The organism is Frigoribacterium sp. Leaf172, assembly GCF_001424285.1.
GTDB lineage: Bacteria > Actinomycetota > Actinomycetes > Actinomycetales > Microbacteriaceae > Frigoribacterium.
Map to the genome: position 1 here is coordinate 228,672 of NZ_LMPB01000002.1, position 55,454 is coordinate 284,125.

Here is a 55,454-nt window from a genome sequence, read left to right on the forward strand (position 1 = left end):
CCGAGCCGTGCGGATCATCCCGCAGGCCTCGGCCGGGGTCGTCGAGCGTCTCGGCAAGTACCACAAGACGCTCAACCCGGGCCTGAACCTCCTGGTCCCGTTCATCGACCGGGTCCGGCCCCTCATCGACATGCGCGAGCAGGTCGTGTCGTTCCCGCCGCAGCCGGTCATCACCGAGGACAACCTGGTGGTGTCGATCGACACGGTGGTGTACTTCCAGGTCACGGACGCCCGGGCCGCCACCTACGAGATCGCCAACTACCTCGGGGCGGTCGAGCAGCTCACGACCACCACGCTGCGCAACGTCGTGGGCGGACTGAACCTCGAGGAGGCCCTCACCAGCCGTGACAACATCAACGGGCAGCTGCGTGTCGTCCTGGACGAGGCCACGGGCAAGTGGGGCATCCGGGTGGGTCGTGTCGAGCTCAAGGCCATCGATCCCCCGCTGTCGATCCAGGACTCGATGGAGCAGCAGATGCGGGCCGAGCGGAACCGCCGCGCAGCCATCCTGACGGCCGAGGGCACCAAGCAGTCGCAGATCCTCGAGGCGGAGGGCATGCGCCAGTCGGCCATCCTGCGGGCCGAGGGCGACGCCAAGGCGCAGGTCCTCAGGGCGCAGGGCGAGGCCGAGGCCATCCAGACGGTGTTCAACGCCATCCACGCCGGGGACCCGGACCCGAAGCTGCTGGCCTACCAGTATCTGCAGACCCTGCCGAAGCTTGCGGAGGGCACGGCGAACAAGCTCTGGATCATCCCCAGCGAGCTCACCGAAGCGCTGAAGGGCATCGGCTCGGGATTCTTCGCGCCGAAGAACCCCGATGCCCCGGGGTGGGATCCTCAACCGGGGCCGTCGGTGTCGGACATGGACACCACCCCCGACCTCGCCAGCACCGTCGATCTCGGCTCCGAGCCCGATCTCGGCTTCCCGACCGTCACGGGTCCCGGATCGGACCTGCCCTCGAGCGGCCCCGACGAGGGGAGCACCCCGCCGCCCGAGTCCCGAGCGTGACACGGTCCGGAGCGCCTCGGCCCACCCGCTGGTTCGAACCGGCGACGCCGCGTGTCCTCGCGCACCGGGGCCACCATCTCGAAGCACCCGAGAACACGATGCTCGCCTTCGCCTCGGCGGTGGCCCTCGGCGTCGACTGCATCGAGACCGACGTCCACGCCACGCGTGACGGGGTCGCCGTGATCAGCCACGATCCCGACCTCCGTCGGATCGCGGGAATCGACACGCGCCTCCTCGACCTCGACTGGTCCGAGGTGGCGGCCATCCGGCTGCCCCACGATCAGGGTCTTCCGTCGCTCGCCGAGGCGCTCGACGCGTTCCCCGACACCCGCTTCAACATCGACGTCAAGTCGGACGACGCCGTCGAACCCACGATCCTGGCCATCCTCCGGGCCGACGCCGCCGACCGGGTGCTCGTCACCTCGTTCGACGAATCCCGACGTGCCCGGACCGCGGCGGGTCTCCCGGGCGTCGCCACCTCGGCCTCATCCCGCGGCGTGGTCGCCACGATGATCATCGGGATCGTGCCCTGGAGAGCTCTCCGTCGTCGGCTGCTCTCCGTGGCGCTGCGAGGCTGCGGCGCGATCCAGGTGCCCGTGCGACGGGGACCGGTGGTCGTGGTCACCGCACGCCGGGTGGCCGATCTGCTCGCGGTCGGCGTCGAGACGCATGTCTGGACGATCGACGATCCGGCCGAGATGCGTCGGCTCGTCGCCCTCGGGGTCACCGGGATCGTCTCGGACCGCCCCGATCTCGCCCTGGCCGCACTGCGCTGACGACGGATCGTCCACTGTGAAGGCACTGTGAAAGGCCATCCGGCGAAACAATCGCACCGAACTCCGGGTTACACAGGGAGATTGCACCGCGAGAGGAGACCACACAATGGCAGATCGCAGTTTGCGCGGTATGAGACTGGGTAGTCAGAGCCTGCAGAGCGAAGAGGGCGTCGAGTTCTCGCCCCGGAAGAAGGCCGTCTACCAGACGACCGACGGCACCACGTTCGAGATGGTGTTCGCGGCCGATGCCGACATCCCCGACATCTGGCAGTCGCCGAAGAGCGGACTCGAGGGCCGCCTGCTGTCGGCCGACGGCAAGCCCGTCGAGATCGACGAGGCGGACGTCAAGGTCCCTCGTTCGCACTGGGACATGCTGCTCGAGCGTCGCACCCGCGACGAGCTCGAGGAACTGCTCCAGGAGCGGCTCGACTTCCTCCGGGCCCGCAAGGGTCAGACGAAGATCGGAGCCTGATCCGGAGACCGGTCAGCGCACCAGAACGACCCCGTCGACACCGCGGACCGCGGTGACGGGGTCGTTCCGCTGTTCCCGGGCGCTTCTGCGACGCCCCCGCCAGGCGCCCGCCATGACGAGCATGGCCAGGCCGAAGAACGAGACGAGCAGCTCGACGGCTCGACTGCCGACCACCGCCGGCGTCGTGCCCGTGCCGAGTGCCACCTCCGTGACCATCGTCCCGGCCTGGTAGTCGGGTGTCCCGTCGACGACGTCGCCCTGCGCGTCGATGACCCGGGTCGATGCCACCGTCGAGACGTTCACCACGGAACGCGCGGTCTCGATGGCCCGCATCTTGGCGATGGCGAGCTGCTGCTCGTTCTCGTCCGTCTGCCCGGGGCGCGAACCGAAGTCGGCGTTGTTGGTCTGGGCGACGATGACCTGCGCACCCTGATCCATCATGTTGGTGATCAGCTGGTCGTCGACGATGTCGAAGCAGATGGAGACGCCTGCCACGAAGTCGCCGACGTCGATGGTCTCGTCGCGCGTGCCCGGCGTGTAGTCGCGCCCGATCAGATCGATGAGCTCGGGCGCGAACGGTCGCCAGAAGGCACGGTCGGGAACGTACTCCCCGAAGGGGACGGGGTGCTTCTTGTCGTACTGGCCACGCACCTCGCCGTCGTCCCAGAGGATCGACGAGTTGTACGTCGTCTCGCCGTCGGGGCTCTCGGTGATGACCCCCGACAGCAGCGGGGCGCCGTAGCCCTCGCTGATCGCGTCGAACACGTAGCGGCCGAACTCGTCGCGGGTCGGGTCCCGATCGCTGCCGCCCTCGGGCCAGACGATGAGGTCGAGGTCGTCCGCGGTCGGATCGACCCCCTGCATGGCCAGCACCTGGGAGTCGGTGAGGTCGCCGTAGGCGCGATCGGCGGAGTCGAAGTACCCGGCCTTGCCGTTGCCCTGGACGCCGGCGATCGTCGCCGTCCCGTCGGTGAAGGTGGGCCAGGCCGGCACGGCGAGAGCCGCGACGACGACCGTCGCCCCGGCGAGGACCCGTGTCGACGAGCGCAGAGTGCTGAGCAGTGCCAGCTCGATCACGACGGCGACGATGGCCACCATGAGGAAGCTGAGTCCGGAGATGCCGAGATAGGCGACCAGGCTGCCGAAGGGGCTCTCGGACTGGCTCAGCGCCACCCGGCCCCAGGCGAACCCGCCGTAGGGCCAGTTGCCCGCGATGAACTCGCGGAGGGTCCACAGACCCGCGACGACGACGGGGAGGAGGAGGGCGCGCCCGAGGGTGCCCGGCCAGATCACGGGCAGCCACCGGTCGGCGAGCGCTATCAGCGTCGCTCCCCCGGCGAAGAACAGGGCCTCGAGTCCCGCGAGGGCCGCCCACGGGACGACACCGAGGAAGAGCGTCGCCCACTGGATGTGGATCAGATAGAACGAGAGACCGGCCACCAGCCCGACGAGGAACGCGCTGCCCGCACGCCGACCGCGGAGGGCGATCAGGACGAAGCCGATGCCGACGAAGGTGAGGGGCCAGACGTCACCGTCGGGGAACCCTCCGTCGAGCACGGGCCCGGCGCCGAGCGCCACGAGGAGGGCCAACCAGAGGGGCAGACGGAGCTCGGTCACACGGGAGGGCACCTGAGGATTCTAGGTCGGCGAGTCTGGGAGACCCGCCGTGCCCGCCCGTCAGACCGCCGAGTAGGCGACGATCCCCCGGCGCACGGCGTCGAGCGCCTGACGGGCGATCGGGCCGACCGGGAGGTCGGCGACGACCGACAGCTGATCGAGCAGGTCGATCGTCTGCTTCGTCCAGCGGACGAAGTCGCCCGCCGCGAGCTCGGCGTCCTCGAGCACGCTGTCGAGGCTGGCCCCCCGGGCCCAGCGATGCATCGCGAGAGCGAGCCCCGGCGCCGGCGGGATGCTGCCGGGCAGCTGGTGCTCCTGCTCGAGATCGTCGAGGTCCGCCCAGAGCTTCTGCGTCTCGTCGAGAGCCGTCCGGAACTCGCCTCGGGGTAGGAAGCGCTCGGAGAGCATGCCCTCGTCTCGACGGGGCTCGTAGACGAGGGTGGCGGCCATCGCCGCCATCGACGGGACGTCGAGCATGTTCCAGAGTCCGAGCCGCAGGCTCTCGGCGACGAGCAGATCGCGGTCGCCGTAGATGCGGCGGAGGGTGCGCCCGGCCGGGGCGACGTCCACCTCGGTCGTCGCGGACACCCGACCCGCGCCTCCTCGCGTGACCGCCGAAACGTCCGAGGAGGCGCGGGGCACGAGATACCCGCGATCGAGGAGCACGTCGGTGACCCGGTCGAAGACCTTGGCCACCGCACCCGTGCGGCTGCGGATCTGAGCCGAGAGCTGGTCGGTCTGCTTCTTCAGCTTGAACCACCGCTCGGACCACCGGGCGTGCTGTTCGCGATCGGGGCATGCGTGGCACGGGTGCTGGCGCATCTCGCGACGGAGGTCGCCGAGTCGGCGCTGACGCTTCTCGTGCTCGCTCCGCGACTGTGCATCCGCCCGTGCCGCCCCCTGCTTCTCGAGATCGCCGAGCGCCCGACGGATCAGCGTGTACTCGCGGAAGTCCCCCAGATGGCACTCCATGCTTGCGGCGTACCCGTCGAGACTGGCCTGCTGGGTGCGGACCTTGCGGGCGAGGTCGACGACGGCCCGGTCCGCCTGGAACTGCGCGAACGACGTCTCGAGGACCTCGCGGGTCCGCGACCGGCCGAACTGCTCGATGAGGTTGACGGCCATGTTGTAGGTCGGACGGAAGCTGGAGTTCATCGGGTACGTGCGACGCGATGCGAGCGAGGCGACCGCCTGCGGATCGAGCCCGGGCTGCCACTGGATCAGCGAATGCCCCTCGACGTCGATGCCCCGGCGGCCGGCGCGACCGGTGAGCTGGGTATACTCCCCCGGCGTGATCGGGACCCGTGCCTCGCCGTTGAACTTCTCGAGCTTCTCGAGCACGACCGTGCGAGCCGGCATGTTGATGCCGAGGGCGAGGGTCTCGGTCGCGAAGACCACCTTGACGAGCTTCCTCTGGAAGAGCTCCTCGACGACCTCCTTGAAGGCCGGCAGCAGACCGGCGTGGTGAGCGGCCACGCCGCGCTCGAGTCCGTCGAGCCACTGCCAGTACCCGAGCACGGCGAGATCCTCGTCGCGGAGGGTGCGGCACCGTGCCTCGACGATCTCGCGGATCTCCTGACGTTGATCGGCCGTCGTGAGACGGATGCCGGACCGCAGGACCTGCTTGACCGCCTGGTCGCAACCCACGCGGCTGAAGACGAAGAAGATCGCCGGCAGCAGATTCTGGTCGTCGAGCATCTCGACGATCTTCCAGCGGTCGAGGCGACCCTGGCCGTGCTGGATCGGCGCCATCACGTGACCGCGCGGCCCGCGCTTGGACCAGCCGTCGCCCCGGCGCCCGGAGCCGCCGCTCTTCCGCGACAACGACGTCGCACGGAGCAGCTCGGGGTTGACGCGGTTCGTGGCGGCCTGACCGCTCGAATCGAAGAGGTCGAGGAACTTGCCGCCGACGAGCACGTGCTGATCGAGCGGGACGGGACGATCCTCCGAGACGATGACGTCGGTGCCGCCCCGGACGGTCTGCAGCCAGTCGCCGAACTCCTCCGCGTTCGAGACGGTGGCGCTCAGGGACACGAGGCGGACGTCGAGAGGCAGGTGGATGATGACCTCCTCCCAGACCGCCCCCCGGAAGCGGTCGGCCAGGAAGTGGACCTCGTCGAGGACCACGTAGCGGAGGTCGTCGAGCATCTCGGAGCCCGCGTAGATCATGTTGCGGAGGACCTCGGTCGTCATGACGACGATCCGGGCCCGTGAGTTGACGTTCGTGTCGCCCGTGAGGAGACCGACCTCGGACGCCCCGTACTCGGCCACCAGCTCTTGGAACTTCTGGTTGCTCAGCGCCTTCATGGGCGCGGTGTAGAAGACCTTGTCGCGGGCCTGCTGCATGGCCAGGTGGATCGCGAATTCGGCGACCAGGGTCTTTCCCGCGCCGGTCGGCGCCGCGACGAGCACGCTGTTGCCCTGCTCGACGCTCTCGCAGGCGGCGATCTGGAACGGGTCGAGGGCGAATCCGAGCCGGGAGCGGAAGGACTGGAGCTGCGGCGTCCGCACCCGGTTCTTCGAGGCCGCGAATCGTTCGGCCGGGCTGGCGTCGGAGGTCATGGGGTCATCCTGCCGCGAGTTCGGCGTCGAGGGCCGCGGCCCGCTTGGCCACTCGTCTGTCGTGGAGCCAGGCCACGCCGGCTCCGAGGAAGTAGAGGATCACCATCGGCACGGCGAGGAGGAACATCGAGAAGACGTCCGCCGCCGGGGTGGCGATGGCGGTGAAGAGGGTGATGAGGAGGATCGCGACCCGCCACCCCTTGATGATCGTCACGGCCGAGATGACCCCGACGAAGTTCAGGAGCACGAGGAAGACCGGAAGGACGAAGGCGATCCCGACGGCCAGGACGAGCTTCAGGACGAAGTCGTAGTACTGCTTCGCATCGATGATCGCGGCGTCCTGCTGGGCGGCGAACCCGGTGAGGACCTCGACGATGTGCGGCAGGACGAAGAGCCCGCTCGTGCAGCCGAGCAGGAACAACGGGATGGCCGTCCCGATGAAGCCGATGGCGTACAGCTTCTCGCGCCGCACGAGCGCGGGCACGATGAACGCCCAGATCTGGTAGAGCCACACCGGGCTCGACAGGATCACGCCGACCGTGACGGAGATCTGGATGCGCAGGTCGAAGCTCGAGCTCACGCCCGGGTAGTTCAGGGTGGCCTCTCGGGACCTGGCCTCGGCGATGCGCGTCACCGGCTCGCGCAGGAAGTCGAGCACGAACTGCGAGAGGAACCACCCGGCGATGCTCGCGACGATCAGTGCGAGTGCGGCCAGGAACAGCCGCTTGCGGAGCTCGATGAGATGCTGGCCGAGGGACATCCGACCGTCGTTGGTCCGACTCCTCGGCTGCTTCTCGCCCCCGCCACGGCCACGAGTCGTCGTCGTGGCCACGGATCAGGACTTCGGAGGCAGGTCGCTCTGCGACGGGCGGACGACCGGACCGTCGGCGTTCGAGCGAGCCGTGCCGTCCTCGCGGCGGTTCGGCTCGTCGCGGCGACCGTAGTCGTCTGCGGGGGTCTTGTCGTCGTCGCGCACCTCGTTCTTGAAGATGCGCATCGACTGCGCGATGCTCTTCGCGAGAGCGGGGAGCTTCGGCGCGCCGAAGAGCAGCAGGATGATGGCCAGGACGATGATCAGGTGGAATCCGGTGAGATTTCCGAGCATGAGATGTTCTCCTTGCGGGGCAGGGGAGAATCCAGTCTAACCCCGGCCCGACCGCCGGGAGCCGACCCGCTCGGGGTCACGGGGAATCATCGGGCGGAGCCTGCTCGTAGAGCGCCAGCGCACGGGCGGCCCAGTCGCTCACGGCGGCGCGCGCTGCGTCGGGCGCGATGACGATGGGATCCCCCGGCAGTCCGGCGACGAGGCGGGCCACCGTGCCGAACTGCCCCACCCGGACGCGCATGCGGCAGCGACCGTCGTCGAGCGGTTCGATCTCGTCGGGCGCGTAGTCAGCCAGCAGTGCCGCGGCGGCCGCGTCGATGTCGATCGTGACCGTCTCGTCGTCCGGCGATCCCTCGAAGAGCATGTCCGGGAGCACGACGTCGGCGGCCCGGTAGGCGATGGGCGCGTCGGTGATCGCCGGTCGGGCGATGCGGTCGAGTCGGAAGGTCCGCAGCGCCTCGCGGAGGTGGTCGTAGCCTCGGAGATACCAGTCGGCGTCGGCGGACTCCACGCGCAGCGGATCGACCCGCCGCCGCTCGACCACACCCCGGACGCCCGAGTAGTCGAACTCGAGCTGCCTGCCCTGCGAGACGGCGAGGCTCACGAGCGAGAGCAGGTCGTCGGTGTCGCGCTGGTCGACGGCGACCTGGCTCGGCTCCGACGAGGCGCCGCGGGCGAGCTTCGACATCAACGACGCGATGGTGCCGCGGTCGGCGTTCTCGGGCAGCGACGAGAGGTACTGGAGTCCGGCGATGAGGGCGGCGGCCTCCCGTGCCGAGAAGCGGGGCGACTCGTCGATGGCGACCATGTTCGTCAGGACGATGACGTCGTTCTGCTCGAAGTCGTCCCAGGCGATGTCGAAGAGGTCGCCGTGCTGATACTGGCTGGTCTCGCCGGGGATGCCGGAGACGGCGATCAGCTCGACCGCGCGGCGGATGTCTGCCACGGTCACCCCGAAGTGCTCGGCGGCCTCCGCGACGCCGACCCGGCCCCGGTCGATGAGATAGGGGACGAGCGACAGGAGGAACGCCAGCTTGTCCGTGGCGTGGAGGGACGATCGCCGCTCAACCATGGTGTCCTCCGGAGGACTCGACCGGCGTCTGTCCGGTCGTCGGGGCGTGCGCCGCCACCAGCCGCCGCAGGCGGGCGACGACGAGCTGCCGGACGGACTCGGGTTCGAGCACCGTGACCTCCGGTCCGAACGAGACCAGCTCATCGGCGACGATCTGGAGGTCGGCGAAGTGGATCTCGAGGAGGCCGTCGTCGCGGACGGACGTCGAACGGCGCTTGGTGAGTCTGGTCTCGGCATCGGAGCCGGGGACCACGCGGATGAGAGCCGTGCGCGCCTCCCACACCTCGTCCAGGGCGGCGAGAGCGGATTCGGCCGTCGCATCGGCGGGGCGCTCCGCCGCGACGGTCGTGACCTGGACGGGGCCGATGATGCGCGACAGGAGGAACGTCTTGCGTCGACCGGTGTCGGGCTCGATGCACGCGACCATCCATCGCCCCTGGTGCTGGACGAGCGCGAACGGCGCGACCTCGCGCCTCCGGGGCTCGGACTCCCCCGGCTTGAGGTACGGGAACCGCACGAGCACGGCACGGTCGAGGGCGTCGCGGAGCGGTTCGAAGGCCGCGTCACGCGACCGGATGCGCGGTGCGTAGTCGAGCTCGGGGACGGCGGCGTGACCGCCGAGCGATCGGAGCTTGAGGAGGGCCCGCCGGCTCTCGCCCGAGAGGGTCCCTTCGCGCCAGACCATGGCGGCCAGCGTGAGCAGCGCGGTCTCCTCCGACGAGAACGAGATGTCGAGGGGCAGCTCGTACGCCCCGCGCGGGATGCGATAGCGCAGCATCTGGTTGTTGCCCGAGGCGGCGGGGTCGTCGAGGGTCTCGAGAGGGACGCCGAGCTCGCGGATGTCGTCTTTGTCGCGCTCGAACTGACGCTCGAGAGCAGTGTTGTCCCCGTTCGGGGAGTGCTTCTGCCGGTACCCCTGGACGGTGGAGAGGATCTCGGACTTGGTCAGACCGGGTTCGGTGGCGAGCAGGGCGAGCACGAGGCTGAAGAGGCGCTCTTCGACGGGGATCCGAGGGGCGCGGGCGGCTGACACGGATCGATCCTAGGCCCTGGCCCGGCCCCGAGGGCCGGGCCGCCCGACGGGTCTCGACGACGACAGGATGATCGTCAGATCGCACCCAGGACGTCGAACACGTAGACGTAGGTGCCGCCGTCGGCGTCGGTCGCGGGAACGACGGTCATGACCTGCGAGCCGACCTTCTGGCCGACGAGGGCGTCACGGAGAGGAGCCGGGAGGGTGGTGTCGTCGAGCGCGACGGTCGTCGCGGTGTCGCCGTTCGTCCAGGTGGAGCCCGCCACCGTCGAGGGCTCGGCCCAGGTGACGGCGGTGAACTGCACGACCGCGGTCGAGTCGGCCGTCAGGGTCGTGCCGTCGCCCTCGCGCACCAGATGGGTCTTCTGCTCGGTGGGCGGCGCCGAGACGGGGACCGTGATGCCGGGAGCGCCGTCCGGAGCCGTCACGACGGCGGGAAGGCCGTCGGCCCCGGGGACCAGTCGACCGTTCGCCTTCGCGAGGAACGACTGACGGATGTCGACGACGGCCACGTACGCGGCGTCGGGGTCGTCGGACTCGGGCGCGTCGGATCCGGAGACGGACGCCTGGAGGTCGGAGGCCTTCATGGTGACGACGACGCGGGAGCCGACCGTCGAGCACTCGAGGGCGTCGGCCAGCGGAGCGAGAGCGGAGCCGCCGACCGTCACGGGGTTCGCGATCGAGCCGTCGTACCCGCTGTTCTCGACCTCGGTGCCCGTCGCGCCGTCGATCAGGGTGTAGTCGATGAGGACGGGCGAGCCGTCCACGAGACGCGCGCCGTCGCCCTCGATGAGAGTGGCGACCTGCGTCTCGGTGGTGACGATGGGACTCGGGACCGTGGTCTCGGGCTTCTCGCCGAACGCGCCCGTGGCCGTCACGACCGAGGCGGCGTCGCCCGTGGGCGGGCAGCCGGGCGACCCGGGCGCGGCGCCGGTGGCGCAGGCCGAGAGGGAGGCCACGAGGCCGAGGGTCACGACGAGTGCGGGGATCTTGCGCACGAGTCCTCATTTCGTTGCGGCGGCCGAGGGGCCGGAAGGCGGCCGGGGCCGGGCGGATGCGGGAACAGCCTAGTGGGGTGGAGCGGGGCGGACGCCCGGGCCGGTCAGGCGGTGGAGGCCTCGTCGTCGGGCGATCGCGGACCGGCCTCCGCCTCGGTGGCGGCGATCGCGGCGTCGGCGGCGGAGCGGGCCTGGCGGGCCGTCTTGCGCAGCTTCTTGTCGCTGGCCGTGCGGTCGCCCAGGGCGCCCGGCGTCCAGAGCTCGACGTCCTCATCGGAGTAGTCCGACTTGGAGGGGCGGCGCTTCAGCTGAGGCAGCTCGGCGCCCGGGGCGAGACGCCGCGCGGTGATCAGGAAGCCCGTGTGGCCGATCATCCGGTGGTCGGGGCGCACGGCGAGACCCTCGACGTGCCAGCCGCGCACGAGCGTCTCGGAGGCGTCGGGCTCGGTGAAGACCCCCGACGCGCGGAGCGCCTCGGCGACCCGCGACAGCTGGGTGGCCGTGGCCACGTAGCAGACGACCAGTCCACCCGGGGTCAGCGCCGCCGCCGTCGCGTCCACGCACTCCCACGGCGCGAGCATGTCGAGCACGACGCGGTCGACCGAGCCGTCGGGCATCGTCTTCGGCAGCTCGTCGACCAGGTCTCCGACCGTGACGCTCCAGTTCGGCTGCTCGGAGCCGAAGAAGCTGACGACGTTGCCCTCCGCGACGTCCGCGAACTCCTGTCGGCGCTCGAACGAGGCCAGACGGCCCTGAGGGCCGATCGCGCGCAGCAGCCAGAGCGACAGCGCACCCGAGCCGACACCGGCCTCGACCACCGTCGCTCCCGGGAAGATGTCGGCGAAGGCGACGATCTGCGCGGCGTCCTTCGGGTAGACGATCGCGGCGCCCCGCGGCATCGACATGACGAAGTCGCTGAGCAGAGGGCGCAGGGCCAGGTACTCGTCACCGGTCGTGCTCGCGACGACGGAGCCGTCGGGGAGCCCGACGAGCGTGTCGTGCGCGATCATGCCGCGGTGCGTGTGGAACACGGCGCCCGGGCTGAGGACGACGGTGTTCATCTTGCCCTTGGGGCCGGTCAGCTGGACCTTGTCGCCCTCGAGGAACGGGCCGGACTGGCGACGGGTGGCGGTCATGCGGTGCTGCTTTCGATCGGGGTGTGGTCTGTCTCGGCGGTCGGCCGGAGCCGAGGAGGCGCGGGTCGGCGCCCGACCGTCAGCCGGCGGACGGGGAGGGGACGCCCGAGCCGCGCACGGCGGCGTGGAGTCGGCGCAGATCGTCGACGGTCGTCCCGACCAGGGTGGTCGCGCGGGTGTAGCCGGCGTCGTCGGACAACGGCGCCGCGTGCTCGACCCCGAGGACGACCGCGCCGGCGGCCACGGCCGACGCCGCCCCCGGCGGGGAGTCCTCGATGGCCACGCAGTCCGCGACGTCGACGCCGAGCAGGGCGGCGCCGCGGAGATACGCCTCGGGGTGGGGTTTGCTGTTCTCCACCTCGTCTCCGGCGACGACGGCGTCGAAGGCCGGGAAGTCGATGGCCGCGATCATGAAGTCGGCCATGCGGCGGATCGACATCGTGACGAGGGCCGTGGGCACGCCCTCGCGGCGCAGCTCGGAGAGGAGCTCGCGGGCCCCCGGGCGCCAGGGGACGTCGTCGGCGACGAGGGTGAGGACGCCGGTGGTCAGACGGTCGATGATCTCCTCCGCCGTCAGATCCACGCCGTGGGCCTGGATCACGCGGGCGGAGTCCCAGAGGCCCGTCCCGATCATGGCGTCGCCGTCGGCCCTGGTCCAGGTGCCGCCGAACGACTCGACGAGCGCGACCTGGCATTCGTACCAGTAGGGCTCGGTGTCGACGAGGGTGCCGTCCATGTCCCAGAGGACCGCGGCGGGGAGAGAGGAGGTCACGGGCGACGAGTCTACGGGAGCCTCCCGCCGGCGCCGTCGACGGGAGGGGGCCGGTGAGCGCACGGTCTACTGTGGAGGGTCAAGACGCCGGTGCAGCGGGCCCGGCTCGGTGAGGACACAGGTGACGAACACGTCGAACACGTCGGACTTCGCGAAGGGGCGCCTCCTCGTCGTCGCGTTCGAGGGGTGGAACGACGCCGGCGAGGCCGCGAGCGGCGTGGCGCGGAGCCTGGCCGAGACGCTCGGTCTCGTGCCCGTCGCCGAGCTCGACGGCGAGCGGTACATCGACTACCAGTTCAACCGTCCGCAGATCGGTCTCGACGACGACGGCGAGCGGAGCCTGGTCTGGCCGAGGATCGAGCTCCTCGCGGCTCCCGATGCGACCGAGGTGCTCGCGGCGTCGGGCGAGGTCGGCGCGCCCGAGGGATCGTCGACCGAGGTCTTCGTCCTGCTGGGCGCCGAGCCGTCGCGGAGCTGGCGCGGATTCGCCGCCGAGATCGTGGATCTCGTGGACGTCCACGCCATCACCTCCGTGGTGTTCCTCGGGGCGATGCTCGCCGACGTCCCCCACACGCGCCCCATCTCCGTCTTCGTCAGCAGCGAGAACGCCGACGTCCGCGGACAGCTCGGTCTCGAGCGGAGCTCCTACGAGGGCCCGGTCGGGATCCTGTCGGTGCTGGGCGACGCGGTCGAGACGGCGGGGGTCCCCGCGTTGTCGATCTGGGCCTCGGTCCCCCACTACGTGCACAACGCGCCGTCTCCGAAGGCCACCCTCGCTCTGATCGAGAAGCTCGACGAGCTCTCGGGGGTCAGCGTGCCCCGCGGGGATCTCGAGGGCGAGGCGGTCGCCTGGGAGTCGGGCATCGACGCCCTGGCGGCCGACGACGAGGACATGGCCGGCTACATCGAGCAGCTCGAGCAGGCCCGGGACACCGTCGACTCGCCCGAGGCGAGCGGGGAGGCCATCGCGCAGGAGTTCGAGAAGTACCTCCGCCGCCGCGACGGCAAGGGCGACGACCCTCGGTACCCGCCGGTCCCCTGACGACGCGCGCCGCACCTCCTCGGCTCGGCGGCGGACGTCAGATCGGTGGGCGGTCGGTCCGGTCGGGGTTCTCGCCGGGAACGACGACGCCGTTCTCGTAGGCGTACACGACGGCGGCGGTGCGATCGCGCAGCTGCAGCTTCGCGAGGACGTTCGACACGTGCGTCTTGACCGTCGCCTCGCCGACGAAGAGCCCGCGGGCGATCTCGCCGTTCGACGCGCCGCGGGCCATTCCGTCGAGGACCTCGCGCTCGCGTCCCGTCAGCAGGGCCAGCCGTGCGCTCGGGACCACCGCCGCACCCGGCGCGTCGACGAGAGCCCTCTCGACGATCGCCCGGGTGAGCTCGGGGCAGACCAGCGCATCACCGCGATCGACGACGCCGATGGCCTCGATGAGCTCCTCCGGGCCGGCCGTCTTCAGCAGGAAGCCGCTCGCACCCGCCTGCAGGGAGCGGAAGAGGTAGTCGCCGCGGGCGAAGGTGGTCAGGATGAGCACCGAGGGAGTCGGACCCGATCCGGCCCGGCGGATGCGCCGGGTCGCCTCGACCCCGTCGACGCCCGGCATCTCGATGTCCATGACGACGACGTCGGGGGCCAGCGTGACGGCCAGCTCGACCGCCTCGGAGCCGTCACGCGCCTCGCCGACGACCTCGATGCCGTCCTCCGTCTCGAGGATCACCCGGAGACCGGCGCGCACGAGATCCTGGTCGTCGGCCAGGAGGACCCTGGTCGCGCCCGTCACCGGGCCGTTCGTCGTCTGCATGCTCATTCCCCCTCGACGAGGGTAGCCCCCTTCGGCACGACCGGGAGGTCGACGCGGACGCGGTAGCCGCCCCCGGGGAGCGGCCCCACGGAGAGCCGGCCGCCGTGCAGATCGACTCGTTCGCGCATCCCCCGGTGCCCGAGACCGGAGCCGGCCGGCGAGTCGGCGGCGGCCGCGTCGCCGCGACCGTCGTCGTCGACCTCGAGCACGACGGCCCGGTCGAGGCGGACCAGTCGGACGATCACCCTCGACGCGGCGCCGTGCTTGAGGGTGTTGGTCAGCGCCTCCTGGGTGACCCGGTAGAGGGTCGCGCCCATCCCGTCGGGGATGTCGCGGGTGTCCCCGTCGATCTCGAGAGCGACGTCGAGCCCGGGACCGCGAGTGTCGGCGACCAGGTCGGGCAGCGACGAGAGTCCGACGACCGGGTCGGCCGGGCGCCCGTCGCGGGACCTCATGACGCTCAGGAGGCTGTCGAGCTCGTCGATGGTGCTTCGTGCCGTCTCCTCGACGGCGGCCAGGGCGGCGCTCGCTCTCTCGGGACGGTCGAGCGTGCGCCGGGCGGCGCCGGCCTGGATGCCGATGACGGCGACGTGATGGGCGACGACGTCGTGCAGCTCGCGGGCGATGCGCGTGCGCTCGTCGTCGATGGCCCGCTCGGCGATCCGGTCGTGGGCAGCACGGAGAGCCGCCCCGGTGTGCTCGAGGGCGCGCAGTCTCGCCCGGGAGACGCGCGACGCCCGGCCGAAGTGGATGGCCGCGACGAAGAACAGCGCGGTCAGCACGACGGAGTACAGGCTGGCCGCCAGGACGACGTCGGTCGGACCCGAGGACGCCCGCGCCTGCGCCGAGATGTCGATCCCCAGCCAGACGAACATGCCGGCCACGACGATGAGGCTCCCGATGAGCGAGCGGCGGCGGGATGGCGACCAGACGTTGGCCGAGAACACGGCGACGAACTCGGCGATCGACGGCACGAGGGTGTCGGGGTGCCCTCGGACGCCGAGGAAGACGAAGGCAGCGGAGACGGCGACCAGGACGGCCACGGGGAACCGACGCCGGAGGGCGAGGGGCAGGGTCACGGCCAGCAGCCCGACCAGCGACTCGATCGGCGGCGGCGTGTCGTGCCCGTCGGAGCGGAGGATCACCGAGGCGAGTGCGGTGGTCACGAGGGCGACCACCAGGAGGGCCGCGGCCGACCACCCGTCGACGACCCGCTCGTGCCGGCCGACGGACCGGAGCGGTCCGTCGCCGCCCGCGGGCTCGTCGACTGGGCGTTCGTCCGGGGCCATGGCCCCTCAGTCCGTCAGACGGCTCATCGAGTCGGGATCCGGTCGATCGTCGACCGCACGCCGCAGATCGACGCCGAGCAGCGCGTCGACCGCGTCGACGTCGACCCGTGTGGCGGGAGCGCCCGAGGCGACCGCCTGATCGACCGCGTCGAGGGCGGACGGGGTGTCGAGGTCGTCGGCGAGGGCGGCCCGCACCCTGGTCAGCAGCGCGCTGGGGAGGTCGCCCGCCGGCTCGGAGTCGCCTGCGACGCCGACGGGGGTGACCGCCGCGGCCCGAGCCCACGTCGTCCACCGCCGGAGCCGATCGTCGGCAGCGGCGAGGTCGTCGTCGAACCACTCCCAGTCGGAGCGGTAGTGGTGGGCGGCGACGGCCAGGCGGATCGCGCGCGGATCGGCGCCCCCGGAGACGAGCTCGCTGACCTTGACGAGGTTGCCGAGCGACTTGCTCATCTTCTCGCCCGAATAGGCGACCATGCCCGTGTGCGCGAAGACGTCGGCGTACCGGTGGCCCGTGAGGGCTATCCCGTGGGCTGCGCTCATCTCGTGGTGAGGGAACACCAGGTCGCTGCCTCCGCCGTTGACGGAGATCGGCGCCGGCAGGGTCTGCGCGGCGATCACGGTGCACTCGATGTGCCACCCCGGCCGCCCTTCGCCCACGGGCGAGTCCCACGAGGGCTCGCCCTCCCGCGCGCCCCGCCAGAGGAGCGGGTCGAGGGGATCCCGCTTGCCTGCGCGAGACGGGTCGCCGCCCCGCTCGGCCGAGAATCGCGTCATGGCGTCGAGGTCGAGCCGGCTCTCGAGCCCGAGGTGCCACGACGTGTCGCGTTCGGCCGCTCGCACGTCGAAGTAGACGTCGTCGACGGCGCCGTCCGGCGTGGGCACCCGATAGGCGGCACCCGACTCGAGGAGGTGCGTCACGGCCCGGGCGACATCGGTCACGACGTCGGTCACCGCGACGTAGTGCGTCGGGGGGATGACGGCGAGGTGCTCCATGTCGCTGCGGAAGAGATCGGTCTGCGACGCTGCGAGCTCGCGCCAATCCACACCCGTGGCGGCCGCCCGCTCGAGGAGGGGATCGTCGACGTCGGTGGTGTTCTGCGCGTACGCGACGTCGATGCCGGCGTCGGTCCAGGCGCGCACGAGGGTGTCGAAGGCGAGGTAGGTCGACGCGTGTCCGAGGTGCGTGGCGTCGTAGGGGGTGATGCCGCACACGTAGAGCGATGCCGTCCCCTCGGCCAGGCGCGGGCTCCGGAGAGACCCGGTCGCCGTGTCATGGAGGACGGGCGGCGTGCCGGCTCCGGGCAGCGATGGGACGCGGGGCGCGGTCCACGACCTCACGCCGTCACCACGCCCGTCGAGAGGAGGACGATCAGCACGACGCCCAGCACGAGACGGTAGGCGACGAAGGGCATGAAGCTGCGTCGGGAGATGTAGTTCATGAAGAACGCGATGACGAGGAACCCGACGACGAACGCCACCACCGTGGCCGCGAGGGTGAGGCCGAGGGAGTACGGGCCCGGGTCGCTGAAGCTCTGGACGAGCTCGTACAGACCGCTGCCGAAGACCGCCGGCACGGCGAGCAGGAACGAGAACCTCGCGGCGGCCGGGCGTGTGTAGCCGAGGGCCAGAGCGGTCGTCGTCGTGGCGCCGGAACGGGAGACGCCGGGGAACAGCGCCAGCACCTGGGCGACGCCGACGGCGATGCCGTGGGAGTACGACATGTCCTCGAAGCGCGCGGCCTTCTTGCCGAGGCGGTCGGCCAGACCCAGCAGGATGCCGAAGACGATCAGCACGATCGCGACGATCCAGAGGGAGCGGAACACCGAGCGGATGTACTCCTGCGCGACGTAGCCCACGACCACGATCGGGATCGTGCCGATGATGACCAGCCAGCCCATCCGGACGTCCGGGTCGGTCCGCGGGATCCTGCCGCTCACACCCTGGAACCACCGCACGACGATGCGCTTGATGTCGCGCCAGAAGTAGATGACGACGGCCAGCTCGGTGCCCAGCTGCGTGATGGCGGTGAACGTGGCCCCGGGGTCGAATTCGACGGCGCTGTTCGGGTCGGAGAACAGCAGGCCCACGATGCGCAGATGCGCGCTCGACGAGATGGGCAGGAACTCCGTGAGGCCTTGGACGAGGCCGAGGAGGAGTGCCTGGAGGAGTTGCTCCATGCGGGATCCTTCTGGTGCGGGGTGCTCAGTACGTCGCCAGCAGGTCCCGGAGGACGCGACTGCCAAAGGATAGTGCGTCGAGGGGCACTCGCTCGTCGACGCCGTGGAACATGGCCGGGAAGTCCATGCCCTCGTCGAGACGGAGTGGAGCGAAGCCGTAGCCCGCGATGCCGAGGAGGCTCAGGGCCTTGTTGTCGGTCCCTCCCGAGAGCAGATAGGGCAGGACGGGGGCTCCGGGATCGTGCCGGTGGAGCGTCGCCTCGATCGCCTCGACGAGGGGTCCGGCGAAGGGCGTCTCGAGACCGATGTCGGTGTGCATCGTCACGATCTCGATGTCGTCGCCGATGAGTGCGCGCACCTCGTCGAGGACGGTCTCCTCGTGACCGGGCATGCAGCGGATGTCGACCAGCGCCTCCGCGGTGTCGGGGACGACGTTGTGCTTGTAGCCGGCCGTCAGCATCGTCGGGTTCGTCGTCGTGCGGAGGGACCCGCGGATGAACCCGCGCGCCGTCCCGGTCCGCAGCACGAGCTCGTCGGGCGACGTCTGCTCGACGTCGACGTCGAGGATCGAGGCGACCTGCCGCAGGAGCGCCGCCGTGGTGTCGGTGAGCGTGATGGGCCACTGCCGGCGCCCGAGGGCGGCGACGGCCTCGGCGAGCCGGGTCACCGCGTTGGCCTCGATCATCTGCGAGCCGTGGCCCGCCGTGCCGCGCGCGATCAGCTTGATCCAGATCAGCGCCTTCTCGCCGGTCTGCAGGAGGTAGGACCGACGGCCGTCGATGAAGGTCGAGTAGCCGCCGACCTCGCTGATGGCCTCGGTCGCGCCGTCGAAGAGCTCGGGGTGCTCGCGCACGAGGTAGTGCGAGCCGAGCACTCCCCCGGCCTCCTCGTCGGCCAGGAAGCCGACGACGAGATCGCGGGCCGGTCGATCGCCCGCCCGCAGGATGTCGCCGATCGACGACAGCATCATGGCGTCCATGTTCTTCATGTCGACCGCGCCCCGGCCCCAGAGCATGCCGTCGCGGACGACGCCTGCGAAGGGGTCGACGGACCAGTTGGCGGGATCGGCCGGCACGACGTCGAGATGACCGTGGACGACGAGACCCGGCTTGGCGCGGTCCCGGCCCTCGATGCGGGCCACGACGCTCACCCGGCCCGGCTCGGATTCGAACAGCCGGGGCTCGACCCCGAGCGCGCGCAGCTTGTCGGCGACGTACTCGGCGGCCTCCGCCTCGCCGTTCGATCGACCGCCGCCGTAGTTCGACGTGTCGAACCGGATGAGGTCGCGAGCGATCGTCGCCGTCTCGTCGAGGTCGGGACCGGCGGCGTCGCCGTCGAGGGGCTGCGCGGGTGTCGTCGTCATGTCGACCACGCTACCCGGCGGGTCGACGACGACCGTGGTCGAGAGGGCCCGTCGACTCGTGCTAATGTTTCGTGGTCGGCTTCGGCAGGCACCATCCAGTCCGGGTGGCGGAAATGGCAGACGCGCTAGCTTGAGGTGCTAGTGCCCGTATAGGGCGTGGGGGTTCAAGTCCCCCCTCGGACACCGAACGGATCTCGCGAGAGACCGGTTCACACGATCTGTGTTGAGACAGACGAAAGACCCGATCACCCCTGGTGATCGGGTCTTTCTGGTTCTCGGGGTCGGAGGACCGACGCCCCCGCGGCGTATCGTGCCGATGACGTCACGACGAAGGGACTCCCCATGGAATACGCACGACTCGGCACCAGCGGCCTGACGGTCTCGGCCGTCACTCTCGGCTGCATGAGCTACGGGGTACCCGACCGCGGTGCGCACGAATGGACCCTCGACGAGGAGGCCAGCCGCCCCTTCATCGCCCGGGCGCTCGAGCTCGGCGTGACGACCTTCGACACGGCGGACGTCTACTCCGACGGCACGAGCGAGGAGATCGTGGGACGCGCTCTCCGCGACTTCGCCGTGCGAGAGGAGATCGTGCTCGCCACGAAGGTCCATGGGCGGATGCGGCCCGGTCCCAACGGCGCCGGTCTCAGTCGCGGGCACATCATGAGCGCCGTCGACGACAGCCTCCGGCGGCTCGGCACCGACTACATCGACCTCTACCAGATCCATCGCTTCGACCCGGAGGTGCCGGTCGAGGAGACCATGGAGGCGCTGCACGACCTCGTCCGCGCGGGCAAGGTCCGGTATCTCGGCGCGTCGAGCATGTGGGCCTGGCAGTTCGCGGTCATGCAGCACGCCGCCGACCTCGGCGGTTGGACCCGCTTCGTCTCCATGCAGGATCAGTACAGCCTCGTGCAGCGAGAGGAGGAACGCGAGATGCATCCCTTCTGCGTCGATCAGGGGGTCGGCGTCCTCCCGTGGTCGCCCCTCGCGCGGGGACGCCTGACACGCGATTGGGACGCCAGCACCGCGCGCAGCGAGACGGACCGCTTCGGCCAGACCCTCTACCGGCAGCAGGAGGACGGCGATCGCCGTGTGGCGGCCGCAGTCGCCGAGGTGGCGGAGGCGCGGGGCGTGTCGCGTGCGCAGGTCGCGCTCGCCTGGGTCCGCCAGCAGGACGCCGTCACCTCGCCCATCGTGGGCGCCACCAAGCAGCAGCATCTCGACGACGCCGTCGCCTCCGTCGACCTCTGGCTGTCGGATGACGAGCTCGATCTGCTCGAATCCCCCTACGTCACCCGCGAGAGCGAGGGCTTCTGACCCGGAGGGGCCCCGGCGGGCCTACTGTGAGCCGCACACGCGACGCTCTCGCCGCGCGACCGATCCGACGGAGGCCACCATGGGCAACGACCACCACGAGAACATCGAGCACGACGAGTCGACCGAGAAGACCGGCGGCCCGGGTCACGAGACCGTGACCCACTCGGAGACGACCACCTCGGAGACCGACGGCTCGTACGTCGACAGCGACATCCCCGAGGACGGTGCCGGGCGCAAGGGCTCGGACTCCGACGAGGCCGACGGCGAGTTCACCGACTCGGACATCCCCGGCGACCGCTGAGGCTCGCGCACCGCCGACCACCACACCGCCATCGTGCGCGTCGGACCCCCGGGCATCTCGCACGGTACGGTCGACGCGGGAGGAAACATCTATGACAACGCGCATCGTAATTCTCGGCGGCGGTTCCGCCGGGCTGACCACCGCTCTCGAGCTCCAGAAACGCCGACCCCCGCAGAATGCGAGCATCACGCTCGTGGATCAGGCTCCGTACTTCACGTACCAGCCGTTCCTGCCCGAGGTCGCCGGCGGTCACATCGCACCCCGCGACGTCACCGTGCCGCTCCGAAAGGCGCTCCGCAGGACCAAGGTCGTCGAGGCGTCCGTCTCGGGTCACGACCGTGAGGCCAAGACGGTCTCCGTGACGACCGGCGACGGCGTCACCAGCACCATCCCCTACGACCAGCTGGTCGTCGCGCTCGGCGCCGTCACACGCACGTTCCCGACCCCCGGGCTCGCCGAGAACGGCGTCGGTTTCAAGAGCGTCGAGGAGGCCCAGTACGTCCGCGACCGCATCCTCGGCAACATCGCCGAGGCGGCGTCCGTGAGCGACCCGGCCACGCGGCGCAAGCTCCTCACCGTCGTGTTCGTCGGCGGCGGCTACACGGGCGTCGAGGCCATGGCCGAGCTCGACGACGCGGCCAAGGCGGCCGTCGACTCGTTCCCGAACCTCTCTCGCGACGAGCTCCGGTTCGTGCTCGTCGAGGCGCTCGACCGCGTCGCCCCCGAGGTCGGGCCCGAGCTCTCGAAGTGGACCCTCGGCCACCTGCGCTCGCGCGGCATCGACATCCGACTGAAGACCACGATGCCCTCGTGCATCGACGGCGACGTCGTCCTCAGCGACGGCGAGACCATCCCGGCGGGCACGATCGTCTGGACCGCCGGCGTCAAGCCCAACCCGGTCCTGGCCGACCTCGGTCTGCCGCTCGGTCCGCGCGGGCACGTCAACGTGTCCGCCACTCTGCAGGTGCAGAGCGACGAGGGCGAGGTGCTCGAGGGCGTCTGGTCGCTCGGCGACGGCGCCCAGGTGCCGAACCTGCTCAGCGAGCAGCAGCCCGCCTACTACCCGCCGAACGCGCAGAACGCCGTCCGGCAGGCCGTCACCGTGGCCGACAACATCATCGCGCAGCTCTCGGGTCAGCCGATCGCGGAGTACCGCCACGAGTCCGTCGGGACGGTCGCCAGCTTCGGCATCGGCAAGGGCGCGGCGAACATCAAGAACGTGCAGATGAAGAACGTCCCGGCCTGGCTGGCCCACCGCGGCTACCACCTGTACGCGATGCCCACGCTGAACCGCAAGTGGCGCATCCTCACCGGGTGGATCACCAACTTCGTCGGCGGACGCGACCAGACGCCGCTCGTCGGCATGGCCGACCCCCGCGCCGGCTTCCTCAAGGTCACCCCGTCGATCTCGGCGGACGACGCGGCCGGCAAGAAGAAGTAACGGACCGATCCGTCGATCAGGAGGCGCGTCCCGGGGAACCGGGGCGCGCCTCCTTCGCATCGTGGTCGGCGGGCAGGGCCCGCGGCAGTCGCAGCGACACGACGGCGCTGAGCACCAGGAGGGCCCCCGCAGAGCCGAACGCGACCGCGTACGACGTGGTGTCCACCAGCAGACCCGCGATCAGCGGACCGGCGATCGCGCCCACGTCGGAGCACATCGAGAACACGGCCACGGGGCGACCGCCGCGACCGCCCGCCGCGTCGCCGACCAGCGCGGCGGGAGCCGTGCCCATGAAGGCCGTGGCCACGCCGTAGACGGCCAGCAGCGCACCGAGCATCACGACGTCGGTCGAGAACGCCACGGCGGCGAGCGTGACTCCGGCGACGAGGAACGCGACGATCATCGCCGGTCGGCGCCCCACCGTGTCGACCAGGCGGGCGGCGGGAGCGAGGGCGACGGTCTGGGCGACCGCGGCCACCGCGAAGACGACGCCCGTCCAGGCCGTCGTCCCCTTGAGCACCTCGACGACCAGGACGGGGACGAGCGCGCTGCGCACCCCGAGGGACGACCAGCCCTGCGCGAAGCTCGCCACGCACGCCGCCCGGAAGCGGATGTCGCGGATCACGACCGCGAAGGCGACGGGGGGTTCGCCCGGTGCCGTCGTGCTGCGGCCTCGCGGCGGTCGCAGCAGCACGACGCCCACCACGCCGGCGATCACGAGGGTGGCCGCGTAGAAGAAGAAGGGCGCCGTGAGGGAGATCGTGGCCAGGACCCCGCCGAGGGCCGGACCGGCCATGCCGCCGACCAGGAAGCCGCCCTGATAGAAGCCGATGGCCCGTGCGCGATGCGACGGCGCCGTCGTGGCGAGGAGGAGGGTCATTGCCGCGATGCTGAACATGGCCGACCCGATGCCGCCGAGACCACGGAGCAGCAGCAGCTGCGGGTACGTCTCGGCGAGCCCCGCCAGGCCGCTCGAGATGGCGACGATGCCGATGCCGACCGCGAGGACGAGTCGCTCGCCGACCCGGTCGAGCAGCTTGCCGACGAAGGGGCTCGCCACGAGGCGCATGAGGGCGAAGGCCGACAGCACGGCGCCGACCAGGGTGTTGTCGACCCCGAAGCTCCGGGCGTAGACCGGGAGGACGGGCACGACGACGCCGAATCCGACCATGACGAAGAACGCGATGACGCCGAGGACGACCACGTCGCGTCCGAGTCGGACGCGGGGCGCCTCGTGGGGGACGTCGGGCGCCGGTGTGGACATCCCCTCAGGGTACGTCGTCGCCTCGGGTCAGGCGGACGGCCCCGCGAGCGAGAAGCCGCTGAGCAGACCCGAGAAGTCCTTCTCGGGAGGTGCGGCGTACTCGCCCCGTGCGCCGCTGCTCAGACCGAGGCGAGCGAGGGACTCGGCGAAGGCGGCACCCGCCCGGACGCCGTCGACGACGGGGACCCCGAGCTCGACGGTGAGCTCGTGGCAGAGGTCGGCCATCCCCGCGCAGCCGAGGACGATCGCCTCGGCCCCCGAGTCGAGGACCAGGCGGCATTCGTCGGCGACCGCCCGCCGGGCCGAGGACGCCGGGTCGTCGAGTGCCAGCACCGGGATCTCGCAGGCCCGGATCACCGTGCAGGCGGACCCGAACCCGTACCGGTCGACGAGTTCGCGCGCGCGACCCGTGGTGCGTCGCAGCGTCGTCACGACGCCGAACCGACGGGCCACGAAGGCGGCCGCATGGAACGCCGCCTCCGCGATGCCCACCACCGGAACCGTCGCCAGCTCCCGCGCGGCGTCGAGTCCGGGATCGCCGAAGCAGGCGATCACGAACGCGTCGACCCCCTCGCGCTCCCCGACGGAGATCTGCTCGAGGAGACCGGGGACGGCCAGCGCCTCCTCGTAGTGGCTCTCGATGGAGGCGGGGCCCATCGTCGGATGGGCGGCGCTCACCCGAGACGACGGCGACACGGCGTCCCTCGCCGCGGTGCCGATCGATCGGGTCATGGCGACGCTGGTGTTGGGGTTGATGACACGGATGTGCACGGCGGTGTCTCCTAGGCGGGGGTGGGGGCGGTGCCGTCGTCGACGGACTCGTCGGCGGGGTCGAGCGACGGCATGCGGGGCCAGCGTCGTTCGAGGGCGCGGAAGATGAGGAGGCCGAGACCGCAGCCGACGAACCAGCTGTAGTTGCTGACCCAGACGACCGAGGGGCCGCCGAGGTCGACGACGACCGCCGGCACGACGGCGACGGCCACGGATGCGGTTCCCGAGGCGACCAGGGCTCGGACGGCGTTCGGGTTGACGCCGCGCCGGTACCAGTAGCGCCCGGCGGGGCCCATCGTGAAGAGGTCGTCGACTGCGATCCGCTGGTGACCGACGAGGTAGTACCCCGCGATGAGGATGCCGAACAGCGGACCGATGAGGGCGCCGAGCACACCCAGCGAGTACTGGATGGCCTGGGCGTCCCCGTACCAGTTCCAGGGGGTGAGGGCGACGCTGCCCACGGCGGCGATCATCCCTCCGGCGCGCCAGCTGATGCGGCGCGGGCTCACGTTCGTGAAGTCGAAGGCCGGCGAGATGAAGTTCGCGACGATGTTGATGCCGACCGTGGCCGTGACGAACGTCAGCCCGCCGAGGAGGATCGCGAAGGGTGTGCCGATGGCGTCGACGGTCTCGATGGGGTCGGTGATGAGCCTCCCGAAGACCGGCACCGTCGCGGAGGCGCAGATCACCGTGAGCAGCGAGAAGAAGAGGAAGTTGACGGGCAGTCCCAGGAGGTTGCCCTTCTTCACGGCCTGGAAGCTGCGACCGTATCGGGCGAAGTCGCCGAAGTTCAGCATCGGTCCCGAGAAGTAGCTCACCACGATGGCCACGGCCGAGAGCATGACGGGGATCGACGCCCCGAGGTCGAGCGGGGGCCCGGCCGACAGGGTGAGGCTCACGCCGCCCCAGCCCGCCTGCGAGACGAGATAGACGGCCAGGGCGATCATCACGATGTAGACGGCAGGGCCGGCGAAGTCGATGAATCGGCGGATGGACTCCATCCCCCGCCAGAACAGCGCCGCCTGTGCCACCCACAGGATCCCGTAGCTGATCCAGCCGAGGGCGTCGAGGCCGAGGAAGGACGGCTCGAGCAGGGCCGCGCTGCCCGGGAGGAACTTCAGGAACATGATCGTGAGGGCCTGCGAGGCGAGGTAGGTCTGGACGCCGTACCAGGCCGTGGCGATCAGGCCCCGGATGATCGCCGGGATGTTGGCTCCTCGGACGCCGAAGACCGCCCGGTTGACCACGGGGTACGGAACACCCGTGCGCTGACTCGGCTTCGCGACCATGTTCGTGAAGACGTTGACGATCACGATGCCGCCGACGAGCGCCACCAGGACCTGCCAGCTGGCGATGCCGAGGGCGAAGAGGCTGCCCGCCGTCACGTACCCGCCGACCGAGTGCACGTCGGACATCCAGAACGCGAAGATGTTGTAGCTGCGCCAGGTCTGGCGGGTCAGAGGCGCGAGGTCGTCGTTGGTCAGGTCCGGGTGGTACCCGGCTCCCCCGGCAGCGTGGCCGGACGGCGTCCGGTCGAGCGGGGAGGTGTCGGGCGCCTCCGCCGGGGCGGTCGGAGCGGTGTTCGATTCCACGAGTTCCTCCTGATCGACGAGGTAGCGTGAGGGGGTGGTGATCCTCGTCCTGGTGTGAATCTATGGCTTCACAACCTGTCGTCGGTTTCCGCGAGGTAACAAGCGTGTGACAGCCATCGCTTCACACCCGACAGATCGGCTGCCCGTGCCCGGAACACCCTCGTCGCGACCGGACGACTCCGCGATCGACCTCGACGCGATCGCCCTCGGGGCACGTCTCCGCGAGCTCCGCCTCGCCCGAGGGCTCTCGCTGAGATCCCTCGCCACCCGACTCGACATCTCGCCCAGCGCCGTGTCGCAGCTCGAGCGAGGGGCCCGGCGACCGTCCGTGAGCCGACTCCTCACCATCGTGCAGGTCCTGGAGGTCCCGCTGGCCGACGTCTTCGCGACCGGGGCGTCGGCGGCACCGGGTGGCACCGTCGCCGCGCCTCCTCGGAGCGTCGTCGTGCAGCGGGCCGACGAGAGCCGACCCGTCGTCCTGGGCGGCGGTGTCGTCTTCCGTCGTCTCTCGCCCGGTCATCTGCGCGGCGTCGACTTCTTCGAGTCGACCTATCCGCCGGGCGCCTCGGCGACCGGCGTGAACGACCTCGTCACCCACGAGGGCTACGAGGTGGGGACGGTGGTCTCCGGCGAGCTGACGATCGAGTTCCCCGACGAGCGGATCGTCGTCCGGGCCGGCGACTCCGTGACGTTCCCGTGCGATCTCCCCCACCGCCTGGGCAACCGGGGCGACATCGACGCCGTGGCCACGTGGCTCATCGTCCACCCCGGCGCGTAGATCGGGTGGGCGCGCGAGTGTGACGCCGTGTTTCGGCATCCGGCGACGCGCTCGGGACGGCGACCCAGAATGAGGTCATGACTCGACGAATCCGGTTCAACGCCTTCGACATGAACTGCGTGGGGCACCAGTCCCCCGGACTGTGGCGCCACCCCGACGACCGGTCGGCCGACTACACGAAGCTGAGCTACTGGACCTCCCTCGCGCGCCTCCTCGAGAAGGGCGTCTTCGACGGGCTCTTCATCGCCGACGTGCTCGGCACCTACGACGTCTACGGCGGGAACCACGACGCCGCCCTGCGGAACGGCACCCAGACCCCCGTCGGCGACCCGATCCTGCTGGTCTCGGCGATGGCGGCCGCCACCGAGCACCTCGGGTTCGGCATCACGGCGGGCACCGCCTACGAGCACCCGTACCCCTTCGCGCGACGCATGTCGACCCTCGACCACCTGACGGAGGGACGGGTGGGCTGGAACGTCGTGACCGGGTACCTCCCGAGCGCCGCCCGCAACATGGGCGCCGACGACCAGCTCGACCATGACACGCGCTACGACCAGGCGGACGAGTACCTCGAGGTGCTCTACAAGCTGTGGGAGGGGTCGTGGGAGGACGACGCGGTGGTCCGGGATCGGGAGACCGGCGTGTTCACCGACCCGGCGAAGGTGCACTCGATCGGGCACGACGGCACCTACTACAAGGTGCCGGGGATCCACATCGCCGAGCCCAGCCCCCAGCGCACCCCGGTCATCTACCAGGCCGGGGCCTCGCCCCGAGGCATCCGCTTCGCCGCCGGGAACGCCGAGTCGATCTTCGTGGCGGCCCCAACCAAGGAGCGCCTCGCGTCCACCGTGACGAAGCTGCGCGACGCCCTGGAGGAGGCGGGGCGCGATCGCTACTCGGCGCGCATCTACACGCTCCTGACCGTCATCACGGACGCGACCCCCGAGGCCGCGGCGGCCAAGCACGAGGAGTACCAGCGGTACGCGTCGCACGAAGGCGCGCTGACGCTCATGTCGGGCTGGATGGGCGTCGATCTCTCGACCTACTCGCTCGACGATCCGGTCGGAGACGTCGAGAGCAACGCGATCCAGTCGGCGCTCGCCAACTTCCAGGCCCAGGAGGGCGACACCGGCAGGGAGTGGACGATCAGGGACATCGCCGAGGCGGCCGGCATCGGGGGTCTCGGTCCGCGCATCGTTGGTTCGGGCGAGCAGATCGCCGATCAGCTGCAGGAGTGGGTGGACGAGACCGACGTCGACGGGTTCAACCTGGCCTACGCCATCACCCCCGGGACCTTCGAGGACATCGTCGAGCACGTGATCCCGGTGCTGCAGGCCCGCGGCGTCTACCCCACGGAGTACGAGCCCGGCACCCTGCGGCAGAAGCTCTTCGGTCGCGGCGATCGTCTCCCCGACGAGCACCACGGCGCGCGGTACAAGGTCGCTGCGGAGCCGACCGACGGCTGACCCCGCGGCCTCTCCGTGACGCCCGGCGCGCATCCCGGTTAGGGTTAACGTGCTGTGCAGCCCGTCTGGGCCGTGGGGTGAGGGTCGGATCGGCCCGGCTGACGAGGGGCGGGCGGCGATGGTGTTCGAGTACGTGGCGGCGAGGTGGGACCAGATCTGGTTCGCCTCCTGGCAGCACTTCAGCCTCGTGGTCCAATGCGTGGTGCTGGCAGTCGTCCTCGCCGTCGTCATCGCCGTGCTGGTCCACCGGACCCCCTGGCTGAGCGCCGTCGCGAACGGCGTGTCCGCCGTCGGTCTGACGCTCCCGTCGTTCGCCCTGGTGGGCCTCCTCATCCCGTTCCTCGGCTTCGGCGTGCCTCCGGCGGTCGCCATCGTCACGTTCTTCGCGACCCTGCCCATCCTCCGGAACGCGGTCGTCGGGTTGAACGAGGTCGACGCCTCGCTGCTCGAATCCGCGCGCGGCGCGGGCATGGGCTCGATGCGGACCCTGCTCACGGTCCAGCTGCCGCTCGCCTGGCCGATCATCCTGACCGGTGTCCGCGTCAGCGCTCAGATGGTCATGGGCATCGCGGCCGTCGCGGCGTACAGCCTGGGGCCCGGGCTCGGCGGCTTCATCTTCTCGGGTCTGTCCCGAACCGGCGGCGCCAACGCGCTCGCCTCCGTCGTCACCGGTGTCGTCGGCGTCATCGTCCTCGCCGCCGTGCTCGATCTCCTGCTCGTCGGCCTCGGCCGCCTGACCATCTCGCGAGGTATCCGTGTCCAGAACTGACTCCCCCGCCGTCTCGTCGACCGGAGAGGTCTCGGGCAAGGCGATCCGCCTCGAGCAGGTCACCAAGCGGTACCCCGGCCAGGCGAGGCCGGCCGTCGACGGGATCACGCTGGAGATCCCCGCCGGCAAGATCGTCATGCTCGTCGGCCCGTCCGGTTGCGGCAAGACGACCACGTTGAAGATGATCAACCGCCTCATCGAGCCCACCGAGGGGCGGATCGTGCTCGGGGACGACGACGTGACGGACATCGACGGTGATGATCTGCGCCGTCGGATCGGCTACGTCATCCAGGCCGGCGGGCTGTTCCCGCACATGACCGTCGCGACGAACATCGGAATCGTTCCGAAGATGCTCGGCTGGTCGAAGGAGCGCATCGCCGCCCGCGTCGACGAACTGCTCGAGCTGGTGTCGCTCGACCCGGAGACCTATCGCGATCGATTCCCCCGCGAGCTCTCGGGTGGGCAGCAGCAGCGCGTCGGCGTCGCCCGGGCCCTGGCCGCGGATCCGCCGGTGCTGCTCATGGACGAGCCGTTCGGGGCCGTCGACCCGATCACGCGGCAGCGTCTTCAGGACGAGCTCATCAACATCCAGCACGAGCTGCAGAAGACCATCGTCATCGTGACGCACGACTTCGACGAGGCGGTCAAGCTGGGCGACTGGATCGTCGTGTTCTCGGAGGGGGCGCACATCGTGCAGTACGACACCCCCGAGCGGATCCTCGCCGAGCCGGCGAACGAGTTCGTCGAGAACTTCATCGGCTCCGGCGCCGGGCTCAAGCAGCTGACGCTGTCCCGGGTCGGCGACGTCGATCTCGAGGAGGCGGTCGTCGCGTCCCCGGGCGAGTCCGGTGCTGAGGTGCTCGCCCGGGCGAAGGCCGCCGGGCACAACCACGTCGTCGTCGTCGACGAGCGCAACCGGCCCATCGCCTGGCCGTCGACGCGCCGGCTCTCGCGCGTCGACACCGTCTCCGCGACCGTCGACGCCGACCTCCCGGTGATCGGCAGCGGGGCGACCCTGAACGACGCGCTCGACACCATGCTCGTCTCGAGCGCGGGGGCCGCGCTCGTGACCGGGCGCCGCGACTCGTTCATCGGCGTCATCACGGTCGAGGTCGTCATGGAGGCGATCACCCGTGCCCGGAAGGCGGCCGCCGTGGCCGCCGAGTACACGCCCGTCGGCACCAACACGGGCCAGCTCGACGTGGTCGACGTCACGGCGCGCGACGCCCGGCCCTCGAGCGGGCCGGGACCGGTCGACGAGCCCGGGTCGACCGGCGCTGAGACCCCGGCCTCGTCCGAGGGGCGATCGTGAGCGCGGCCACCGCAGTCGGCACCGCCGGCGCGGGGTCGAGTCGCGCACACCGTCCGACCTGGCTGGGGCTCGTCCCGCAACCGGTGGCGGTCCTCCTCGGCTTCGGGGCCTTCGCCGTCTGGCTGTCGGCAGCGGACCTCAGCGCCGGCGAACGGACGACGCTCAACCCGGACACCCTGGTGTCGCTGATGAGCGAGCACCTCTCGTTGACCTTCGTCTCGGCGCTGATCGTGCTCGTGATCGCGATCCCCCTCGGGATCCTGCTCACGCGTCGTCCCTTCGTCAAGATCAGCGGGGGCGTGCTCGCCGTCGCGAACTTCGGACAGGCGGCCCCCGCGATCGGCCTCATCGTCCTCCTGGCGTTCTGGCTCGGCTTCGAGTTCCGAGCAGCGGTCGTGGCCCTCGTGCTCTACGCCGTCCTGCCGGTGCTCCGCAACACGATGATCGGTCTGCAGAGCGTCGACTCCCGACTCGTCGAGGCGGGACGAGGGATGGGCATGAGCGCCTTCTCGGTGCTGCTCAGGGTCGAGCTGCCCCTCGCCGTGCCGGTGATGCTGTCGGGCATCCGCACCGCCCTCGTCCTCCTCGTCGGTTCGGCCGCCCTCGCCACGTTCATCGGGGCGGGCGGGCTCGGGCTCCTCATCACGACCGGCGTCAATCTGTTCCTCCCCCGGGTCCTCGTCTCGGGCGCGATCCTCATCGCCCTGCTGGCCCTGCTCATCGACTGGCTGGGGCGACTCGTCGAACACGTCGCCCGGCCGAAGGGACTCTGACCCGTGGTCCATCACGACTCCCGCCCGCGCTCATCGACCTCGCGCATCCACCGTCGGCCGGCTGTCCGCGGCGCTCTCGCGGGCGTGCTCGCCGCAGCGACGGTGGCCGGGCTCGCCGGGTGCGGCCTGCAGCCCGCCACCGCCTTCGTGCCCGCCGTGGCGCCCGGGTCGATCGAGGCGATCGAGGGCCTGCCCGCCGACGCGGCGCTCACGGTGACCGCCAAGAACTTCACCGAGCAGCTCGTCCTCGGCAAGATCGCCGTCCTCGCGGCACAGGCCGCGGGCTTCGAGGTGACCGACCTCACGAACGTGCCGGGCAGCGTCGCCGTCCGACAGCTCATGCTCGACGGCGACGCCGACATGACGTACGAGTACACGGGCACGGCCTGGTTGACCTACCTCGGCGAGGCCGCGGGCATCCCCGACCAGCAGGAGCAGTTCGAGGCGGTCCGCGACGCGGACACGGTCAACGGCCTGACCTGGCTGGAGCCGGCGCCCCTGAACAACACGTACGCCATGGCCGTCCGATCGGAGGCGGTGGCCGAGCTGGGCGACGTCGCCACGCTCTCGGACATCGCCGCACTCCCCGTCGAGCAGCGCACGTTCTGCGTCGAGGCCGAGTTCAACAGTCGTGCCGACGGCTTCAAGCCCATGCTCGAGAGGTACGGCCTCGAGCTGGGCGCTCCGGACGGGGTGCCGACGAGCAACGTGAGCATCCTCGACACCGGCACCGTCTACGAGGCGACCGATCGCGGCAACTGCAACTTCGGCGAGATCTTCACCACAGACGGTCGCATCGACGCCCTCGACCTCACCGTCCTCGAAGATGACCAGGGGTTCTTCCCCGCCTACAACGCGGCCCCGGTGCTGTCGACCGCGACGCTCGAGACGTACCCCGAACTGGCCGACGTGTTCGACCTGATCTCGCCCGAGCTCACGGACGAGGAGCTCCGTGGTCTGAATCTGAGGGTCGACGTCGAAGGGGAGGAGCCGGCCGACGTGGCCTTCGACTGGATGATCGAGAAGGGCTTCGTCACGCGTCCCTGAGGGCCGGTGTCGTGGCACGGTCGTCCGGCGAGGGGGCCATGATCCCTCCCCATCAGAAGGCCGGGCACGGAGAGCGACCCGGGCTGTGGAGCGGCTCCGATCAGCTGCAGGGCCCCGGCAGGCTGAGGCCATGACCTGCCCCCCTCCCTCACCCGCCCATCTGCCCGTCTCGAGCGTTCACGATCTCGCCGATTGGGTGGCCGAGCTGCTGCCCGTGGCCGTCCGCCGTCAGCTGTGGACGCTGTTCTTCGACCGCGATGACGTGCAGCTCCCGATGATGGTCCCCCTCGAGGGGATCCCCGAGCGGCCGTCGCGGTCGGCCGTCCTCGCATGGGGCCGCGCCCTGGAGGCGGTGGTCGCCGAGTTCGAGGTCGCCTGGGTGTCGTTCGTCATCGAACGCCCGGGTGGGGCAGAGCCGAACGATTCGGACAGGGCGTGGTGCGAGTCCCTCAGCACGCTCGACTCGTCGCCGGGGCTCGTCGTCCGCTCCGTGCTGGGCTGCACCGACGTCGGCGTCCGCCCCTGGGTGGTGGCGCCGGCGGCACCGGCGTCCGCGGCGTCCGCGTCGATCGCGGGCGTGTCGTCGAGGGCGGATCAGGGCGGCCTGAGCCGGGACATCGGCGGAGGGGCGAGACGGGAGCGCATTCAGTCCTCGCCGAGGCGTCTCGCCCTCGCCGAGGTGCTGCCGCTGCGGTGACCATGGTCTCGGTCGAGATGCCGCCACCAGGCGGTCTCGGCCTGCTCCGCCGACGTGAAGACCCCGAGGGGGCGCTGCTCTCTCTCGACGATGGACCACCGCGTCAGTCGGTAACCCCCGCCGAACCGCTCCACGAGCGCCAACGGGGCGGAACCGTCTTCGCGACGGACGACCCAGCGACGTTCTCCGAGCGGATCGAGCATCCCCCGATCGTACGCGGACCCCGGGGCAGGGTCCGGCGCGAGCCCCGGCCCGAGAAGCCGGTCAAGCGGATTCGGGGCGGATCACGGCGGCGCAGGGGCTACTTGCGGTTGCCGATGCGTCCCCGGAGCACGTCGATCCGCTTCTGGATCTGCTCCGTGCTGGCCTGAGCCACCGACGGGCCGCCGCTGATCCGACGGAGGTCCGCGTGGATGAGGCCGTGGGGTTCGTTCGAGTGCCGGGACCAGATGGACACCAGCCGGCTGAGCTCCTGACGCTGCTCCTTGATGGTCTGATAGAGCGGTCGGGCGGTCTCGATCGGGGCGGCCGCGGTCGGCATCCTCGTCTTCGATGATCGGCGCGCCTGCGTGGCCTGACGCTGACGGAGGAGATCGCGCACCTGGTCGGGTTCCAGCAGACCGGGGATGCCGATGAAGTCGAGCTCCTCGAGACTGCCGATCTCGCCACCGGTGCCGAACTCGCCGCCGTCGTAGAGGACCCGGTCGAAGGACGCCTGCGAATCGAGCGCCTCGAACGGCTGCTGCTCGAGCAGACTCGAGGCCTTCTCCTCGCGGTTGGCGGCGGCCATCATGTCCTCTTCGGGGGCGAAGATGCCGTCGTCGGCCGTGGTCGGCCGGTCGAGGGCGTGATCGCGCTCGAGTTCGAGCTGCCCTGCCAGGGCCATGAGACTCGGCACGCTCGGCAGGAAGATCGAGGCCGTCTCGCCGCGGCGACGGGCTCGGACGAACCGGCCGACGACCTGGGCGAAGAACAGCGGGGTCGAGGCGGAGGTCGCGTAGACGCCGACGGCGAGCCGAGGCACGTCGACGCCCTCCGACACCATCCGGACCGCCACCATCCACCGGCTGTCGCTGTCCGAGAACGCCTGGATCCGGTCGCTGGCCGCCTTCTCGTCCGAGAGGACGACCGTGGGGCGCTCCCCCGTGATCCTCTGCAGCACGGCCGCGTACTGGCGGGCGGCGGTGTGGTCGGTCGCGATCACGAGCCCGCCGGCGTCGGGGACGCCGCGCCGGACCTCGGTGAGCCTCTTGTCGGCTGCGGACAGCACGGCCGGGATCCAGTCGCCCTGAGGCGAGAGCGCCGTGCGCCAGGCCTGAGCCGTGATGTCCTTGGTGACGGCCTCGCCGAGGGAGGCGCTCATCTCGTCGCCCATGCGGGTCCGCCAGCGCATCTGACCGGCGTAGGCCATGAAGAGCACGGGGCGCACGACGCCGTCGGCGAGAGCCCGGCCGTAGCCGTAGGCGTAGTCGGAGCGGGAGGTCCGGATGCCCTGCTCGTCGGCCGTGTACGTGACGAACGGGATGGGTGCGGTGTCGGAGCGGAACGGGGTGCCGGTCAGGGAGAGCCGCCTGGTCGCCTTGCCGTAGGCCTCGCGGATGCCGTCGCCCCAGCTGAGGGCGTCGCCGCCGTGGTGCACCTCGTCGAGGATGACGAGGGTGCGACCGGCCTCGGTCAGAGCCCGGTGCACCTCGGGGTTCATGCCCACCTGCGCGTAGGTCACGGCGACACCGTGGTAGTGGCGGCCGAAGGTCACGTCGGCGTTCTTGAACATCGGGTCGAGACGGAGATTCACCCGATCGGCCGCGTCCGCCCACTGCCTCTTGAGGTGCTCGGTGGGGGCGACGACGACGACCCGGTCGACGACTTCGCGCGAGAGGAGCTCCGTCGCGAGTCGCAGAGCGAAGGTCGTCTTGCCCGCGCCCGGTGTGGCTGCCGCGAGGAAGTCGACCGGCGAGGTCGCGAAGTACTGTTCGAGGGCTTCGGCCTGCCAGGCACGGAGCTTGGCCGCGGTGCCCCAGGCGGCTCGCTCGGGGAAGGCGGGAGACAGGTGCTCGGCGGCCGAGTTGCCGGCGGACACGCCGACGTCCGTGAGGTCGAGGGTGCTGTCGCCGCGGGGGTCGTCGCGCCCCGAGGGATCGTCCACGCTAGCTGTGCTCACTCGACCCCACTGTACCCGGGGTCGGCGGACGGCTCGACCGGCGAGGCGCCCGTGCGGCGCCGGCCCGGCCGACCGTTGCCGGGGCGGAGGAGCGACGCCGGCGTGAGCATCGCCGAACCGAACTTCGCCTGGAGGGCGTCCATCGTCGACTCGGCCTCGCGCCAGTCGGCGTCCTCGTCCCACAGCCCGAGCGAGAAGCCGCCCCCTGCACCCGCCACCAGCTGCTCGACCCGGACGCCCACGAGCCGGATGCGTTCGTGCTGCTTGCCCGTCGCCTCGTACACCGAACGCACCTCGTCGTAGATGCGTCGACCGAGATCCGTGGGTTCGGCGAGCGTCTTCGAGCGCGTGATGGTGACGAAGTCGGTGGTGCGCAGTTTCAGCACGACGGTGCGTCCGCTCATGCCGGCGGCACGGAGACGGACGGCGACCTTGTCGCTGAGCCGCAGCAGCTCGCGACGGATCTCGACGGGGTCGGTCACGTCGCTCGAGAACGTGACCTCGTGCCCGAGGCTCTTCTCCTCGGTCGTCGTCGTGACGGACCGCGGGTCGCGGCCCCAGGAGAGGGCGTGCAGCTTCGCACCGCCTGCCGGGCCCACGGCCCGCACGAGCGTGTCGAGGGGTGCGGCGGCCACATCGCCGATGGTCCGCAGGCCGAGGTTGAGCAGGGTCTCCTCCGTCTTGCCCCCGACGCCCCAGAGCCCGCTGATCGGCCGCGGGTGCAGGAACCCGAGCGTCTCGTCGTGAGGGACGATGAGCAGGCCGTCCGGCTTGGCGACGCTCGACGCGAGCTTCGCCACGAACTTCGTGGAGGCGGCGCCGATGCTGCAGTGCAGTCCCGTCTCGTCGTGCACCCTGCGGCGGAGCTCGGTCGCGATCTCGAAGGGCGACCCCATCAGGCGGATGGACCCCGAGACGTCGAGGAAGGCCTCGTCGATGCCGAGCCGCTCGACCATCGGCGTGACGTCGTCGAACATCGACATGACGATCGACGAGTAGTGACGGTACTTCTCGCCATGGGGCTCGAGGACGACGGCCTGCGGGCATCGCCGGAGCGCGATCGCCATGGGCATCGCGGAGTTCACGCCGTACTTCCGTGCCTCGTACGTCGCGGCCGTGACGACCGAGCGCTCCGACCGATGACCGATCACGACCGGCTGACCGACCAGATCGGGGCGATCGAGCAGTTCGACCGAGGCGAAGAAGGCGTCCATGTCGACGTGGAGGATCGGAGCCGTCGCGTCGTCGGTGGGATGGCTGGTGACCAGCCGCCCGCTGCCGTCCTGTTTGCTCACCCGTGCATCCTCACACGGGCCTCCGACATCCGGAGATCAGGAGGCGGGACCGAGCAGCCAGGCGGCCGTCGTCGCATGAGCCGAGTCCGTGCTCGACGGGTGGAAGCGCCCGGCCAGCACGTCGCGCTGCAGTCGGCCGAGCTCGGACGACGTCCGGTACGACGCGCCGCCCGTCACGGCGACGGCCTGGTCGACGACGGCGCGCGCGGTCTCGGTCGTCCGCGTCTTCAACCCGACCACGCGCGGGAACCAGGCCGCCCCGTGGTCGACCAGCCGGTCCACGTCCCGGGCGACCGTGTCCACCTGCGGTTCCATGCCGTCGAGGGCGATGGCGGCGTCCGCGATCCGCCACCGGATCACCGCGTCGGACGACAGCGGCGCCCCGCCCGCGCGACGCGACGTCCGCGTGGTGGCCGCCTCGACCGCGAGTTCGACGGCGCGTCGTGCGATCCCCCGGTAGACGGCCGAGACGAGGGTCTCGAAGACGGCGAACACCGCGAAGACGAAGGGGTCGGACGAGGGGCCGACGGGCAGTCGTCGGACGATCCGCGAGGCGGCGACGGGTGCCCGGTCGAGTCGGGTGGTGTGGCTCTGGGTCGCGCGCATGCCGATGGTGTCCCAGTCGCCCAGCGACTCGTGGCCGCCGTCCTCGCGCCTCAGGAACCCGTGCACCAGCGTCGGTCGACCCGGGTCCGCGTCGTCGCGGCCGAACACCCCGAGTCGGGTCCAGACAGGAGACAGCGAGGTGAAGATCTTCGTCCCGCTGAAGCGGTAGCCGCCGTCGTCGTCCGGCTCCGCCCGGGTGGCCGAATCGAACAGGACCAGGTCGTTGCCCGGTTCGCTGACGCCGAAGGCGAAGATCTCGTCGCGGGCGGCCTCGTCCAGGACGTAGTCGAGCGATTCGTCGCCTCTCGCCCGCAGCACGGCGGCGCAGCCCGTCCAGACCAGGTGCATCCCGACCGCGAGGGCGGTGGCCGGGGCGGCCGTGGCGAGGCGGGTCTGCAGGGCCGCGACCTGCTCGAGTCCGAGACCCGCGCCTCCTCGGTCCTGCGGGACGAACAGGCGCAGCCACCCCCGCTCGCGGAGCTCGGCGAGGTCCTCGTCGGGGAACGCGTTCTCCCGGTCCGCGACCGCCGCACGGGCCCGGAACCGGTCGAGGAGGTCGGCCGGCAGGGCGTCCTCCGGCGATGTGTCGCGGTCGATCCTGATCCGAGGTCCTGGTGTCTGCACGGGTCGAGAGTATTCCGGTCGCCGGGTAACGTGGTGGGCATGTCACAGCAGCACCCCTGGTCGCGGTACGTCGCTCTGGGAGACTCGTTCACGGAGGGCATCGGCGACCCGGAGGAGAAGTCCCCCGGCGGGCACCGGGGATGGGCGGACCGGGTGGCCGAGGTCCTCGGATCGTCGACGGACGACTTCGCCTACGCGAACCTCGCCGTCCGCGGGCGCCTGCTGCAGCAGATCATCGACGAGCAGGCCGACGCCGCGCTCGCGCTCCGCCCCGACCTCGTCACGGTCTCCGCCGGGGGCAACGACATCATCCGCCCCGGCACCGACCCCGACCAGGTCGCGGCGGGCTTCGAGGGTCTCGTCGAGCGCCTCGGCAGCGAGGGCGCCACCGTCGTCGTCTTCACCGGCCCCGACATCGGCGCCACCCCCGTCCTCGGTCGGATGCGGGGCAAGGTCGCGATCTACAACGAGCACGTCCATGCGATCGCGCAGCGTCACGACGCCGTCGTGGCCGACATGTGGGCGCTTCGCGAGCTGTCGGGCCCGGGCATGTGGGCGCCGGATCGCCTCCACTTCAGCCCCCTCGGTCATCACACCATCGCGCGGATGGTCCTGGCCGCTCTGGCGGTCGAGAACGACCTCGAGCCCTTCCAGCCGGAGCCGCTCCAGAGACGACCCTGGCGTCAGGCCCGCTCCGAGGACATGGGCTGGGCGCGGGAGTACCTCGTGCCCTGGGTGGTCCGTCGCATCCGCCATCAGTCGTCGGGCGACGGCCGGCAGCCCAAACGGCCCGAAGCCGTCACGGTCGTCTACCGCGACGAGGTCTGACGCCCCGCCGAAGCGAGGGTTATGAGGCGAGGGTCAGGAGGCGCGCGTCAGCCCGTCGATGATCTCGCCCGGGTGGGTCAGCCGCCACCAGGCGCCCGGCTCGGGGATGTCGCGGGCGAGCACGAGCGGCACCTCGACCGTCTCGTCGTCGACCGTGAAACGGACCACCCCCACCTCGGCGCCGGCGGCGTCGGGCCCGATCGGATCGGTCGTCACGCGAGCCTCGATCGTCTCGTCCCCCCAGACGAGCACGGAGGCGTCCTCGGTCGTCACGGCCTCGGACGTCGCTCCCCAGGGGAGGTCGTACCGCGCGAAGGGGTCGCCCGAGCGGGTCAGATCGATCGTCTGGAACCGTGCGAGCGCGCTGCCGAGCAGCGCCGTGACGTCGACGTCGAGCGAGTCGTGGTCGACCCCGCCGAGCATCACGCCCACGACCGTCACGGTGTCGTCCCCGATCGTGTAGTCCGCCGAGAACAGCAGGCACGCGCCCGCCTCGTCGAGGGTGCCCGTCTTGATGCCGGTCACGCCGTCGATGCCCAGCAGCTCGTTGGAGTTCTCGATCTCGCCGACTCCCGGGATGACCGCTCTGTCGGTGCGGACGATCTCGGCCACGACGGGGTCCTCGAGGGCGAGTCGCCCCAGGGCGACCAGATCGGTGGCCGTGCTCGTGTTCGCGGGTGACATGCCCGTCGGCTCGACGATCGTGGTCGACGTGAGGCCCTTGTCGTCGAGCCAGGCGTCGGCCGCCTCGACGAACGCCTCCGAGCTGCCGAAGGCCCACAGGGCGATCGCGTCGGCGTAGTTGTTCGCCGATTCGATCAGCGAGACCTCGAGGGCCTGACGCTCGGTCAGGCGGAGGCCGGCGGGCATGGGCGCGACCTTGCCGTTCTGCGCCAGATAGGAGTCGTAGAGCGCCTCGTCGTCCGCGTCGAACGTGATGGTCGGACCGTCCCCGCCATCCAGGGGCCGCTCGTCGAGCACGACCAGTGCGCTGACGACCTTGCTGATGCTGGCGATGGGACGGGCGCGATCGTCGCCGCTCGTCGTGAGGCTGTCGTCGTAGCCGAGGGCCTGCACGGCCGTCGCCCCGTAGCCGGGGAACGTCAGATCGGGGGCCGCCTGCTCGGGCGCCTCGAAGGTCGAGGCCGTCGCCGCCGCGGGCGAGGTGGGGCCGAGCAGCATGACCGACGTGTACGACCCGGCGACCACGACCAGCGCCGTGAGGGCGGCGACGACCCCGCGCCGACGGCGCCGTGCGCCGAGCCGCGACCCGGCGGTGGGGCCGGTCGCAGCCGTCATCGCCCGACGGACGTCATCGTGGGCACCCGGAGCGCCCAGAGGGCCACCGCCGAAGCGGCCGCGACGTTGAGGCTGTCGACGCCGTGCAGCATGGGGATCGTGACGACGACGTCGGACGATCGCAGGGCGGCGCGGCTCAGTCCGTCGCCCTCGGTCCCGAGCAGCAGCGCCACCTTCTCGGGAGGGTCGGCGGAGTAGGCGTCGAGGGGCACCGCGTCGTCGGACAGCGCGAGGGCGGCCACCTCGAAGCCCGCCGCCCGCAGCAGGTCGCCGCCTTCGGGCCACTCCGGGAGGCGCGTCCACGGGACCTGCAGGACGGTGCCCATGCTGACGCGCACGCTCCGGCGGTAGAGCGGATCGGCGCATCGGGGCGTGATGAGCACGGCGTCCGCCCCGAGTCCGGCGACGGCCCGGAAGATGGCCCCGACGTTGGTGTGGTCGACGATGTCCTCGAGCACGACGACCCGTCTGGCGTCGGCGAGGACCGCGGCGACGTCGGGGAGTGCGGGGCGGTGCATCGCCGCAAGGGCCCCGCGGTGCAGGTGATACCCCGTCAGGGTCTCGAGCAGGGCCGCGTCGCCGATGAAGATCTCGCCCTCGAAGTCGGCGACCAGAGGCTCGATGTCCGCGAGCCAGCGGTCCGTCATGAGCACCGACCGGGGCACATGGCCCGCCCGCAGGGCCCGCTCGATGACCTTCGACGACTCCGCGATGTAGAGCCCGCCCTCGGGTTCGCTCACCCGGCGCAGCGCGACGTCCGTGAGTCGGCGGTAGTCGGCGAGGGCCGGGTGGTCGAGATCGGTGATGCGGGTGATGCGCACGGGGCTCCGGAGGCGGTGGGGTCCGGGCCGAGGTCGGCTGACGGAGACGAAACGGGAGGTGACGACGTTTAGGCTAACGTCCACGGATCGGAAGGAGCCTCGATGGTCTCGAACACCACGCCCCGGGGCGGGAGCGTCGTCGATCCCCCTCTCGACGCCGAGGCCCTCGACGAGGCGGTGGGGCTCCTGCGGGGTCGCCGGGTGGCGGTCCTGACCGGGGCCGGCGTCAGCACCGACTCGGGGATCCCCGACTACCGCGGCGCCGGGGCGCCGCCGCGCAACCCGATGACCTTCCAGCAGTTCCTGTCGAGCGACCGGTACCGCAAGCGCTACTGGGCGGGCAGCCACCTGGGCTGGAAGGCCTTCCGCGCGTCCGAGCCGAACCGCGGCCATCGCGCCCTCGCGGAGCTCGAGCGCGCCGGGGTGACGAACGGCGTGGTGACGCAGAACGTCGACAACCTGCACGTGCGGGCGGGCTCGCAACGGGTCGTCGATCTGCATGGCACGGTCGACCGCGTCGTCTGCCTGACCTGCGGCCAGTCGTTCGCCCGCGACATGGTCTCGTCTCGTCTGGCCGAGGCGAACCCGTGGCTCGAGCACCCCGAGAGCGTGCGGCTCGCCCCGGACGGCGATGTCGAGGTGGACGACATCGACGCCTTCGAGGTGCCCGTCTGCACCGTCTGCGGCGGCATGCTCAAGCCCGACGTGGTGTTCTTCGGCGAGTTCGTGCCCGTCGAGCGGTTCGCCGAGGCCCGTTCCCTGGTCGTCGGGGCCGAGGCCCTGCTGATCGCCGGGTCCTCGCTGGTCGTCAACTCGGGCATCCGGCTGCTCGATCAGGCCACCCGGCGGAGACTGCCGGTCGTCGTCGTGAACCGCGGCGTCACCAAGGGCGACGGCCGAGCGGCGGTTAAGCTGAACGCCGGCACGTCGGAGACCCTGGCGGCCCTCGCGGAGCGACTGATCCCCTGACCCGTTCCGCCGATCGGAGGAACCCGCGTGACTCTTCTCTACCTCGTGCGCCACGGCGAGACCGACTGGAACCGCGCGAGGCGCATCCAGGGCGCCACCGACATCCCCCTGAACGACCTGGGCCGCTCGCAGGCCCGTGAGGCCGGTGCGTTGCTCGCGCGACGCCGCGTCTCGGCCGTCGTCGCGAGCCCGCTGTCGCGGGCCGCCGAGACGGGCGCCATCATCGCCGAGGTCCTGGGCCTCGCTCCGCCGACGCATGCGGCCGCACTCGCCGAGCGCCGGTACGGCGAGGCCGAGGGTCTCACCGGAACCGAGGTCGAGGCCCGGTTCCCGACCGGAACGCCGGTGCCCGGTCGCGAGAGCCGCCGCGATCTCGTCGCGCGGGTCCTGCCCGCACTGGACGACATCGCCCGCTCCCACGCCGGCGGTCTGGTGGTGGTGGCCACGCACGGCGCCGTGATCCGAGCCGTCGTCAATCACGTCTCGCCCGAGACCGAGGCCCATGTCGGCGTGCCGATCCGCAACGGCTCGATCCACTCCTTCATGTCCGACGGGGGCGGTCTCGTGCTCCGCGAGTTCGACGACCCCATCGAGCTCGAGTCCGAGCGCCCGGGGACGTTCGACTTCGAGTACCAGAACGCTCTCGAGAACGGGGCGAGCGGGAGGGACTGAACCGCGCCTCCTCGGTCAGGCCGTGGGCTCGGCGGCGCCCGTCGACGCGACCGAGGCGAGCACGGCGGCCAGGGCGGCCGCCGAGGCGTCCCAGTCGAATCGCGAGGCCTGCTCGACCGAGGCCCTCGACCGCGACGCCCACTCCGACTCGAGACGTCTCACCGCGGCGGCGATCGAGGCCGGGGACTCCGGGTCGAAGTACAGGGCGGCCTCTCCCCCGATCTCCCGGAAGATCGGTATGTCGCTGACGACGGCGGGCGTGCCGAGCGCCATCCCCTCGACGATCGGGATGCCGAACCCCTCGGCGCGCGACGCCGTCACGACGGCCGTCGCGCGCCTCAGCACGTCGTGGTACTCGTCGTCCCCCACCCCGTCATGGAACACGAGCGCGTCACGGGGCGCCAGAGCGGACAGGGAGGCGCGCTCGCGCTCGGACACCCGGCTCATCAGATGCAGCCGGTACCCGTCGAGCAGGGGCAGCGCCCTCACGAGCGCGGACACGTTCTTGTACGGCATGAACGACCCCATGTAGACGAGGTCGCGGCGCTCCGGTGCGGTGCGCGGCGCGCTCGGTGCCACCGGGTCGGTGGCGTTCCCGACGACCGTGACGGGCCGACGCGTCAGGCGGTGTCGGCGCATCTCGTCGCGCGTCGTCCGGCTGACCGTGACCACCGCGTCGGCCCGGTCGAGCAGCAGACGCTGGGGCCACCAGGCGAGGTGATACAGCCGCCACAGCAGACGGATCGGCAGCGCGAACTCGGGCGGCGGGGTGCGGTTCGTGTAGTAGATCAGATCGTGCAGGGTGAGGACGAGGGGGTACCGGCGTCCGAACGAGCCCATGGTCTGCATCGGCGACCAGACGACGTCGGGTCGCAGACGATTGACCTGCAGCGCGACGAGCGGCTCGAGCGGGCTCGTCGGCGAGCTGATGACGACGTGGGGTCGGTCGGGCAGCTTCTCGAGCTGACGGGGATCGTTGACGAGCAGCGTGACGTCGTGGGTCTCGGCCAGCGCCCCGACGACACCCGCCGTGAAGCGGCTGATGCCGTCGTGACGGCCGACGCGGACGTACCGGCAATCGGCGACGATCCTCATCGGACGAAGGCCTCGACGGCCGCGGCGGCCTCACGGGGCTTCTCGTAGTGGATCAGGTGCCCGACCCCGTCGATGACGTCGAGGGTGGCGTCGGGGAACAGCGCGCGCAGCTCGTGCTGGGCCGGGAGCGCGGTGATGTCGTCCCGATCGGCCGCGATCAGCAGCGTCGGCACGTCGACCCGCGCCGCGTACGAGCTGACGTCGCTCGAGACCGAGGCCCGGAAGGCGTCGAGGACGACCCGACGATCCGCGAAGCGCGAGAAGTACGCGTCGTGCTGGTCGTGGATCCACCGCCGGAGTCCCCGGTCGCGCGTCTTGACCATCGCGAGGCTCGTGAACCGGGTCACCAGGGCGCTCTGCAGGGCCGCGAGCCCGGCGCGCTCGGGCAGGGCGGCCCCGGCCCAGTAGTAGAGGACGGCCAGCCGCGTCACGACGCCGCGAGGACCGCGCAGCGCCGGCGCGGCGATCGGATTGACGAGGACGAGGCGGGAGGCGCGGAGTCCGTCCGCCAGCGCGGCCGAGGTCACGATCGACCCGAACGAGTGACCCAGCACGACGACGTCGTCGCCGAGTCCCAGCGCGGCGACGAATGCGGTCAGCCACCGCGCGTAGGCGGCGACCGTGTGCTCCCCCGTCAGAGGCGACGAGTCGCCGAAGCCCGGGAGGTCGGGCATCACGACGCGGACGCCGACGAGATGGGCGACCACCGGCTCGAGACCGTGGTGATCCCCTCGGAAGCCGTGGACCGCGACGATCGTGACCCGGGCCTCCTCGGCATCGGGGGTCTCGTAGATCCAGTAGCGCGTCGAACTCCCGCCGACGTCGACGACGTGCTCGGAGACGTCGGAGGCGGCCAGGCGCGAGCGGTAGGGAGACGGGACGCGGGGCTCTCGGACGATCACCCGGCGAGTCTACGAGTCGGATCCGAACGCGATGCGCGAAGCCGCGCGCGCCACCGTAGAGTGACACGGTGAGCTTCACTGCCCCGATCCAGCAGCCCGGACTGACCCTCGACCCGAACTGGCACCGTCGTGCCGTCTTCTACGAGGTGATGGTCCGATCCTTCGTCGACAGCAACGGGGACGGGGCGGGTGACCTGCAGGGACTCCACTCCCGTCTGGACTATCTGCAGTGGCTCGGAGTCGACGCCCTCTGGCTGCCGCCGTTCTTCCAGTCGCCGCTGCGCGACGGCGGATACGACATCGCCGACTACAAGTCGATCCTGCCCGAGTTCGGCACGCTCGACGAGTTCCGCGACCTCGTCACCAAGGCGCACGAACGCAACATGCGCATCGTCATCGACATGGTGCTGAACCACACCTCCGACCAGCACGAGTGGTTCCAGCAGAGCCGCGAGGACCCCGAGGGCCCCTACGGCGACTTCTACGTCTGGCGCGACACCGACGACGAGTACGAGAACATCCGCGTCATCTTCGTCGACACGGAGGAGTCCAACTGGACCTTCGACCCCGTGCGGCGCCAGTTCTTCTTCCACCGCTTCTTCTCGCACCAGCCGGACCTCAACTTCGAGAACCCGGCCGTCCAGGAGGCCGTCTTCGACGTCGTCCGGCACTGGCTGTCGATGGGCGTCGACGGGCTCCGTCTCGACGCCATCCCCTACCTCTTCGAGACGGAGGAGGGCAACGGCGAGGGCGAGCCGGCCACCCACGAGTTCATCAGGCGACTGCGCGCCATGGTCGACGAGGAGTTCCCCGGCCGGGTGCTGATCGCCGAGGCGAACCAGTGGCCGGCCGAGACGGCGGCGTTCTTCGGCACCGAGGACGAGCCCGAGTGCCACATGGCGTTCGACTTCCCCGTCATGCCCCGCATCTTCTACTCCCTGCGCGCCCAGCACGGCGGCGAGCTCAAGCGCATCCTGTCGGAGACGACCGAGGTCCCCCCGGGAGCCGCCTGGGCGGTCTTCCTGCGCAACCACGACGAGCTGACCCTCGAGATGGTGAGCGAGGAGTACCGGCAGGCCATGTACGGCTGGTACGCGTACGACCCGCGCATGCGCTCCAACATCGGCATCCGTCGTCGCCTCGCGCCGCTGCTCGACAACTCCCGTGCCGAGCTCGAACTCGTGCACGCCCTGCTCTTCGCCCTCCCCGGCAGCCCGTTCCTGTACTACGGCGACGAGATCGGCATGGGTGACAACATCTGGCTGCCCGACCGCGACTCGTCGCGGACGCCCATGCAGTGGACGCCCGACCGCAACGCCGGGTTCTCGACCGCCGATCCGGGCAAGCTGTTCCTGCCCGTCGTGCAGTCGCTCGTCTTCAACTACAACCTGGTCAACGTCGAGAGCCAGCTGGCGCAGTCGCGCTCGCTGCTCCACTGGATCCGCAACGTGATCCACGTGCGGAAGGCGCACCCCACCTTCGGCATGGGGACCCTCTCGGTGCTCGACACCGACCACGAGTCGGTGCTCTCGTTCGTCCGCTCGTACGAGGGGTCCGAGACGCAGTTCGGCGACTCGGCCGAAGACATCCTGTGCGTCTTCTCGTTCGCTCACAACCCGACGTCGGTCACGATCCACGCCCCGCAGTTCGCGGGTCGGACGCTCTACGACCTCTTCGGCGGGGCCCAGTTCCCCTCGTTCGACGACGAGGGCCGCGTGACGCTCACCCTCGGCACGCAGGCGTTCTTCTGGCTCCACGTCGGTGACGTGCCGAACACCGGGCAGGGCGTCGTCGGTGGTGCCTCCTAAACTCGAGGCGTGACCGACACCGACCTCTCCCCGGCCCCGACTGCATCATCGGACGCGGTCGCGTCCGGTGAGCCGATCCCCGTCGGCCCCGTGCCGACCGAGTGGTGGAAGGCACTCGGCGTCTTCGACCTCGAGACGACCGGCATCGACGTCGAGACGGCCCGGATCGTCACCGCGCACGTCGGTCTGATCGACGCCGACGGCACGAGCATCGCGCATGGCGCCTGGCTCGCCGACCCCGGCATCGAGATCCCCGAGCAGGCGAGCGCCGTGCACGGCATCTCGACCGAGCAGGCCCGGGCCGAGGGGCGTCCGGCGGCCGAGGTCGTCGCCGAGGTCGTGGCGGCCGTCAGGGCCGTCTTCGCCCGTGGCGTGCCGCTCGTCGTGTACAACGCGCCGTACGACCTGACCCTCCTCGACCGTGAGGCGCGGCGGCACGGCGTCGAGCCCCTGGGCGACGTGAGCGCCATCGGCTGCGTCGTCGACCCGCTCGTCATCGACAAGGCCGTCGACCGGTACCGGAAGGGCAAGCGGACTCTCGAGGCGGCGGCCGAGGTCTACGGGGTCAGCCTCGACGACGCCCACGACGCGGGGGCGGATGCGATCGCGGCGGGCCGGGTGGCCCAGGCCATGGCCCGGAAGTTCCCGGATCAGCTCGCGGTGCCGTCGACCGATCTGCACGACCAGCAGATGGGCTGGTGCGCGACGCAGGCCGAGAGCTTCCAGCAGTACATGCGACGCAGCAAGGATCCCACGTTCACGGCCTCGGGCGAGTGGCCCCAACGGTCCGCAGGACTCTGACCCGGGTCTCGCGCGTCCTGATCCCCCGGGCCGGCATCACCGTCCGGTGACTCCGGATCGCGCTGGCTGCACAGACGGAACGGGGCGGCCCACCGAAGTGGACCGCCCCGTTCGACGTCTGAGGCCGGAGCCTACTTGCCGAAGTTCTTGTAGCGCGAATTGAACTTCTCGACGCGACCGGCCGAGTCGAGGATGCGCTGCTTGCCCGTGTAGAACGGGTGCGACTCGGACGAGATCTCGACGTCGATGACCGGGTAGGTCTCACCGTCGAGCTCGATGGTCTTGTCGCTGGTCGTCGTGGAGCGCGTCAGGAACGTGGCGCCCGATGCGAGGTCGCGGAAGACGATCTGCTTGTACTCGGGGTGGATGTCGGTCTTCATGATTGTCCTAGGTCTAGCGAACGAGTGATGGAGTTGATGTCGGGGGGACGTTGCCGTCGTGGCACCGGGACGTGAGTCCGTGACCAGCTATGAACGATACCAGACGTGCGGCCCGGAACGCAGGAGGCGCGGGTCAGCCGGCCGCGCGCGCCGAGTACCGGCCGTCGCGCACCTCGACCTCGAGCGTCACGCCGAAGGTCGAGCCGAGCGTCTCCGCGGTGAGGACGTCCGCGAGGGGGCCCGCGGCGACGACGGACCCGCGGTCGAGGAGGAGCGCGTGGGTGAAACCGCGGGGCACCTCCTCGACGTGGTGGGTCACCATGACGATCGCCGGGGCGTCGTGGGACTGCGCGTAGCCCGAGAGCATCTGGAGGAGCTCCTCACGCGCGCCGAGGTCGAGGCTGGCGGCCGGCTCGTCGAGCAGGAGGAGCTCGGGGTCGGTCATCACCGCACGGGCGATCTGGACGCGCTTCTGCTCGCCGTCGCTCAGCTCGCCGAAGGTCCTCTCGGCGAGGTGGTCGAGATTCCACTCGTCGAGCACGCGATGCGCGCGGCGCACGTCGACGTTCTCGTACTCCTCGTTCCAGCGCCCGGTGACGGAGTAGGCGGCCGTCAGGACGACGTCCACGACCTTCTCCTTGGCGGGGATGCGGCGGGCGATCGTCGTCGAGGCGAAGCCGATGCGCGGTCGCAGATCGAAGAGGTCGACCGTCCCGAGGTCGCCGCCGAGCACCTCGGCGGTGCCGGACGAGGGGTGCGACTGGGCCGCGGCGACCTGGAGCAGCGAGCTCTTACCGGCGCCGTTCGGGCCGAGCACGACCCAGCGCTCGTCGGACTCGACCGTCCAGTTGACGGAGTCGACGACGGCGGTGCCGCCCCGGACGATCGAGACATCGGACAGCTGAAGGACGGTAGGCATGCGATCAGCCTATCGACGCAGACCCGAGTAGACCTCGAGGGTCCGCTCGGCGATCCGCGACCACGAGAACTCGGCTTCGGCCCGCATGCGCCCGGCGCGCCCCATGAGCTTCGCGAGCCCCGGGTCGGAGACCACGTCGGTGAGGATCCCCGCCAGATCGCGCACGAAGCGATCGGGGTCGGTGGGGGTCCCGGTGCCGTCCTGGACCTGATCGAGGGGCACCACCCGACCGGTGAGACCGTCGGCGACCACCTCGGGGATCCCGCCGGTGCCGGAGCCCACGACGGGCACGCCGCAGGCCATGGCCTCGAGGTTGACGATGCCGAGAGGCTCGTAGATCGACGGGCAGACGAAGGTCGTCGCGGAGGTCAGGACCGCGCTCAGCTCGTGGCGGGGCAGGACGCGATCGATCCAGACCACACCCGTGCGCGCCTCCTGCAGCTCGTGGACGAGCCCGGTCACCTCGGCCATGATCTCGGGAGTGTCCGGGGCGCCCGCGCAGAGCACCAGCTGGACGTCGGGCGGCAGGAGCCGGGCCGCCCGCAGCAGGTAGGGCAGACCCTTCTGACGCGTGATGCGCCCGACGAAGACGACGGACGGTCGGTCGGGATCGATCCCGAGGTCGCGGAGGACCCCCTCGTCGCTGACGGGACGCCACGCGTCGAGGTCGATGCCGTTGTAGACGACGCTGACCTTGCCCTCGTCGATCGTCGGGTACGACCGGAGGATGTCGCGGCGCATGCCCTCGCTCACGGCGATGACGGCGTCGGCGGTCTCGTAGGCCTGTCTCTCGATCCAGCTCGACACGCGGTAGCCGCCGCCGAGCTGCTCGGCCTTCCACGGCCGGAGGGGCTCGAGACTGTGCGCCGTCAGGACGTGAGGCACATCGTGCAGCATCTGCGCCAGCTGCCCGGCCGCGTTCGCGTACCAGGTGTGGCTGTGCACGACATCGGCTCCGGCGACGTCCTGCGCGGCGAGGAGATCGCTGCCGAGGGTCCGGAAGGTGGGGTTGGCGGAGGCCAGCGCCGGCAGCTCCGGGTAGCCCGTGGTGCCGGGCTCGTCGTCGACGTCGCCGAGGGCTCTCACCCGGACGTCGATGGACTCCCGGAGGGCCTTGACGAGCTCGACGACGTGGACGCCGGCGCCTCCGTAGACGTTCGGCGGATATTCCTTGGTGATGACATCGACTCGCACGAGAGTCACCGTAGTCGCGCGGCGACGAAACGTGCCATTCTGACCCCATGGCATCAAAGAAGATCTTCGGCATCGTCCTCGCCGGTGGAGAGGGCAAGCGACTCATGCCCCTCACGGCCGACCGGGCCAAACCGGCCGTCCCGTTCGGCGGCAACTACCGACTGATCGACTTCGCGCTGTCGAACCTCATCAACTCCGGACTGCGTCAGATCGTCGTGCTGACCCAGTACAAGTCGCACAGTCTCGACCGCCACGTCTCGCAGACCTGGTCGATCGAGGGGCTCCTCGGCGCCTACGTCGCGTCGGTCCCGGCCCAGCAGCGACTGGGCAAGCGCTGGTTCGCCGGCAGTGCCGACGCGATCCTCCAGAGCCTCAACCTGCTGCGTGACGAGAAGCCGGACATCGTCGTCGTCGTCGGCGCGGACCACGTCTACCGGATGGACTTCTCGCAGATGATCGAGGCGCACATCGCCTCGGGGGCCGGTGTCACGGTCGCGGCCATCCGCCAGCCCATCTCCCTCGCCGACCAGTTCGGCGTGATCGAGGTCGACTCCGACGATCCCACGCGCATCGGGCGGTTCCTGGAGAAGCCGAAGGACGCCACGGGTCTGCCGGACTCCCCCGACGAGATCCTCGCCTCGATGGGCAACTACGTCTTCGACGCGGACGTCCTCATCGACGCGGTCCTGCGCGACGGCGAGAACCCCGAGTCGGATCACGACATGGGGGGCGACATCGTCCCGGACTTCGTCTCCCGCAAGGACGCCGCGGTCTACGACCTGAACCGCAACGAGGTCCCCGGCTCGACGGAGCGCGACCGGTACTACTGGCGCGACGTCGGCACGATCGACTCGTTCTACGACGCGCACCGCGACCTCATCTCCGCCCTGCCGATCTTCAACCTGTACAACACCGACTGGCCGATCTTCAGTCAGCAGCTCAACTCGCCCCCGGCGAAGTTCGTGCGAGACGGGCACGGGAACCTCGGGACGACCATCGACTCGATCGTCTCGCTCGGCTCCCTGCTCTCGGGCGCTCACGTCGAGCGCAGCGTGCTGGGGCCGTGGAGCACCCTCGACTCGGGATCCCGTGTCGTCGACTCCGTGGTGTTCGAGCGGGCGCACATCGGGCCGAACGCGACCGTCAACCGGGCGATCCTCGACAAGGACGTCGTCATCGCCGAGGGAGCCTCGGTCGGCGTCGATCACGAGGCCGACCGGGCCAGGGGCTTCACGGTGACGCCGTCGGGCATCACGGTGGTGGGCAAGGGCGTCCGGGTCGACCAGTAGTCGTCCGTGCCCACGGGCACCTCTAGGCTGAGCGGGTGCCGCGCTTCCTGACAGTCCTCGACGTCGACTCCACCCTCATCCAGGACGAGGTCATCGAGCTCCTGGCCGAGGCTGCCGGGGTGCGCGACGAGGTGGCGGGCATCACGGACAGGGCTATGGCCGGTGAGCTCGATTTCGCCGAGAGCCTCGCCGCCCGTGTCGCGACGCTCGCCGGGCTGCCCGTCTCCGTCTTCGCCGAGGTATCGGAGCGCCTCCGTCCCACTGGCGGTGCCGATCGACTCGTCGAGGTCGTCCGGTCTCACGGAGGCGTGGTCGGGGTCGTCTCCGGCGGTTTCCACGAGACCCTCGACCCCCTGGCCGGTCGCCTCGGTCTCGATCGCTGGCGCGCCAACCGGCTCGGCGTCGTCTCCGGCCGTCTGACGGGCGAGACCACCGGTCCGATCATCGATGCGGCGGCCAAGGCCGAGTCCCTGAGGACGTGGGCCGAGGAGTTCGGCATCCCCCTGGACCGGACCATCGCGATCGGCGACGGCGCGAACGACCTCGAGATGATGCGCGTCGCGGGTCTCTCGATCGCCTTCAACGCGAAGCCCGTGGTGCGCGCTCAGGCCGATCTGGTCGTGGCCGACCGTGAACTCTCGCAGGTGCTCGCCGTCATGGGACTCTCATCGCGGTGACGAGCCCAGGAGGCGCGGCTCGTCCGAGCGGACCCGCGCCTCCGTCCTCGTCCGTCGCGTCAGTGGCCCATGCCGAGGCCGCCGTCGACGGGGATCACGGCACCTGAGATGTAGGCGGAGTCGTCGCCGGCCAGCCAGGTGATCGTCTTCGCGACCTCGGCCGCGCTGCCGTACCGGCCGGCAGGGATGACCTTCTTGTAGTCGTCCTGGACGTCGTCGGGCAACGCGGCGGTCATGTCCGTCTCGATGAAGCCCGGAGCGATCACGTTCGCGGTGATCCCCCGGCCGCCGAGCTCACGGGTGAGCGAGCGGGCGAAGCCGATGAGAGCGCTCTTCGAGGCGGCGTAGTTGGTCTGACCGGCGCCGCCGTAGAGACCGACCACGCTGGAGACCAGGAGGATCCGGCCGAAGCGGGCTCTGATCATGTTCGTCGACGCCCGCTTGACCACGCGGAACGCTCCCCCGAGGTTGGTGTCGACCACCGACGAGAAGTCCTCCTCCGTCATGCGCATGAGGAGGACGTCCTTGGTGATGCCGGCGTTGGCGACCACGACCTCGACGGGGCCGAGCGCGGCCTCCACCGTGGTGAACGCGGTGTCGACGGACGCCGGGTCGGTCACGTCGGCGACGACCGTGAGCGAACCCTCCGGTCCGCTGCCGCTCCGCGCGGTGACGGCGACTCGGTGGCCTGCTGCCACGAACTCCTCGGCGATCGTGTAGCCGATCCCTCGGTTGCCTCCGGTGATGAGGACTGTTCGGGGGGTGTTCATGGGTGTCTCCTCGATGCGATCTGATGCGGCCCGGTCGACGGGCCATCCTCCAGCCTACTGTCGGCTCGACGCCGTACGATCTGACCAGGCGCCCGACCGAGACGCACCCAGAGTTCGTGAGTGAATTGAAGACATCGCAACCGATCACCTCGCTTCCGCCGTCGCCGGCGGATGATCGTCATGCCCGGATGATCCGCTACCTCGTGGCCATGGGCATCCGGATCGTCTGCATCGCCCTGTGCTTCGTGATCCCGCTCAGCTGGTGGACGCTGCTCCCCGTGGCGGGAGCCGTGCTCATCCCCTACTTCGCCGTCGTGCTGGTCAACGTCGGACACGACCCCGGCCAGAGCGTCGAGCGACCGGGTGCGATCGAGACCTACCGGCAGCCCGAGCAGCCCTGGGCGCCCCCGACGGCGACGCCGAGCTGGCACGAGCCGAGCAGCGACGACGGCTCCGATCGGCGTGCCCCGAAGGGCGACGTCTGATGCTCGGTCTCGGAGCCGTCGGCCCGGACGACGTGCAGTGCTCCCGCGCCGGGTGCGCAGCCGTCGCGACCCGTGCGGTGAACTGGCGCAACCCGAAGATCCACGGCATCGACCGGGTCAAGGTCTGGTCGGCGTGCGACGAGCACGTCGACTTCCTTCAGGAGTTCCTGCTCGCGCGGGACTTCCCCGTCGTGGTCTCGGCCGTCGGCGTCGAGGTGGAGTCGGTCGGGGCGGCCACATGACCGGGTTCCGGTTGCTGCTGTCGAAGAAGTGGCTCGGATACCTCGGGGTCGTCGTGGCCTTCGCGCTGATCTGCGCCATGCTCGCGAACTGGCAATGGAACCGTCACGAAGAGAAGATGGCGGTCGTGCATCAGCTGGAGCAGCGTTACGACGCTCCGCCGGTCCCGGTCGAGGCGGCTCTGCCCGGGGCGTCGTCCTACGATCCGGGCGCCGAGTGGCAGCCGGTCGAGATGCGCGGACGGTACCTCGTCGACGAGACGCTCCTGGTGCGCAATCGCCCCTACAACGGGCAGCCCGGTTTCGCCGTGCTCGTCCCGTTCCAGATCGACGGCGGGCGGGTCTTCGTCGTCGACCGCGGATGGGTGCCCACAGGCAACGATCAGGACGCTCCCGACGTCGTTCCGGCGCCCCCGACGGGGCAGGTCACCGTCGTGGCGCGGATCAAGCCGGGAGAGCCCGCCGTGGGCGACCGCACGGCCGTCGCCGGGACGAACCAGATCGCGACCATCCAGTTGAGCGAGGTCCAGAAGCGGGTCGATCGGGAGATCTACTCGGCTGCCTACGGACAGCTCCTCTCCGAGGACCCGACCCCGGCGACGACCCCGGTCAAGTACGCCGAGCCGGAGATCGACACGGGGCTCAACCTCTCGTACTTCGTGCAGTGGATCATGTTCGCGGCCGGCGCGTTCCTGTTCCTCTTCTACGTCATCCGACAGGAGCAGCGCAACAGCCGGGCCGATGCCGACGAGGCGGCCGAGGCGGCGCGAGAGGGCGACGCGCGCGTCGACGAACGGCCCCGTCGAGGCGCGCGACCGCGGACGCGCGCCCGACATGACGACGACGTCGAGGATGAGATCCTCGACGCCGTCTCGCGGTGAGGCCGAGAGCCTCGTCCCTCAGGCGAGGTTGATGAGCTCGCTGTAGTCCGGGGTCCAGTGGTCCTCCGTGCCCTCGGGCATGATGAGGACGCGCTCCGGGTTCAGAGCCTCGACGGCACCCTCGTCGTGGCTGACCAGGACCACGGCGCCTTCGTAGTTGGCGAGGGCGTCCAGGATCTCGAGGCGGCTGGCGGGGTCGAGGTTGTTCGTGGGCTCGTCGAGCAGCAGGACGTTGGCTCCGGACACGACGATCATCGCGAGAGCGAGGCGCGTCTTCTCACCGCCGGACAGGACGCCGGCGGGCTTGGCGGAGTCGTCCCCCGTGAACAGGAACGAGCCGAGCACCCGGCGCGCCTCCATCTCGGTGATGTTCGGCGAGGAGGACACCATGTTCTCGAGCACGCTGCGCTTGACGTCGATCGTCTCGTGCTCTTGCGCGTAGTAGCCCACCCGGAGCCCGTGCCCCGGCTCGAGCTGGCCGGTGTCGGGCTCGTCCACGCCGGCGAGGATGCGCAGCAGGGTCGTCTTGCCGGCACCGTTGAGCCCGAGGATGACCACCTTGGACCCGCGGTCGATCGCCAGGTCGACAGCCGTGAAGATCTCGAGCGAGCCGTAGCTCTTCGACAGGTTGGAGGCCATGAGGGGCGTCTTGCCGCACGCGACCGGGGTCGGGAACCTGAGCTTCGCGACGCGATCGACGGCACGCACCTCGTCCAACCCGGCGAGGAGCTTCTCGGCCCGGGCGACCATCTGGTGGGCGGCCGCCGCCTTGGACGCCTTCGCTCCGAAGCGGGCGGCCTGCTTCTGCAGAGCCGACGCCTGCTTCTCGGCGTTCGAGCGCTCCTTCTTGCGGCGCTCCTCGTCGGCGGCGCGTTGACGCTGGTAGTTCCGCCATCCCATGTTGTAGATGTCGATGGCCTGGCGGTTCGCATCGAGGTAGAAGACGCGGTTCACGACCTCCTCCACGAGCTCGATGTCGTGACTGATCACGATGACCCCGCCCTGGTAGGTCTTGAGGTACTCGCGGAGCCAGACGACCGAATCGGCGTCGAGGTGGTTGGTCGGCTCGTCGAGGATCATGGTGTCGGCGGCCGAGAACAGGATGCGCGCCAACTCGATGCGACGTCGCTGACCACCCGACAGGGTCGACAGGGGCTGTTCGAGGATGCGGTCGGGGAGGCTGAGGTTGCTGGCGATCGAGGCCGCCTCGGCCTCGGCGGCGTATCCGCCGAGGGCGTTGAAGCGATCGTCGAGGTCGCCGTAGCGCTTCATCGCACGCGCCGCGACGGCGGGGTCGTCGCTGCCCATCTCGATCGAGGCCTCCTGGATGCCCAGGAGGATCTGACCGAGCCCGCGGGCGTCGAGGATGCGCGTGCGGGCGAGATCCTCGGGGTTGCCGCTGCGAGGGTCCTGCGGGAGGTAGCCGATCTCGCCCGTCTTCTCGATGGTGCCGCCGGTGGGCAGCGTCTCACCGGCGAGCGTCTTGGTCATCGTGGTCTTGCCGGCGCCGTTCCGGCCGACGAGGCCGATCTTGTCGCCCTTGTCGACGCGGAACGTCACGTCTTCCATCAGCAGGCGCGCGCCGACGCGGATCTCGAGGTCGTGCACGGAAAGCACAGCAGAAGTCCAATCGATTGGGGAGGTGTCCACAACGCCGCCCGCCGTTGGGTCGCCCCTAAAATGATCACATCGTGTCGTGAGGGGCCGTGCGCATGGGAGTCGACCCGCCCTCAGGCCGATCAACCTACCCATTCTAGGAGACTGCATGACGAACGCCACCGCAACGACCTCCCGGCCGGTGCTCGCCGACCGGTTCGTCACCTCGAGCCGCGCCACCGACGTGGCCCTCGTGCTCGGCGGCGTCGCCGTCGTCTCGGTGCTCGCGCAGGTCCAGGTCCCTCTGTGGCCCGTCCCCGTCACCGGTCAGACGCTCGGCGTCATGCTGGTCGGCGCGAGCCTCGGCGCCCGAAGAGGAGCGCTCTCGCTCCTCACCTACCTCGTGCTCGGCGTCGCCGGACTCCC

The 55,454-nt window shown here is 70.6% G+C and carries 55 protein-coding genes and 1 tRNA gene (2 of these 56 cut by a window edge); 26 read left to right on the forward strand and 30 right to left on the reverse strand.

Annotated features, from left to right (window positions below; translation table 11 throughout):
• The 3 genes from ASF89_RS07365 to ASF89_RS07375 all read left to right on the forward strand — a co-directional run.
• On the forward strand, positions 1 to 1,009 hold the 3' portion of the coding sequence (locus ASF89_RS07365; protein ID WP_082489865.1) for an SPFH domain-containing protein. Its footprint begins 80 nt before the window's first position; the window shows 1,009 of its 1,089 coding nt (coding positions 81-1,089); its start codon lies beyond the left edge, outside the window; its stop codon occupies positions 1,007 to 1,009.
• A complete protein-coding gene (locus tag ASF89_RS07370) occupies positions 1,006 to 1,785 on the forward strand; it encodes a glycerophosphodiester phosphodiesterase family protein (protein WP_055813500.1) in 780 nt (259 codons plus the stop codon). The genes ASF89_RS07365 and ASF89_RS07370 overlap by 4 nt, the downstream gene beginning before the upstream one ends.
• 106 nt (positions 1,786 to 1,891) lie before the next feature.
• On the forward strand, positions 1,892 to 2,257 hold the full coding sequence (locus ASF89_RS07375; RefSeq protein WP_055797658.1) for an RNA polymerase-binding protein RbpA: 366 nt from the start codon (positions 1,892 to 1,894) through the stop codon (positions 2,255 to 2,257).
• Positions 2,258 to 2,269: 12 nt separating this feature from the next.
• Here ASF89_RS07375 and lnt read toward each other — a convergent pair whose 3' ends face one another.
• The 9 genes from lnt to ASF89_RS07420 form a co-directional block, all read right to left on the reverse strand.
• A complete protein-coding gene (gene lnt / locus ASF89_RS07380; RefSeq protein WP_082489866.1) occupies positions 2,270 to 3,886 on the reverse strand; it encodes an apolipoprotein N-acyltransferase in 1,617 nt (538 codons plus the stop codon).
• 48 nt (positions 3,887 to 3,934) lie between these two features.
• Positions 3,935 to 6,436, reverse strand: a complete 2,502-nt coding sequence (locus ASF89_RS07385; RefSeq protein WP_055797654.1) for an RNA helicase — start codon at positions 6,434 to 6,436, stop codon at positions 3,935 to 3,937.
• A 4-nt stretch (positions 6,437 to 6,440) separates the two neighbouring features.
• On the reverse strand, positions 6,441 to 7,196 hold the full coding sequence (gene tatC / locus ASF89_RS07390) for a twin-arginine translocase subunit TatC (RefSeq protein ID WP_055797650.1): 756 nt from the start codon (positions 7,194 to 7,196) through the stop codon (positions 6,441 to 6,443).
• Positions 7,197 to 7,271: 75 nt separating this feature from the next.
• Complete coding sequence (gene tatA / locus ASF89_RS07395) at positions 7,272 to 7,541, reverse strand: twin-arginine translocase TatA/TatE family subunit (RefSeq protein WP_055813503.1); 270 nt, start codon at positions 7,539 to 7,541, stop codon at positions 7,272 to 7,274.
• A 76-nt stretch (positions 7,542 to 7,617) separates the two neighbouring features.
• Complete coding sequence (locus ASF89_RS07400) at positions 7,618 to 8,613, reverse strand: YafY family protein (RefSeq protein WP_055813506.1); 996 nt, start codon at positions 8,611 to 8,613, stop codon at positions 7,618 to 7,620.
• Positions 8,606 to 9,646, reverse strand: a complete 1,041-nt coding sequence (locus ASF89_RS07405) for a YafY family protein (RefSeq protein WP_055813509.1) — start codon at positions 9,644 to 9,646, stop codon at positions 8,606 to 8,608. The genes ASF89_RS07400 and ASF89_RS07405 overlap by 8 nt, the downstream gene beginning before the upstream one ends.
• A 74-nt stretch (positions 9,647 to 9,720) precedes the next feature.
• Positions 9,721 to 10,644, reverse strand: a complete 924-nt coding sequence (locus tag ASF89_RS07410; protein ID WP_055797637.1) for a hypothetical protein — start codon at positions 10,642 to 10,644, stop codon at positions 9,721 to 9,723.
• 104 nt (positions 10,645 to 10,748) lie between these two features.
• Complete coding sequence (locus ASF89_RS07415) at positions 10,749 to 11,780, reverse strand: tRNA (adenine-N1)-methyltransferase (RefSeq protein ID WP_055813514.1); 1,032 nt, start codon at positions 11,778 to 11,780, stop codon at positions 10,749 to 10,751.
• A 79-nt stretch (positions 11,781 to 11,859) separates the two neighbouring features.
• A complete protein-coding gene (locus ASF89_RS07420) occupies positions 11,860 to 12,552 on the reverse strand; it encodes an HAD family phosphatase (protein ID WP_055813517.1) in 693 nt (230 codons plus the stop codon).
• Between the two features lie 121 nt (positions 12,553 to 12,673).
• Between ASF89_RS07420 and ASF89_RS07425 the strand changes: the two genes are divergently transcribed.
• Complete coding sequence (locus ASF89_RS07425; RefSeq protein ID WP_055797629.1) at positions 12,674 to 13,594, forward strand: proteasome assembly chaperone family protein; 921 nt, start codon at positions 12,674 to 12,676, stop codon at positions 13,592 to 13,594.
• A gap of 37 nt (positions 13,595 to 13,631) precedes the next feature.
• On the opposite strand, the gene ASF89_RS07430 is transcribed toward ASF89_RS07425, so the two are convergent.
• Genes ASF89_RS07430 through ASF89_RS07450 form a run of 5 tightly spaced genes read right to left on the reverse strand, consistent with a single transcriptional unit; the run spans position 13,632 to position 19,186 of the window.
• Positions 13,632 to 14,363 carry a response regulator transcription factor gene (locus tag ASF89_RS07430; RefSeq protein ID WP_055797627.1) on the reverse strand — a complete coding sequence of 244 codons (732 nt, stop codon included), beginning with the start codon at positions 14,361 to 14,363 and terminating at the stop codon, positions 13,632 to 13,634.
• On the reverse strand, positions 14,360 to 15,646 hold the full coding sequence (locus ASF89_RS07435) for a sensor histidine kinase (RefSeq protein ID WP_055813520.1): 1,287 nt from the start codon (positions 15,644 to 15,646) through the stop codon (positions 14,360 to 14,362). The genes ASF89_RS07430 and ASF89_RS07435 overlap by 4 nt, the downstream gene beginning before the upstream one ends.
• A 6-nt stretch (positions 15,647 to 15,652) precedes the next feature.
• Complete coding sequence (mshC, locus tag ASF89_RS07440; RefSeq protein WP_055813523.1) at positions 15,653 to 16,984, reverse strand: cysteine--1-D-myo-inosityl 2-amino-2-deoxy-alpha-D-glucopyranoside ligase; 1,332 nt, start codon at positions 16,982 to 16,984, stop codon at positions 15,653 to 15,655.
• Positions 16,981 to 17,823 carry an undecaprenyl-diphosphate phosphatase gene (locus ASF89_RS07445; protein WP_055797620.1) on the reverse strand — a complete coding sequence of 281 codons (843 nt, stop codon included), beginning with the start codon at positions 17,821 to 17,823 and terminating at the stop codon, positions 16,981 to 16,983. Before ASF89_RS07445 ends, mshC begins: the two co-directional genes overlap by 4 nt.
• Before the next feature lie 25 nt (positions 17,824 to 17,848).
• Positions 17,849 to 19,186: a M20/M25/M40 family metallo-hydrolase gene (locus tag ASF89_RS07450; protein WP_055798510.1), complete on the reverse strand. Its 1,338-nt coding sequence runs from the start codon at positions 19,184 to 19,186 to the stop codon at positions 17,849 to 17,851.
• A 98-nt stretch (positions 19,187 to 19,284) separates the two neighbouring features.
• On the opposite strand from ASF89_RS07450, the gene ASF89_RS07455 reads away from it, so the two are divergent.
• From ASF89_RS07455 to ASF89_RS07470, 4 genes are all read left to right on the forward strand, one after another.
• Positions 19,285 to 19,369, forward strand: a tRNA-Leu gene (locus ASF89_RS07455).
• Between the two features lie 159 nt (positions 19,370 to 19,528).
• Entirely contained in the window at positions 19,529 to 20,506 is a 978-nt protein-coding gene (locus ASF89_RS07460) for an aldo/keto reductase (protein WP_055797617.1), read from the forward strand.
• Between the two features lie 79 nt (positions 20,507 to 20,585).
• A complete protein-coding gene (locus tag ASF89_RS07465; protein WP_055797616.1) occupies positions 20,586 to 20,807 on the forward strand; it encodes a hypothetical protein in 222 nt (73 codons plus the stop codon).
• A 91-nt stretch (positions 20,808 to 20,898) separates the two neighbouring features.
• Positions 20,899 to 22,248, forward strand: a complete 1,350-nt coding sequence (locus tag ASF89_RS07470; protein ID WP_055813526.1) for an NAD(P)/FAD-dependent oxidoreductase — start codon at positions 20,899 to 20,901, stop codon at positions 22,246 to 22,248.
• A 16-nt stretch (positions 22,249 to 22,264) separates the two neighbouring features.
• Here the strand turns inward: ASF89_RS07470 and ASF89_RS07475 are convergent, their stop codons facing one another.
• The 3 genes from ASF89_RS07475 to ASF89_RS07485 are packed head-to-tail and all read right to left on the reverse strand — an operon-like array spanning position 22,265 to position 25,875.
• A complete protein-coding gene (locus ASF89_RS07475) occupies positions 22,265 to 23,512 on the reverse strand; it encodes an MFS transporter (protein ID WP_055813529.1) in 1,248 nt (415 codons plus the stop codon).
• 27 nt (positions 23,513 to 23,539) lie between these two features.
• Positions 23,540 to 24,283, reverse strand: a complete 744-nt coding sequence (locus tag ASF89_RS07480) for an aspartate/glutamate racemase family protein (protein WP_055813531.1) — start codon at positions 24,281 to 24,283, stop codon at positions 23,540 to 23,542.
• Between the two features lie 11 nt (positions 24,284 to 24,294).
• Positions 24,295 to 25,875, reverse strand: coding sequence for an NCS1 family nucleobase:cation symporter-1 (locus ASF89_RS07485; protein ID WP_235484040.1), 1,581 nt, complete (start codon positions 25,873 to 25,875; stop codon positions 24,295 to 24,297).
• Between the two features lie 145 nt (positions 25,876 to 26,020).
• Here ASF89_RS07485 and ASF89_RS07490 point away from each other — a divergent pair, with 145 nt between their 5' ends.
• The 7 genes from ASF89_RS07490 (at position 26,021) to ASF89_RS07520 (ending at position 32,717) form a co-directional block, all read left to right on the forward strand.
• A complete protein-coding gene (locus tag ASF89_RS07490; protein WP_055797599.1) occupies positions 26,021 to 26,653 on the forward strand; it encodes a helix-turn-helix domain-containing protein in 633 nt (210 codons plus the stop codon).
• Positions 26,654 to 26,730: 77 nt separating this feature from the next.
• The gene (locus ASF89_RS07495) at positions 26,731 to 28,119 is read left to right on the forward strand and encodes an LLM class flavin-dependent oxidoreductase (protein WP_055813534.1); all 1,389 of its coding nucleotides are present in this window, start codon (positions 26,731 to 26,733) and stop codon (positions 28,117 to 28,119) included.
• Between the two features lie 118 nt (positions 28,120 to 28,237).
• Positions 28,238 to 28,888 carry an ABC transporter permease gene (locus tag ASF89_RS07500; RefSeq protein ID WP_369814542.1) on the forward strand — a complete coding sequence of 217 codons (651 nt, stop codon included), beginning with the start codon at positions 28,238 to 28,240 and terminating at the stop codon, positions 28,886 to 28,888.
• On the forward strand, positions 28,875 to 30,200 hold the full coding sequence (locus tag ASF89_RS07505; RefSeq protein ID WP_055813537.1) for an ABC transporter ATP-binding protein: 1,326 nt from the start codon (positions 28,875 to 28,877) through the stop codon (positions 30,198 to 30,200). The genes ASF89_RS07500 and ASF89_RS07505 overlap by 14 nt, the downstream gene beginning before the upstream one ends.
• The gene (locus ASF89_RS07510) at positions 30,197 to 30,973 is read left to right on the forward strand and encodes an ABC transporter permease (RefSeq protein ID WP_055797588.1); all 777 of its coding nucleotides are present in this window, start codon (positions 30,197 to 30,199) and stop codon (positions 30,971 to 30,973) included. Before ASF89_RS07505 ends, ASF89_RS07510 begins: the two co-directional genes overlap by 4 nt.
• A gap of 45 nt (positions 30,974 to 31,018) precedes the next feature.
• Positions 31,019 to 32,020, forward strand: a complete 1,002-nt coding sequence (locus ASF89_RS07515) for a glycine betaine ABC transporter substrate-binding protein (RefSeq protein ID WP_055814770.1) — start codon at positions 31,019 to 31,021, stop codon at positions 32,018 to 32,020.
• Positions 32,021 to 32,150: 130 nt separating this feature from the next.
• A complete protein-coding gene (locus ASF89_RS07520) occupies positions 32,151 to 32,717 on the forward strand; it encodes a hypothetical protein (protein ID WP_156463348.1) in 567 nt (188 codons plus the stop codon).
• Here ASF89_RS07520 and ASF89_RS07525 read toward each other — a convergent pair.
• The 4 genes from ASF89_RS07525 to ASF89_RS07540 form a co-directional block, all read right to left on the reverse strand.
• Positions 32,666 to 32,920, reverse strand: a complete 255-nt coding sequence (locus tag ASF89_RS07525) for a hypothetical protein (RefSeq protein ID WP_055797583.1) — start codon at positions 32,918 to 32,920, stop codon at positions 32,666 to 32,668. The two genes, ASF89_RS07520 and ASF89_RS07525, sit on opposite strands and share 52 nt — an antisense overlap.
• 98 nt (positions 32,921 to 33,018) lie before the next feature.
• The gene (locus ASF89_RS07530; RefSeq protein ID WP_055814774.1) at positions 33,019 to 34,797 is read right to left on the reverse strand and encodes a DEAD/DEAH box helicase; all 1,779 of its coding nucleotides are present in this window, start codon (positions 34,795 to 34,797) and stop codon (positions 33,019 to 33,021) included.
• 77 nt (positions 34,798 to 34,874) lie between these two features.
• The gene (gene dinB / locus ASF89_RS07535; RefSeq protein WP_055813543.1) at positions 34,875 to 36,173 is read right to left on the reverse strand and encodes a DNA polymerase IV; all 1,299 of its coding nucleotides are present in this window, start codon (positions 36,171 to 36,173) and stop codon (positions 34,875 to 34,877) included.
• 36 nt (positions 36,174 to 36,209) lie between these two features.
• A complete protein-coding gene (locus tag ASF89_RS07540) occupies positions 36,210 to 37,403 on the reverse strand; it encodes an acyl-CoA dehydrogenase family protein (protein WP_235484042.1) in 1,194 nt (397 codons plus the stop codon).
• A 39-nt stretch (positions 37,404 to 37,442) separates the two neighbouring features.
• Between ASF89_RS07540 and ASF89_RS07545 the strand changes: the two genes are divergently transcribed.
• A complete protein-coding gene (locus ASF89_RS07545; RefSeq protein WP_055797575.1) occupies positions 37,443 to 38,231 on the forward strand; it encodes an SGNH/GDSL hydrolase family protein in 789 nt (262 codons plus the stop codon).
• 33 nt (positions 38,232 to 38,264) lie between these two features.
• Here ASF89_RS07545 and ASF89_RS07550 read toward each other — a convergent pair whose 3' ends face one another.
• Entirely contained in the window at positions 38,265 to 39,530 is a 1,266-nt protein-coding gene (locus ASF89_RS07550) for a D-alanyl-D-alanine carboxypeptidase family protein (RefSeq protein ID WP_055797572.1), read from the reverse strand.
• A complete protein-coding gene (locus ASF89_RS07555; protein ID WP_055813546.1) occupies positions 39,527 to 40,351 on the reverse strand; it encodes an RNA methyltransferase in 825 nt (274 codons plus the stop codon). The genes ASF89_RS07550 and ASF89_RS07555 overlap by 4 nt, the downstream gene beginning before the upstream one ends.
• Positions 40,352 to 40,453: 102 nt before the next feature.
• On the opposite strand from ASF89_RS07555, the gene ASF89_RS07560 reads away from it, so the two are divergent.
• On the forward strand, positions 40,454 to 41,320 hold the full coding sequence (locus tag ASF89_RS07560; RefSeq protein WP_055797566.1) for a Sir2 family NAD-dependent protein deacetylase: 867 nt from the start codon (positions 40,454 to 40,456) through the stop codon (positions 41,318 to 41,320).
• A 27-nt stretch (positions 41,321 to 41,347) separates the two neighbouring features.
• Positions 41,348 to 41,992 (forward strand): histidine phosphatase family protein, encoded by a 645-nt coding sequence (locus ASF89_RS07565; RefSeq protein ID WP_055813548.1) that lies wholly within the window; start codon positions 41,348 to 41,350, stop codon positions 41,990 to 41,992.
• 15 nt (positions 41,993 to 42,007) lie between these two features.
• Here ASF89_RS07565 and ASF89_RS07570 read toward each other — a convergent pair whose 3' ends face one another.
• Entirely contained in the window at positions 42,008 to 43,087 is a 1,080-nt protein-coding gene (locus tag ASF89_RS07570) for a glycosyltransferase family 1 protein (protein WP_055813551.1), read from the reverse strand.
• On the reverse strand, positions 43,084 to 43,989 hold the full coding sequence (locus ASF89_RS07575) for an alpha/beta fold hydrolase (RefSeq protein WP_235484044.1): 906 nt from the start codon (positions 43,987 to 43,989) through the stop codon (positions 43,084 to 43,086). The genes ASF89_RS07570 and ASF89_RS07575 overlap by 4 nt, the downstream gene beginning before the upstream one ends.
• 68 nt (positions 43,990 to 44,057) lie before the next feature.
• On the opposite strand from ASF89_RS07575, the gene treS reads away from it, so the two are divergent.
• Together treS and ASF89_RS07585 are read left to right on the forward strand one after the other, a co-directional pair.
• The gene (treS, locus tag ASF89_RS07580; protein WP_055813554.1) at positions 44,058 to 45,797 is read left to right on the forward strand and encodes a maltose alpha-D-glucosyltransferase; all 1,740 of its coding nucleotides are present in this window, start codon (positions 44,058 to 44,060) and stop codon (positions 45,795 to 45,797) included.
• 90 nt (positions 45,798 to 45,887) lie between these two features.
• Positions 45,888 to 46,598: an exonuclease domain-containing protein gene (locus tag ASF89_RS07585; protein ID WP_055814785.1), complete on the forward strand. Its 711-nt coding sequence runs from the start codon at positions 45,888 to 45,890 to the stop codon at positions 46,596 to 46,598.
• A 131-nt stretch (positions 46,599 to 46,729) separates the two neighbouring features.
• Here ASF89_RS07585 and ASF89_RS07590 read toward each other — a convergent pair whose 3' ends face one another.
• From ASF89_RS07590 to glgA, 3 genes are all read right to left on the reverse strand, one after another.
• Positions 46,730 to 46,978: a type B 50S ribosomal protein L31 gene (locus ASF89_RS07590; RefSeq protein WP_043594989.1), complete on the reverse strand. Its 249-nt coding sequence runs from the start codon at positions 46,976 to 46,978 to the stop codon at positions 46,730 to 46,732.
• Positions 46,979 to 47,111: 133 nt separating this feature from the next.
• On the reverse strand, positions 47,112 to 47,897 hold the full coding sequence (locus tag ASF89_RS07595) for an ABC transporter ATP-binding protein (protein WP_055797554.1): 786 nt from the start codon (positions 47,895 to 47,897) through the stop codon (positions 47,112 to 47,114).
• A 9-nt stretch (positions 47,898 to 47,906) separates the two neighbouring features.
• Positions 47,907 to 49,091 carry a glycogen synthase gene (gene glgA, locus ASF89_RS07600; RefSeq protein ID WP_055814788.1) on the reverse strand — a complete coding sequence of 395 codons (1,185 nt, stop codon included), beginning with the start codon at positions 49,089 to 49,091 and terminating at the stop codon, positions 47,907 to 47,909.
• A gap of 47 nt (positions 49,092 to 49,138) precedes the next feature.
• Here glgA and glgC point away from each other — a divergent pair, with 47 nt between their 5' ends.
• Together glgC and serB are read left to right on the forward strand one after the other, a co-directional pair.
• Positions 49,139 to 50,380: a glucose-1-phosphate adenylyltransferase gene (gene glgC / locus ASF89_RS07605; protein ID WP_055797550.1), complete on the forward strand. Its 1,242-nt coding sequence runs from the start codon at positions 49,139 to 49,141 to the stop codon at positions 50,378 to 50,380.
• Between the two features lie 35 nt (positions 50,381 to 50,415).
• Positions 50,416 to 51,057: a phosphoserine phosphatase SerB gene (gene serB, locus ASF89_RS07610; protein WP_055813557.1), complete on the forward strand. Its 642-nt coding sequence runs from the start codon at positions 50,416 to 50,418 to the stop codon at positions 51,055 to 51,057.
• A 59-nt stretch (positions 51,058 to 51,116) separates the two neighbouring features.
• Here the strand turns inward: serB and fabG are convergent, their stop codons facing one another.
• On the reverse strand, positions 51,117 to 51,827 hold the full coding sequence (gene fabG / locus ASF89_RS07615; protein WP_055813560.1) for a 3-oxoacyl-ACP reductase FabG: 711 nt from the start codon (positions 51,825 to 51,827) through the stop codon (positions 51,117 to 51,119).
• Positions 51,828 to 51,943: 116 nt separating this feature from the next.
• On the opposite strand from fabG, the gene ASF89_RS07620 reads away from it, so the two are divergent.
• The 3 genes from ASF89_RS07620 to ASF89_RS07630 are packed head-to-tail and all read left to right on the forward strand — an operon-like array spanning position 51,944 to position 53,432.
• Positions 51,944 to 52,312 carry a DUF3099 domain-containing protein gene (locus ASF89_RS07620; RefSeq protein WP_255354978.1) on the forward strand — a complete coding sequence of 123 codons (369 nt, stop codon included), beginning with the start codon at positions 51,944 to 51,946 and terminating at the stop codon, positions 52,310 to 52,312.
• Positions 52,312 to 52,554 (forward strand): hypothetical protein, encoded by a 243-nt coding sequence (locus ASF89_RS07625; RefSeq protein ID WP_055813563.1) that lies wholly within the window; start codon positions 52,312 to 52,314, stop codon positions 52,552 to 52,554. Before ASF89_RS07620 ends, ASF89_RS07625 begins: the two co-directional genes overlap by 1 nt.
• Positions 52,551 to 53,432 carry an SURF1 family protein gene (locus ASF89_RS07630; RefSeq protein WP_055813566.1) on the forward strand — a complete coding sequence of 294 codons (882 nt, stop codon included), beginning with the start codon at positions 52,551 to 52,553 and terminating at the stop codon, positions 53,430 to 53,432. The genes ASF89_RS07625 and ASF89_RS07630 overlap by 4 nt, the downstream gene beginning before the upstream one ends.
• Positions 53,433 to 53,450: 18 nt before the next feature.
• On the opposite strand, the gene ASF89_RS07635 is transcribed toward ASF89_RS07630, so the two are convergent.
• Positions 53,451 to 55,049 (reverse strand): ABC-F family ATP-binding cassette domain-containing protein, encoded by a 1,599-nt coding sequence (locus ASF89_RS07635; RefSeq protein ID WP_055797536.1) that lies wholly within the window; start codon positions 55,047 to 55,049, stop codon positions 53,451 to 53,453.
• A 148-nt stretch (positions 55,050 to 55,197) separates the two neighbouring features.
• On the opposite strand from ASF89_RS07635, the gene ASF89_RS07640 reads away from it, so the two are divergent.
• Positions 55,198 to 55,454, forward strand: the beginning of a protein-coding gene (locus ASF89_RS07640) for a biotin transporter BioY (protein ID WP_055813569.1). Its footprint extends 349 nt past the window's final position; the window shows 257 of its 606 coding nt (coding positions 1-257); it begins with the start codon at positions 55,198 to 55,200; the stop codon falls past the right edge of the window.

What these genes read in the sequence shown, in the direction of transcription:
- ASF89_RS07375 (WP_055797658.1), top strand. Translation starts at nt 1,892, where the DNA reads ATGGCAGATCGCAGTTTGCGCGGTATGAGACTGGGTAGTCAGAGCCTG.
- ASF89_RS07385 (WP_055797654.1), bottom strand. Translation starts at nt 6,436, where the DNA reads ATGACCTCCGACGCCAGCCCGGCCGAACGATTCGCGGCCTCGAAGAAC.
- tatC (WP_055797650.1), bottom strand. Translation starts at nt 7,196, where the DNA reads ATGTCCCTCGGCCAGCATCTCATCGAGCTCCGCAAGCGGCTGTTCCTG.
- tatA (WP_055813503.1), bottom strand. Translation starts at nt 7,541, where the DNA reads ATGCTCGGAAATCTCACCGGATTCCACCTGATCATCGTCCTGGCCATC.
- ASF89_RS07400 (WP_055813506.1), bottom strand. Translation starts at nt 8,613, where the DNA reads ATGGTTGAGCGGCGATCGTCCCTCCACGCCACGGACAAGCTGGCGTTC.
- ASF89_RS07415 (WP_055813514.1), bottom strand. Translation starts at nt 11,780, where the DNA reads ATGACCGCCACCCGTCGCCAGTCCGGCCCGTTCCTCGAGGGCGACAAG.
- ASF89_RS07430 (WP_055797627.1), bottom strand. Translation starts at nt 14,363, where the DNA reads ATGAGCATGCAGACGACGAACGGCCCGGTGACGGGCGCGACCAGGGTC.
- ASF89_RS07435 (WP_055813520.1), bottom strand. Translation starts at nt 15,646, where the DNA reads ATGGCCCCGGACGAACGCCCAGTCGACGAGCCCGCGGGCGGCGACGGA.
- ASF89_RS07445 (WP_055797620.1), bottom strand. Translation starts at nt 17,823, where the DNA reads ATGGAGCAACTCCTCCAGGCACTCCTCCTCGGCCTCGTCCAAGGCCTC.
- ASF89_RS07450 (WP_055798510.1), bottom strand. Translation starts at nt 19,186, where the DNA reads ATGACGACGACACCCGCGCAGCCCCTCGACGGCGACGCCGCCGGTCCC.
- ASF89_RS07460 (WP_055797617.1), top strand. Translation starts at nt 19,529, where the DNA reads ATGGAATACGCACGACTCGGCACCAGCGGCCTGACGGTCTCGGCCGTC.
- ASF89_RS07465 (WP_055797616.1), top strand. Translation starts at nt 20,586, where the DNA reads ATGGGCAACGACCACCACGAGAACATCGAGCACGACGAGTCGACCGAG.
- ASF89_RS07470 (WP_055813526.1), top strand. Translation starts at nt 20,899, where the DNA reads ATGACAACGCGCATCGTAATTCTCGGCGGCGGTTCCGCCGGGCTGACC.
- ASF89_RS07475 (WP_055813529.1), bottom strand. Translation starts at nt 23,512, where the DNA reads ATGTCCACACCGGCGCCCGACGTCCCCCACGAGGCGCCCCGCGTCCGA.
- ASF89_RS07495 (WP_055813534.1), top strand. Translation starts at nt 26,731, where the DNA reads ATGACTCGACGAATCCGGTTCAACGCCTTCGACATGAACTGCGTGGGG.
- ASF89_RS07500 (WP_369814542.1), top strand. Translation starts at nt 28,238, where the DNA reads ATGGTGTTCGAGTACGTGGCGGCGAGGTGGGACCAGATCTGGTTCGCC.
- ASF89_RS07520 (WP_156463348.1), top strand. Translation starts at nt 32,151, where the DNA reads ATGACCTGCCCCCCTCCCTCACCCGCCCATCTGCCCGTCTCGAGCGTT.
- ASF89_RS07525 (WP_055797583.1), bottom strand. Translation starts at nt 32,920, where the DNA reads ATGCTCGATCCGCTCGGAGAACGTCGCTGGGTCGTCCGTCGCGAAGAC.
- ASF89_RS07545 (WP_055797575.1), top strand. Translation starts at nt 37,443, where the DNA reads ATGTCACAGCAGCACCCCTGGTCGCGGTACGTCGCTCTGGGAGACTCG.
- ASF89_RS07550 (WP_055797572.1), bottom strand. Translation starts at nt 39,530, where the DNA reads ATGACGGCTGCGACCGGCCCCACCGCCGGGTCGCGGCTCGGCGCACGG.
- ASF89_RS07560 (WP_055797566.1), top strand. Translation starts at nt 40,454, where the DNA reads ATGGTCTCGAACACCACGCCCCGGGGCGGGAGCGTCGTCGATCCCCCT.
- ASF89_RS07570 (WP_055813551.1), bottom strand. Translation starts at nt 43,087, where the DNA reads ATGAGGATCGTCGCCGATTGCCGGTACGTCCGCGTCGGCCGTCACGAC.
- ASF89_RS07590 (WP_043594989.1), bottom strand. Translation starts at nt 46,978, where the DNA reads ATGAAGACCGACATCCACCCCGAGTACAAGCAGATCGTCTTCCGCGAC.
- ASF89_RS07595 (WP_055797554.1), bottom strand. Translation starts at nt 47,897, where the DNA reads ATGCCTACCGTCCTTCAGCTGTCCGATGTCTCGATCGTCCGGGGCGGC.
- glgC (WP_055797550.1), top strand. Translation starts at nt 49,139, where the DNA reads ATGGCATCAAAGAAGATCTTCGGCATCGTCCTCGCCGGTGGAGAGGGC.
- fabG (WP_055813560.1), bottom strand. Translation starts at nt 51,827, where the DNA reads ATGAACACCCCCCGAACAGTCCTCATCACCGGAGGCAACCGAGGGATC.
- ASF89_RS07625 (WP_055813563.1), top strand. Translation starts at nt 52,312, where the DNA reads ATGCTCGGTCTCGGAGCCGTCGGCCCGGACGACGTGCAGTGCTCCCGC.
- ASF89_RS07630 (WP_055813566.1), top strand. Translation starts at nt 52,551, where the DNA reads ATGACCGGGTTCCGGTTGCTGCTGTCGAAGAAGTGGCTCGGATACCTC.